This window comes from Devosia sp. (assembly GCF_017744655.1).
Lineage (GTDB): Bacteria > Pseudomonadota > Alphaproteobacteria > Rhizobiales > Devosiaceae > Devosia.
Window position 1 is genome coordinate 224,598 of record NZ_JAGIAW010000005.1, and the last position, 56,340, is coordinate 280,937.

General features: G+C 61.0%; 54 protein-coding genes, 1 other RNA gene and 1 pseudogene (2 of these 56 running past the window's edge). 22 read left to right on the plus strand and 34 right to left on the minus strand.

Translation table 11 applies throughout. The features are described 5' to 3' along the window. The 3 genes from truA to def all read right to left on the minus strand — a co-directional run. A protein-coding gene (truA, locus tag J7557_RS11950; protein WP_291420291.1) for a tRNA pseudouridine(38-40) synthase TruA crosses the window boundary here: on the minus strand, positions 1–372 show its 5' portion. It extends 366 nt beyond the left edge of the window; only the first 372 of its 738 coding nucleotides appear in the window; the start codon lies at positions 370–372; its stop codon lies off the left edge, out of view. Further along, positions 372–1,298: a methionyl-tRNA formyltransferase gene (fmt, locus tag J7557_RS11955; RefSeq protein WP_291420292.1), complete on the minus strand. Its 927-nt coding sequence runs from the start codon at positions 1,296–1,298 to the stop codon at positions 372–374. Before fmt ends, truA begins: the two co-directional genes overlap by 1 nt. Before the next feature lie 147 nt (positions 1,299–1,445). Next, positions 1,446–1,961, minus strand: coding sequence for a peptide deformylase (def, locus tag J7557_RS11960; RefSeq protein ID WP_291420293.1), 516 nt, complete (start codon positions 1,959–1,961; stop codon positions 1,446–1,448). A 133-nt stretch (positions 1,962–2,094) separates the two neighbouring features. Between def and rmuC the strand changes: the two genes are divergently transcribed. Further along, the gene (gene rmuC, locus J7557_RS11965; RefSeq protein WP_291420294.1) at positions 2,095–3,519 is read left to right on the plus strand and encodes a DNA recombination protein RmuC; all 1,425 of its coding nucleotides are present in this window, start codon (positions 2,095–2,097) and stop codon (positions 3,517–3,519) included. A 149-nt stretch (positions 3,520–3,668) separates the two neighbouring features. On the opposite strand, the gene J7557_RS11970 is transcribed toward rmuC, so the two are convergent. Next, the gene (locus J7557_RS11970; RefSeq protein WP_291420295.1) at positions 3,669–3,881 is read right to left on the minus strand and encodes a DUF2945 domain-containing protein; all 213 of its coding nucleotides are present in this window, start codon (positions 3,879–3,881) and stop codon (positions 3,669–3,671) included. Between the two features lie 211 nt (positions 3,882–4,092). On the opposite strand from J7557_RS11970, the gene J7557_RS11975 reads away from it, so the two are divergent. The 3 genes from J7557_RS11975 (at position 4,093) to J7557_RS11985 (ending at position 7,841) form a co-directional block, all read left to right on the plus strand. Next, on the plus strand, positions 4,093–5,625 hold the full coding sequence (locus J7557_RS11975; protein ID WP_291420296.1) for a Do family serine endopeptidase: 1,533 nt from the start codon (positions 4,093–4,095) through the stop codon (positions 5,623–5,625). 101 nt (positions 5,626–5,726) lie between these two features. Further along, entirely contained in the window at positions 5,727–6,398 is a 672-nt protein-coding gene (locus J7557_RS11980) for a response regulator transcription factor (protein WP_291420297.1), read from the plus strand. 3 nt (positions 6,399–6,401) lie between these two features. After that, on the plus strand, positions 6,402–7,841 hold the full coding sequence (locus J7557_RS11985) for a HAMP domain-containing sensor histidine kinase (RefSeq protein WP_291420298.1): 1,440 nt from the start codon (positions 6,402–6,404) through the stop codon (positions 7,839–7,841). Positions 7,842–8,097: 256 nt separating this feature from the next. On the opposite strand, the gene J7557_RS11990 is transcribed toward J7557_RS11985, so the two are convergent. After that, on the minus strand, positions 8,098–8,961 hold the full coding sequence (locus J7557_RS11990) for an LOG family protein (RefSeq protein WP_291420299.1): 864 nt from the start codon (positions 8,959–8,961) through the stop codon (positions 8,098–8,100). Between the two features lie 121 nt (positions 8,962–9,082). Here J7557_RS11990 and J7557_RS11995 point away from each other — a divergent pair, with 121 nt between their 5' ends. The 5 genes and pseudogenes from J7557_RS11995 to recR all read left to right on the plus strand — a co-directional run bounded on the left by J7557_RS11995 (position 9,083) and on the right by recR (position 13,002). Beyond that, the gene (locus J7557_RS11995; RefSeq protein ID WP_291420300.1) at positions 9,083–9,916 is read left to right on the plus strand and encodes a DUF817 domain-containing protein; all 834 of its coding nucleotides are present in this window, start codon (positions 9,083–9,085) and stop codon (positions 9,914–9,916) included. Between the two features lie 40 nt (positions 9,917–9,956). Continuing rightward, positions 9,957–10,052, plus strand: an RNA gene (gene ffs / locus J7557_RS12000) — signal recognition particle sRNA small type. Between the two features lie 109 nt (positions 10,053–10,161). After that, a pseudogene (locus J7557_RS12005) lies at positions 10,162–11,967 on the plus strand (DNA polymerase III subunit gamma/tau); the annotation flags it as partial. After that, on the plus strand, positions 11,964–12,287 hold the full coding sequence (locus tag J7557_RS12010) for a YbaB/EbfC family nucleoid-associated protein (protein ID WP_291420301.1): 324 nt from the start codon (positions 11,964–11,966) through the stop codon (positions 12,285–12,287). The pseudogene J7557_RS12005 and the gene J7557_RS12010, both read left to right, overlap by 4 nt. 121 nt (positions 12,288–12,408) lie before the next feature. Next, positions 12,409–13,002: a recombination mediator RecR gene (gene recR / locus J7557_RS12015; protein WP_291420302.1), complete on the plus strand. Its 594-nt coding sequence runs from the start codon at positions 12,409–12,411 to the stop codon at positions 13,000–13,002. A gap of 152 nt (positions 13,003–13,154) precedes the next feature. Here recR and J7557_RS12020 read toward each other — a convergent pair whose 3' ends face one another. Both J7557_RS12020 and mscL read right to left on the minus strand, forming a co-directional pair. Further along, on the minus strand, positions 13,155–13,862 hold the full coding sequence (locus J7557_RS12020; protein ID WP_291420303.1) for a LuxR C-terminal-related transcriptional regulator: 708 nt from the start codon (positions 13,860–13,862) through the stop codon (positions 13,155–13,157). A gap of 187 nt (positions 13,863–14,049) precedes the next feature. Continuing rightward, a complete protein-coding gene (mscL, locus tag J7557_RS12025; protein ID WP_291420304.1) occupies positions 14,050–14,442 on the minus strand; it encodes a large-conductance mechanosensitive channel protein MscL in 393 nt (130 codons plus the stop codon). Positions 14,443–14,611: 169 nt separating this feature from the next. On the opposite strand from mscL, the gene J7557_RS12030 reads away from it, so the two are divergent. Continuing rightward, positions 14,612–16,231 (plus strand): hybrid sensor histidine kinase/response regulator, encoded by a 1,620-nt coding sequence (locus J7557_RS12030; protein WP_291420305.1) that lies wholly within the window; start codon positions 14,612–14,614, stop codon positions 16,229–16,231. Positions 16,232–16,443: 212 nt separating this feature from the next. Here the strand turns inward: J7557_RS12030 and J7557_RS12035 are convergent, their stop codons facing one another. Then, positions 16,444–16,833, minus strand: a complete 390-nt coding sequence (locus J7557_RS12035) for a PRC-barrel domain-containing protein (protein ID WP_035082688.1) — start codon at positions 16,831–16,833, stop codon at positions 16,444–16,446. A gap of 78 nt (positions 16,834–16,911) precedes the next feature. Then, positions 16,912–18,522, minus strand: coding sequence for an EAL domain-containing protein (locus J7557_RS12040; RefSeq protein ID WP_291420306.1), 1,611 nt, complete (start codon positions 18,520–18,522; stop codon positions 16,912–16,914). Positions 18,523–18,670: 148 nt separating this feature from the next. Here J7557_RS12040 and J7557_RS12045 point away from each other — a divergent pair, with 148 nt between their 5' ends. Then, the gene (locus tag J7557_RS12045; RefSeq protein WP_291420307.1) at positions 18,671–18,928 is read left to right on the plus strand and encodes a hypothetical protein; all 258 of its coding nucleotides are present in this window, start codon (positions 18,671–18,673) and stop codon (positions 18,926–18,928) included. Beyond that, positions 18,928–19,221: a hypothetical protein gene (locus J7557_RS12050; RefSeq protein WP_291420308.1), complete on the plus strand. Its 294-nt coding sequence runs from the start codon at positions 18,928–18,930 to the stop codon at positions 19,219–19,221. Before J7557_RS12045 ends, J7557_RS12050 begins: the two co-directional genes overlap by 1 nt. Positions 19,222–19,267: 46 nt before the next feature. Here the strand turns inward: J7557_RS12050 and J7557_RS12055 are convergent, their stop codons facing one another. From J7557_RS12055 to J7557_RS12065, 3 genes are all read right to left on the minus strand, one after another. Beyond that, positions 19,268–19,933 carry an OmpA family protein gene (locus J7557_RS12055; RefSeq protein ID WP_291420309.1) on the minus strand — a complete coding sequence of 222 codons (666 nt, stop codon included), beginning with the start codon at positions 19,931–19,933 and terminating at the stop codon, positions 19,268–19,270. Between the two features lie 115 nt (positions 19,934–20,048). After that, on the minus strand, positions 20,049–21,128 hold the full coding sequence (locus J7557_RS12060; protein WP_291420310.1) for a DUF4037 domain-containing protein: 1,080 nt from the start codon (positions 21,126–21,128) through the stop codon (positions 20,049–20,051). 8 nt (positions 21,129–21,136) lie between these two features. Beyond that, the gene (locus J7557_RS12065; RefSeq protein ID WP_291420311.1) at positions 21,137–22,462 is read right to left on the minus strand and encodes a hypothetical protein; all 1,326 of its coding nucleotides are present in this window, start codon (positions 22,460–22,462) and stop codon (positions 21,137–21,139) included. Positions 22,463–22,847: 385 nt separating this feature from the next. Between J7557_RS12065 and hemA the strand changes: the two genes are divergently transcribed. The 3 genes from hemA to J7557_RS12080 all read left to right on the plus strand — a co-directional run bounded on the left by hemA (position 22,848) and on the right by J7557_RS12080 (position 25,244). Beyond that, entirely contained in the window at positions 22,848–24,128 is a 1,281-nt protein-coding gene (gene hemA, locus J7557_RS12070) for a 5-aminolevulinate synthase (RefSeq protein ID WP_367272888.1), read from the plus strand. A gap of 355 nt (positions 24,129–24,483) precedes the next feature. Further along, the gene (locus tag J7557_RS12075; protein WP_291420312.1) at positions 24,484–25,002 is read left to right on the plus strand and encodes a GNAT family N-acetyltransferase; all 519 of its coding nucleotides are present in this window, start codon (positions 24,484–24,486) and stop codon (positions 25,000–25,002) included. Positions 25,003–25,073: 71 nt separating this feature from the next. After that, entirely contained in the window at positions 25,074–25,244 is a 171-nt protein-coding gene (locus tag J7557_RS12080; RefSeq protein ID WP_291420313.1) for a hypothetical protein, read from the plus strand. Positions 25,245–25,537: 293 nt separating this feature from the next. Here J7557_RS12080 and J7557_RS12085 read toward each other — a convergent pair whose 3' ends face one another. The 5 genes from J7557_RS12085 to arsC all read right to left on the minus strand — a co-directional run bounded on the left by J7557_RS12085 (position 25,538) and on the right by arsC (position 30,995). Beyond that, on the minus strand, positions 25,538–27,085 hold the full coding sequence (locus J7557_RS12085) for a tripartite tricarboxylate transporter permease (RefSeq protein ID WP_291420314.1): 1,548 nt from the start codon (positions 27,083–27,085) through the stop codon (positions 25,538–25,540). Next, entirely contained in the window at positions 27,086–27,583 is a 498-nt protein-coding gene (locus J7557_RS12090) for a tripartite tricarboxylate transporter TctB family protein (protein WP_291420315.1), read from the minus strand. It abuts the gene before it with no gap. Continuing rightward, entirely contained in the window at positions 27,580–28,479 is a 900-nt protein-coding gene (locus tag J7557_RS12095; protein WP_291420365.1) for a tripartite tricarboxylate transporter substrate binding protein, read from the minus strand. Before J7557_RS12095 ends, J7557_RS12090 begins: the two co-directional genes overlap by 4 nt. Positions 28,480–28,634: 155 nt before the next feature. After that, positions 28,635–30,482: an EAL domain-containing protein gene (locus J7557_RS12100; protein ID WP_291420316.1), complete on the minus strand. Its 1,848-nt coding sequence runs from the start codon at positions 30,480–30,482 to the stop codon at positions 28,635–28,637. A gap of 84 nt (positions 30,483–30,566) precedes the next feature. Next, positions 30,567–30,995: an arsenate reductase (glutaredoxin) gene (gene arsC / locus J7557_RS12105; RefSeq protein WP_291420317.1), complete on the minus strand. Its 429-nt coding sequence runs from the start codon at positions 30,993–30,995 to the stop codon at positions 30,567–30,569. A gap of 108 nt (positions 30,996–31,103) precedes the next feature. Here arsC and J7557_RS12110 point away from each other — a divergent pair, with 108 nt between their 5' ends. The 5 genes from J7557_RS12110 to J7557_RS12130 are packed head-to-tail and all read left to right on the plus strand — an operon-like array spanning position 31,104 to position 32,908. Continuing rightward, positions 31,104–31,427 carry a helix-turn-helix transcriptional regulator gene (locus J7557_RS12110; RefSeq protein ID WP_291420318.1) on the plus strand — a complete coding sequence of 108 codons (324 nt, stop codon included), beginning with the start codon at positions 31,104–31,106 and terminating at the stop codon, positions 31,425–31,427. Next, positions 31,424–31,675: a hypothetical protein gene (locus J7557_RS12115; RefSeq protein ID WP_291420319.1), complete on the plus strand. Its 252-nt coding sequence runs from the start codon at positions 31,424–31,426 to the stop codon at positions 31,673–31,675. The genes J7557_RS12110 and J7557_RS12115 overlap by 4 nt, the downstream gene beginning before the upstream one ends. Continuing rightward, a complete protein-coding gene (locus J7557_RS12120) occupies positions 31,672–32,112 on the plus strand; it encodes a DUF1801 domain-containing protein (RefSeq protein WP_367272890.1) in 441 nt (146 codons plus the stop codon). Before J7557_RS12115 ends, J7557_RS12120 begins: the two co-directional genes overlap by 4 nt. Positions 32,113–32,119: 7 nt before the next feature. Next, positions 32,120–32,488, plus strand: a complete 369-nt coding sequence (locus tag J7557_RS12125) for a DUF1801 domain-containing protein (RefSeq protein WP_291420320.1) — start codon at positions 32,120–32,122, stop codon at positions 32,486–32,488. 9 nt (positions 32,489–32,497) lie between these two features. Continuing rightward, positions 32,498–32,908 (plus strand): SRPBCC domain-containing protein, encoded by a 411-nt coding sequence (locus J7557_RS12130; RefSeq protein WP_291420321.1) that lies wholly within the window; start codon positions 32,498–32,500, stop codon positions 32,906–32,908. Positions 32,909–33,000: 92 nt separating this feature from the next. Here the strand turns inward: J7557_RS12130 and J7557_RS12135 are convergent, their stop codons facing one another. The 6 genes from J7557_RS12135 to J7557_RS12160 form a co-directional block, all read right to left on the minus strand. Further along, complete coding sequence (locus tag J7557_RS12135; RefSeq protein ID WP_291420322.1) at positions 33,001–35,409, minus strand: membrane-bound PQQ-dependent dehydrogenase, glucose/quinate/shikimate family; 2,409 nt, start codon at positions 35,407–35,409, stop codon at positions 33,001–33,003. 33 nt (positions 35,410–35,442) lie between these two features. Then, a complete protein-coding gene (locus J7557_RS12140) occupies positions 35,443–35,928 on the minus strand; it encodes a MarR family transcriptional regulator (RefSeq protein ID WP_291420323.1) in 486 nt (161 codons plus the stop codon). A 263-nt stretch (positions 35,929–36,191) separates the two neighbouring features. Beyond that, the gene (locus tag J7557_RS12145; protein WP_291420324.1) at positions 36,192–37,298 is read right to left on the minus strand and encodes a hypothetical protein; all 1,107 of its coding nucleotides are present in this window, start codon (positions 37,296–37,298) and stop codon (positions 36,192–36,194) included. A 125-nt stretch (positions 37,299–37,423) separates the two neighbouring features. Beyond that, on the minus strand, positions 37,424–38,422 hold the full coding sequence (locus J7557_RS12150; RefSeq protein ID WP_367272891.1) for an AraC family transcriptional regulator: 999 nt from the start codon (positions 38,420–38,422) through the stop codon (positions 37,424–37,426). A 38-nt stretch (positions 38,423–38,460) separates the two neighbouring features. Beyond that, positions 38,461–38,853, minus strand: a complete 393-nt coding sequence (locus J7557_RS12155; protein WP_291420325.1) for a GFA family protein — start codon at positions 38,851–38,853, stop codon at positions 38,461–38,463. A 2-nt stretch (positions 38,854–38,855) separates the two neighbouring features. Beyond that, positions 38,856–39,725: a LysR substrate-binding domain-containing protein gene (locus tag J7557_RS12160; protein WP_291420326.1), complete on the minus strand. Its 870-nt coding sequence runs from the start codon at positions 39,723–39,725 to the stop codon at positions 38,856–38,858. 98 nt (positions 39,726–39,823) lie between these two features. Here J7557_RS12160 and J7557_RS12165 point away from each other — a divergent pair, with 98 nt between their 5' ends. Further along, entirely contained in the window at positions 39,824–40,828 is a 1,005-nt protein-coding gene (locus J7557_RS12165; protein WP_291420327.1) for a putative sulfate exporter family transporter, read from the plus strand. Between the two features lie 20 nt (positions 40,829–40,848). Here J7557_RS12165 and J7557_RS12170 read toward each other — a convergent pair whose 3' ends face one another. Together J7557_RS12170 and J7557_RS12175 are read right to left on the minus strand one after the other, a co-directional pair. Then, positions 40,849–41,139, minus strand: coding sequence for a hypothetical protein (locus J7557_RS12170; RefSeq protein ID WP_291420328.1), 291 nt, complete (start codon positions 41,137–41,139; stop codon positions 40,849–40,851). A gap of 222 nt (positions 41,140–41,361) precedes the next feature. Next, entirely contained in the window at positions 41,362–42,384 is a 1,023-nt protein-coding gene (locus tag J7557_RS12175; protein WP_291420329.1) for a hypothetical protein, read from the minus strand. On the opposite strand from J7557_RS12175, the gene J7557_RS12180 reads away from it, so the two are divergent. After that, positions 42,368–43,210, plus strand: a complete 843-nt coding sequence (locus tag J7557_RS12180; RefSeq protein ID WP_291420330.1) for a hypothetical protein — start codon at positions 42,368–42,370, stop codon at positions 43,208–43,210. The two genes, J7557_RS12175 and J7557_RS12180, sit on opposite strands and share 17 nt — an antisense overlap. Positions 43,211–43,459: 249 nt before the next feature. Here J7557_RS12180 and J7557_RS12185 read toward each other — a convergent pair whose 3' ends face one another. From J7557_RS12185 to J7557_RS12225, 9 genes are all read right to left on the minus strand, one after another. After that, positions 43,460–44,911 carry a P-loop NTPase fold protein gene (locus tag J7557_RS12185; protein WP_291420331.1) on the minus strand — a complete coding sequence of 484 codons (1,452 nt, stop codon included), beginning with the start codon at positions 44,909–44,911 and terminating at the stop codon, positions 43,460–43,462. A gap of 17 nt (positions 44,912–44,928) precedes the next feature. Then, on the minus strand, positions 44,929–46,482 hold the full coding sequence (locus J7557_RS12190; protein WP_291420332.1) for a hypothetical protein: 1,554 nt from the start codon (positions 46,480–46,482) through the stop codon (positions 44,929–44,931). A 94-nt stretch (positions 46,483–46,576) separates the two neighbouring features. After that, positions 46,577–47,206, minus strand: a complete 630-nt coding sequence (locus J7557_RS12195) for a recombinase family protein (RefSeq protein WP_291420333.1) — start codon at positions 47,204–47,206, stop codon at positions 46,577–46,579. Positions 47,207–47,347: 141 nt separating this feature from the next. Next, positions 47,348–47,959: a hypothetical protein gene (locus J7557_RS12200; RefSeq protein WP_291420334.1), complete on the minus strand. Its 612-nt coding sequence runs from the start codon at positions 47,957–47,959 to the stop codon at positions 47,348–47,350. 807 nt (positions 47,960–48,766) lie between these two features. Next, positions 48,767–49,168, minus strand: coding sequence for a hypothetical protein (locus J7557_RS12205; protein WP_291420335.1), 402 nt, complete (start codon positions 49,166–49,168; stop codon positions 48,767–48,769). A gap of 434 nt (positions 49,169–49,602) precedes the next feature. Beyond that, on the minus strand, positions 49,603–49,890 hold the full coding sequence (locus J7557_RS12210) for a Rha family transcriptional regulator (protein ID WP_291420336.1): 288 nt from the start codon (positions 49,888–49,890) through the stop codon (positions 49,603–49,605). 202 nt (positions 49,891–50,092) lie between these two features. Continuing rightward, positions 50,093–50,665: a ribonuclease H gene (locus J7557_RS12215; RefSeq protein ID WP_291420337.1), complete on the minus strand. Its 573-nt coding sequence runs from the start codon at positions 50,663–50,665 to the stop codon at positions 50,093–50,095. A 220-nt stretch (positions 50,666–50,885) separates the two neighbouring features. After that, entirely contained in the window at positions 50,886–54,626 is a 3,741-nt protein-coding gene (locus tag J7557_RS12220; RefSeq protein ID WP_291420338.1) for a phage tail tip lysozyme, read from the minus strand. 67 nt (positions 54,627–54,693) lie between these two features. Then, on the minus strand, positions 54,694–56,340 hold the 3' portion of the coding sequence (locus tag J7557_RS12225) for a hypothetical protein (protein WP_291420339.1). 648 nt of this gene lie beyond the right edge of the window; the window shows 1,647 of its 2,295 coding nt (coding positions 649–2,295); its start codon lies beyond the right edge, outside the window — the gene reads right to left on this strand; its stop codon occupies positions 54,694–54,696.

Here is a 56,340-nt window from a genome sequence, read left to right on the forward strand (position 1 = left end):
GAGTGCGGCGGGGGCGCGGCGGTTGAGGATGCGGTATTCGTAGTGACGCGCGAGGGCTGAGAAGCGGGCCTCAAAGGTTTCGGGGACGATTTCGCAATCGATGACCGCGGCGGGGTTGGGGCGCAGGTGATAGTTGAGTGCCTCGCGCACGCGAAACGGGTCGCGGTCGGTCGAGAGGTCGAAGTGGACGACCTGGCCGAGGGCGTGGACGCCGGCATCGGTGCGGCCGGAGGCCTGCGTCGTCACCGTCTCGCCAGAGAAGCGGAAGATGGCTTCTTCGAGGGCCTGCTGCACGCTCATCCGATCGGCCTGGCGCTGCCAGCCGCAGAACGGGGTTCCATCGTACTCGAGCGTGATGCGATAGCGGGGCATCAGCCGATGACGGTTGCGGGCAAGACCCCTGCCCCGCGCAGGAACGTTGCGGCATCCATGGCGCCCTTGCCTTCGCGCTGCACCTGGGTGAGGCGGACGGCGTCGGAACCACAGGCGATGGTGAGTTCGGGGCCGATCAGGGTGCCGGGGGCGGCATTGCCGGATGCGAGCGTGGAGCGCAGGGCCTTGATGCGGGTCGGCTTGCCGGCCAGCTCAAGCTCGAACCAGGCGCCCGGGAACGGCGAGAGGCCGCGGATGGTGTTGTGCACCTCTTCGGCGGATTTGGAGAAATCGAGCTTGGCCTCGGTCTTCTCGATCTTTGCCGCATAGGTAACGCCCTCTTCGGGCTGGGGCGTGAAATCGAGGCTGCCGCGTTCGAGCGCGGCGAGCGCGCGGCCCATGAGATCGGCGCCGAGGCGCATCATCTGGTCGTGCAGTTCGCCCGCGGTCATGTCGGGGCCGATGGGGATGATTTCGGTCGGGCCCATGGCGCCAGTATCGAGACCTTCGTCCATGTTCATGACGACGATGCCGGTCTGCTTGTCCCCGGCCATAATGGCGCGCTGCATGGGCGCGGCACCGCGCCAGCGGGGCAGGAGCGAACCGTGGAGATTGAGGCAGCCTTCGGTTGGCGCTTCGAGGATGGCCTTGGGCAGAATCAGGCCATAGGCGACGACCACGGCAACATCGGCGCCGAGCGAGGCGAATTGCAGCTGTTCGGCTTCGTTACGGAGGCTTTTAGGCGTGAAGACGGGAATGCCGAAATTCTCGGCCGCTTCATGCACCGGGCTCTTGCGCTCGGCTTGGCCGCGGCCGGCCGGCTTTGGCGCGCGCGTATAGACGGCGAGGACTTCGTGGCCGGAAGCGACGATCTCGGTCAGCGTCGGCACGGAAAATTCGGGCGTGCCCATGAAGACGACGCGCATGACGAGAGCCTCTCTTTTTCCTCTCCCCATCGGGGAGAGGGTGGATCGCCCGCAGGGCGAGACGGGTGAGGGTGCTCTAGCCCAAGGCGCAGCACCCCCTCATCCGGCGCTTCGCGCCACCTTCTCCCCGATGGGGAGAAGAATAGATCAACGCGCGGCGAGCTTTGCCTGCTTGTCGAACTTCTTGATGACGCGGTCGCGCTTCAGGCGGCTGAGATAGTCGATGTAGAGCACGCCATCGAGGTGATCGAGTTCGTGCTGGATACAGACGGCGAGCTTGCCATCGGCGTCCTTGGTGACTTCCTGGCCGTCGAGGTCAGTGTACTTCACCGTGACCGTGGAAGGACGCTCGACTTCATAGTAAAGCTCGGGGATCGAGAGGCACCCCTCTTCGGTCACCTGGATCTCGTCGCCGAACTTGGTGATTTCGGGATTGATCATGACGAGCGGCGTCGGGGTTTCGCCTTCGGGGGCGAGGTCCATGACGACGATGCGCTTCATCACCCCGATCTGGGGCGCAGCAAGGCCAATGCCCGGCGCGTCATACATGGTATCGAGCATGTCCTTGGCCAGCGTCTTGATCTCTTCGTCGACCTCGACGATGGGATCGGCAACTGCGCGCAGGCGCGCGTCGGGAATGATGAGAATAGGGCGGATGGCCATGGCAAAGGTCCGGCGATATCTGGATTTGCCAGTGATATGGCGTCTTGAGGCTCTCTGGTCAACTGCGCAGCGGGTTTGCGCACCGCGCAGAATAGAACATTTTAAGAACAGAAGAATCGGGTAGAGTGCCCCCATGAGTGAACTCGACACTATTCTGTTCATGGCCGGCTCTGTGCCGGTGACCCTGGGGCTTGCGCTTGTTGTCGGCATCGTGGTGCTGCTGGCGACAGGCGTTTTTCTACTCGTCGGCTCGGCGCGCGCCAATGCGCAGCGGGCCGATGAAGTGGCGCGGGAAGCGAGCGAAAACCTGAAAGCCAGTTTTCTCGAACAGATTGCGCAGCGCGACATGCGCATTCGCGACCTTGATCTCGGGATTGCGCGCGAGCGCGAGCGGTCGGGCGAACTGATCGACAATGAGCGGGAAAAGAACAGCGAGCTGACGGCTGAACTGGCGGCAATGCGAACGCGGCTCGACGAGCAGGCGCGGCAGAACGAAGCCAATATGAAGCGCTTTACCGAAGCGCGGCAGCAGATGACCGACGAGTTCAAGGCCATTGCCGGGGACGTGCTCAAAAGCCACGGCGAGACGTTTTCCAAGCAAAACCGCGAGCAGGTCGATACGCTGCTGAAACCGCTGCAGGACAAGATTACCGAGTTTCACAAGAACCTCGTCGAAGATCGCTCCGCCATGGGCGAGCGCATTCGCGCTCTTGCCGAGAGCAATCTGCAGATCACCACGGAAGCGCAGAATCTGACGCGGGCGCTAAAAGGCAATTCGCAGACGCAGGGCGCCTGGGGCGAAATGATCCTGTCCACAATTCTCGAGCAATCGGGGCTGCGGGAGGGCGAACAGTATTTTACCCAGCAGAGCCATAGCGGCGAAGACGGGCAACGCGTCCGCACGGATGTCGAAATCCTGATGCCGAACGGGGACAAGCTGGTCATCGACTCAAAGGTGTCCCTGACCGCCTTCGAAGCCTTTGTGAACAGCGAGGAGCTGGATCGTGACCAGCATCTGCGCGCCCATATCACCTCAGTGCGCGGGCACATCACGACGCTGGGGGACAAGAGCTACCATCGCGCGGCCAAGTCGAGCCTCGACTATGTGATGATGTTCGTGCCGATCGAGTCGGCGCTGGCGACGGCGATTCAGCATGACACCAAGCTTGTCGAATTCGGCATGGGCAAGGGCGTGATGCTGACCACGCCGACGACGCTGATGACGGTGCTGCGCACCGTGCGCAATGTCTGGGACATCGAAAAGCGCCACCAGAATGCGGAGGAGATCGCAGAGCGCGCCGGTGCGCTTTACGAGAAGGTCGCCGGGTTCCTTGGGACGATGGACAAGGTGGGCAGCAGCATCGAGCGCGCGCAGCAGGATTTTGCCAAGGCCAAGGACCAGCTGTCCACCGGGCGCGGCAATGTGGTGCGGCAGGTGGAGATGCTGCGCGAACTTGGCGCGAAGTCGGGGAAGAGTTTGCCGGCGGGTTGGGATGGCGGGAGCGATGAGCAGCGGACGCTTAGGCTTGTGGGTGAGGAGCCGGGGGACAGGAATTAAAGGCTGAGCGTGCTGCCACCCCCTCCCGGCCTCCCCCATCAAGGGGGAGGTGAAGGTCAGCGATTGGGGTGAGATATTGCCACACGCTCGATACGACACCTCCCCCTTGATGGGGGAGGATGGGTGGGGGGATGGCAGGCACCGGCGCCCTACCCTGCCCGCAATTCGCTCCGACTTTTCAGCACCTGATCCCCATCCTCCTGCTCGATGAGATAGGCCGGCTCCTTCCGGCTCGCTTCGCGTGTAACCTCGGTTCCCTTGATGGTGCGGGTCACGCGACTGGTGAAGCGCTCGATGATCTTGCCGTGCGCCTCGTGTGCGCCCCAGGTCCAGCTAACTTTCGAACCTTTCCGAGATGCCATGAGATCGCCTCCTCCATGGGGCAATAACCGTCCGTTCAAACGGTTGCCAAAGCCCGATTTCGCCGGGATTGTGGCCGCCGGATTAACGCTGCCGCAATGCAGCCAGCAACATTGCGAAACATTAATGCTGGCGCAACTTCCCAGAAAGGCGGCACGTTCCATATCTAGTGCCACAAGCTGTTGAGAGCTTTTTCGAAGGAGACTTTTCCTTATGCGTCCCACTCTTCTTTCGCGTACGCGCCGCTGGCTTGGAGCATCGGCCCTGGCGCTTCTGGTGGGTATCGGTGGCGTGTCCACGGCATTCGTGCTGACGGGTCAGGCTGCCAATGCCCAAGTGCGCAATGTGGCTCAGATCGCTGTGCCGCAAGTCACCCAGCAGCAAGGCTTTGCCGACCTCGTTGATGCCGTGAAGCCGGCAGTCGTGTCCATTCTCGTTGAAGCTCAGGAACCGGCCCGCACGGTGCAGCGCGGCGGCGGTGACAACTTCCAGTTCAACTTCCCCGACCTGCCCGAAGGTCACCCCTTCCGTGACTTCTTCGACCAGTTCGGTGGCCCCGGAGGCCCGCGTGGTCAGGGTGGCGATGCCAAGCCGCGCCAGTTCATGGCTGCCGGTTCGGGCTTCATCATTTCGGCTGATGGCTATGTGGTCACCAATAACCACGTCGTTTCCGATGCCACCAAGGTCACCGTGATCTTCGAAGACGGCTCCGAACAGGTTGCAACGGTTGTCGGCACCGACGAGCGTACCGACCTTGCCGTACTCAAGATCGAAGGCAAGGACCTGCCCTTCGTGACGTTCGAGGACACCGCGAGCCGCGTTGGCGACTGGGTGGTTGCCGTTGGTAATCCGTTCGGCCTCGGTGGTACCGTGACCGTCGGCGTAATCTCGGGTGCCGGCCGCAATATCGGCGGCTCCAGCTATGGCGATTTCCTGCAGATCGACGCAGCCGTGAATACCGGCAATTCGGGCGGCCCGGCCTTCAACACCAAGGGTGAAGTGGTCGGCGTCAATACTGCCATCTATTCGCCCAATGGTGGCAATGTCGGTATCGCCTTTGCCATTCCGGCCCACACGGTCAAGCAGATCGTCAACCAGCTGATCGACACCGGTACGGTGACCCGCGGCTATCTTGGCGTCTCCATCCAGGACGTGACCAAGGACATTGCCGATAGCGTTGGCCTCGCCAATGCCCGCGGCGCCATTGTCCGCGAACCGGCCTCCGATGGCCCTGCCGGTGATGCCGGCGTCAAGTCCGGCGACATCATCACCCAGGTGGATGGCGACCAGATCGATGACGCGCTCGACCTCAGCCGTACCATTGCCAACAAGGCACCGGGTTCGGACGTCGAGCTGACCATCTGGCGCGATGGCGCGGAGACCAAGCTGACCGTCAAGCTCACCGAGCTGACCGAACAGGCTGCTCCGACCCAGGATCAGGCACCGGTTCCGCCGGCCGACGTTCCGGAAAGCACCTCTAGCCTGGGCATGACCCTGGTTCCCAATGGTGACGGTTCGGGCGGCCTCCTGATCCAGGACGTCCAGCCCGACAGCACCGCAGCCCAGCGTGGCCTCGCCGTTGGCGACGTGCTGCTCGAAATCGACAACAAGCCGCTGAGCACGATTGCCGATTACGATGCCGCTATCTCGGGCGTGCAGAGCAAGGGCCTCGATACGGCCCTGGTCAAGGTTGCCCGCAACGGTGAAGCCCGCTTCATCGGCCTGCCGCTCGGTGAAGAAGGCTAAAACAACAGCGCTTTTGATTGCCTAGCGGCTCGAAAGCGCCCTATGGGCTCCGGGGTTTCCCTCCCCCCGGAGCCTTTCAGTTCAGTAAGCGGAGCACCGGCATGAAGATTTTGTTGATCGAAGATGACCGGGAAGCCGCGAGCTATCTTATCCAGGCATTGGACGAAGCGGGCCATGTGACCCACCACGCCAGCGACGGCGAAACCGGCTATGCCATGGCTTCGGGCATGGACTATGACGTGCTCATCGTCGATCGCATGCTGCCCCGGCGCGATGGCCTGTCCATCATCGAGAGCCTCAGGGCCGAGGGCGACAATACGCCCGTGCTCATTCTCTCCGCCCTTGGCGAAGTGGACGACCGCGTGACGGGTCTGCGGGCCGGGGGCGACGATTATCTCACCAAACCCTATGCCTTTACCGAACTCCTGGCGCGCATCGAAGTTTTGGCGCGACGCTCGAGCCCGGCTGAAGCTGCAACCAACTACAGCGTCGGCGGGCTATCGCTCGATCGCCTGAGCCGCAAGGTCGAGCGCGACGGCGAGGCCATTCTTTTGCAGCCGCGCGAATTTCGCCTGCTCGAATATCTGATGAAGCATGCGGGCAAGGTAGTGACCCGCACCATGCTGCTCGAAAATGTCTGGGACTATCATTTCGACCCCCAGACCAATGTAATCGACGTCCACATGTCGCGCCTGCGCTCGAAAATCGACAAGGGGCATGACAATGCCCTGCTCCATACGGTGCGCGGCGCCGGCTACATGATCCGGGACTAACACGTGAGCCGCTTCGCCCAGGTCTGGCGGACCTCCACCGTTCGCCTTACTGCCACCTTCATCGCCATTTTCGTCGTCTTCGCCATCCTTCTCATGGGCTTTATCGGCTGGCAGTCGAGCGTGCAGATTCAGCGCCAGCAGACCGACGATATCGACCGCGAGGTGCGCCTGTTCCAGCGCATCGAGGCAACGCAGGGCATTCGCGCCCTGGCCTTTGCGCTCAACCGGCTATCGAGCCAACCGGGCCCTGGCGTTTACTATCTCGGCGATGCCGCGGGGCAATATCTGCTCGGCAATATGAGCGATGTGCCGCCCGATGTGCTGATCGATCCGGGTGTCTACAGTTTCGATTATGATCGGCCCGACCCCTTGGGCGCCGATGCCGGCCCCGAGCCCAGCGGGTCGAGGGGACCCGACGGCGGCCCACCCCCAAGGCGTTCGGGCGTTGCCGTGGTCAAATCGGTGGAACTCAACAATGGCATGCGGCTCGTTGTGGGACGCGACGTCGTCGAGCGGCGCGGCTATTCGGCCATCATCCTGCAAAGTTTTCTCGTCGGCGTCGTCGGCATTATTTTGTTTTCGGTCGTCGCTGGCGGGGTGACGGCGCGGCGGGTGCTCAAACGCATCGACACCATTCGCGATACCTCGACAAAAATCATGTCGGGCAATCTTTCCGAGCGCGTGCCGATCACCAAGCGCAATGACGAGTTCGACGGGCTGGCGCGCAATCTCAATGCCATGCTCGACCGTATCGAACAGCTGCTGCAAGGACTCAAGGAAGTCACCGACAATGTGGCGCATGACCTGAAAACGCCGCTGACGCGGCTACGCAACCAGGCCGAGGGCGCGCTGCGCGATACGGCAAGCCCGCAAACCAAGGAAAAGGCGCTGGAGACGGTGATCGCCGAGAGCGACAAGCTGATCCAGACGTTCAATGCTCTGCTGATGATCGCCCGCGTCGAAGCCGGGGCGCCTTCGGGGGCGCTGTCTGAGATCGATGTCAGCGCCATCGTTGCCGATGTGGCCGAGCTCTATACGCCCGTTGCCGAGGACGAAGGCATCGAGGTTGCAACCGATATTGCCGAAGGGGTTACGCTCAAGGCCAATCGCGAACTGATTGGGCAGGCCATGGTGAATCTCCTAGAAAACGCCATAAAATATGCCAAGCCCGAAGACGGCAGCACCGGCAAGATTGCCGTGAGCCTCAAGCGCGCGGGCGGCAGCGTCGCGATTGTCGTGGCAGACAATGGCCCCGGCATTGCCGAAGCCGACCGGAGCCGGGTGCTGGAGCGCTTCGTGCGGCTCGAAAAGAGCCGGTCGGAGCCGGGCTCGGGGCTGGGGCTGGCGCTGGTCAATGCCGTGGCGCGGCTCCATGGCGGCAGTTTCCGCATCGAGGACAATGGCCCGGGCGTGCGCGCGGTGCTCGAGGTACCGGGGAGCTAGAGCTTTTCATGTTTGAACCGCTGCCCCAGTAGACCTCATCCTGAGGCGCGGAGCGAAGCCTCGAAGGGTTTGACTGGCTGCAATCGCTCCAGTGGAGCAATTGCAAGGAAGAACGCCCAGAGCGCTACGCGTCGGGCTATGGGCGTGGCACTATGGCGCAGGCCTGCCCGACCTCGTGGTTCGAGGCTTCGCTACGCTTCGCACCTCACCATGAGGTCTTCTAGGCTTTTCAGTTTACAAGCAAAGCTGCGATGCTCTAGCCCCCAAGCCAGTCCGGCTCTTCGGTTTCCGGCAGCTTGTAGAAATCGCGGACCACGGCCCAGCCTTCTTCGGCCGTATCGACGATGGAGAACAGCTCCGGGTCGGTTGGGGAAATGGTGCCGGCCTCGGCGAGAGCCTGGAGGTTGATGACCTTGTCCCAGAATTCTTTGCCGAAGAGCACGACCGGGATGCGATCCATGCGGCCGGTCTGGATCAGGGTCAGGGTTTCGAAAAATTCGTCGAGCGTACCAAAGCCGCCGGGGAAGACGGCAACCGCCTTGGCGCGCAGCAGGAAGTGGATTTTTCGCGTGGCGAAATAGTGGAAATTGAAAGAGAGGTCGGGCGTCACGTAGAGGTTCGGCGCCTGTTCGTGCGGCAGCACGATGTTGAGCCCAATGGAGGGCGCGCCCATGTCGGCTGCGCCGCGATTGCCCGCTTCCATGACGCCGGGACCACCGCCGGTCACCACGACATATTCGGTGAAATTGCTCGCGGCCGAGGTTTGGCTTGCCAATTGGGCGAAGCGCCGGGCCTCGTCATAATAGCGCGACGCGGCTTCGAGATTGCGCTTCTGCACTTCGTTCTTGGCCGCCCAGGCGGGCTTGCCGGGTTCGGGAATGCGGGCGCCGCCGAAGAGCACGACGGTCGAAACGATGCCGCGCTCGCGCAGGCGGAATTCGGTCTTGAGATATTCGAGCTGGAACCGGACGCCGCGGGTGTCTTCCGAGGTCATGAAGTCGTCGTCGGCAAAGGCGAGCCGATAGGCGGGATTTTCGGTCTGGGCCGTCTGCGGCGCTTTCTTGGCGGCGGCAATGTCCTGCTTGGACGTGCGCAGCGAGGTCGGGTGGCGTCTGGCCAAATGGCTTCTCCGTTCCGAATCCGGTCTTGACCGGCGCGCCACAATTCGGCGCCTTTGCATTGGGCATAACCAGTGCGGTGAGCCGGGGCAAGGGCGGGAGGAATCCATTCAGTTCACGAGTGTGGAAGCCAGGATCGATGCGGCGGCGCATCTCGTCCTCGCGCGCCTGCCGCGCGGCGCCGTTGCCGATGGTCTCATCGAGTTCCTGGTCTTCGGGCTCAAGCAGGCCTGGGCCTGCCTTTTTGGCGGGCTGATGCTGGGGATGATCATCGTCACCCGTCTATGGTGGCCCGAAATCGGGCTCAACCGCTACGACTTCTGGTTTGTCGCCGCGCTTGTCATCCAGGCCGGGATGATCCTCTTTCGGCTGGAAACGCTGGATGAGGCGCGAGTGATCCTGATCTTCCACGTCGTGGGCACCATCATGGAAGTGTTCAAGACCTCGGTGGGGTCATGGGTCTATCCCGACGATGCGCTGTTCCGCATTGCCGGGGTGCCGCTGTTTTCAGGTTTCATGTATGCCTGTGTCGGCTCCTACATGGCGCGCATCCAGCGCATTTTCGACATCACCTTTACCCGCTATCCGCCGATCTCAATGACGGTGCTGCTGGCTCTGGTCGTCTATGTCAATTTCTTCAGCCACCACTATTTTTATGACTTTCGCTGGTGGCTGTTTGGCGGGGTCGTGCTGCTCTATGGGCGCAGCTTCATGCACTATCGCGTGTTTCGCTTCCGCCATTCCATGCCCATGCTGGTGGCCTTCCTGCTCGTGGCGCTGTTCATCTGGATTGCGGAAAACATCGGCACCTGGAGCCGCGCCTGGATCTATCCGAGCCAGGAAAATGGCTGGAGTCTCGTGAGTTTTGAAAAGCTCGGCTCGTGGTATCTGCTGATGCTGATCTCGGTGGTGCTGGTGACGTTGGTGCATCCGCCGCGACGGCATAAACCGGACTGACCCCTTGCTTTCGACACCATTTGTTCGCATATAGCCAATCGGGAGGTTGGCGCGGACGTGTTCCTCGCCAACCGGGTCAGGTCCGGAAGGAAGCAGCCCCAACGAGATCCTCACGGGTCGATGCCAGCCTCCTACTCAATTCTCTGTTCGTATCTGGCAATTTGAGCCGCAGGCTTTTGCGGGACGAACGTCATTGCCCTATGGTCAGAAAATGACCCAAGGCCGAATCCCTAAGGCACAGGCAGGAAAGGGCAAAAATGGCTGACGCTCAGACCACGCCCTATCTGGTGCTGGCCCGCAAATATCGCCCGCGCGACTTCTCGACCCTCGTCGGGCAGGACGCGATGGTGCAGACGCTGGGCAATGCCTTTGCGCAGAACCGCATCCATCATGCTTTCATCATGACCGGCGTGCGCGGCGTGGGCAAAACCACGACGGCGCGCATTCTGGCTCGCGCCTTCAACTATGAAGACGAAAACGGCCGCCGCCCGACGCTCGATCTCGAAAAAGAAGGCATGCATTGCCGCGCCATTATCGAGGGACGCCATGTCGACGTCATCGAAATGGACGCCGCGAGCAATACCGGCATCAATGACATCCGCGAGATCATCGACTCGGTGAAGTATGGCCCGGCCTCGGCGCCCTACAAGGTCTATGTCATCGACGAAGTGCACATGCTCTCGACGGCGGCCTTCAACGGCCTCCTGAAGACGCTCGAGGAACCGCCGCCCTACGTCAAATTCATCTTCGCGACGACCGAAATCCGCAAGGTGCCGGTCACCATCCTGTCGCGCTGCCAGCGGTTCGATCTTCGGCGCATCCCCGCCGATATCATGACCGCCTATCTCGAAAAGATTCTCGGGCAGGAAGGCATTGGCTTTGAGCCCGATGCCCTGGCCATGATCGTGCGCGCCGGCGAAGGCTCGGCGCGCGATAGCCTGTCGCTGCTCGACCAGGCCATTGCCCATGGCGGCGGGTCGGTTTCGGCGGCGACGGTCAAGACCATGCTGGGTCTGGGCGATCGCGCGAGGATCATCGACCTTTTCGAGGATGTCATGGGCGGCCGTGTCGCCGAAGCACTGACAGCGCTGCGCGAGCTTTATGATCTTGGCGCCGATCCGCAGACCATGCTGGCGGACCTGGCTGAATTCACTCATCTCGTGACGCGCATCAAGGTCGTGCCGGCGGCAGCCGACGACGCATCGCTGACCCCTGACGAGCGCAGCCGTGGCCGCGATCTGGCGCAACGCCTGCCGATGCGGGCGCTGACGCGGGCGTGGCAAATCCTCTTCAAGGGCAATGAAGAAACGGGCCGCGCCGGCAATGCGCTGCAGGCGGCGGAAATGACGCTGATCCGGCTCGCCTATGCTGCCGACCTGCCGAGCCCGGACGAGGTGATTTCAAAGCTTTCCGGCCAGGTGCTGGCCAATGCGCCACTGACGCCCCCTGCCCCGCGCCTGCCGCCCAATGGTGGTGGCGGGGGTGGCGGCGCAACAGCGCTGCGCGTCGAGGCGCCGATGTCAGCGCAGCCACAGGCTGTCGCGACGCAGGCGATTGCCTCAACGCAACCACAGGCTATGGCCGAAACTGCGCCCGTCACGCGGCCGCAGGCAGTCGTGGCGCCGGCCTTGGCGACTGTCGCGACCTACAAGGACCTCATTGCGCTGGCCACTGCCAAGCGCGATGTGCTCGTAAAACTCGCGCTCGAATCGCAGATGCGGCCGATTTCCTTCGAACAGGGCCGTATCGAGGTGGCGCTGGCCGATGGCGCCGATCCCGGCATGATCGCGACGCTGTCGGCGCGGTTGCAGACCTGGACCGGTCAGCGCTGGCTGGTCATGGTTTCGACCAAGCCGCCCGAGGGCCTGACCATCCGGCAGGAGCGCGAGCAGCGCAAGGAAGCGGCCACCGCGGCGGCTCATGAGGACCCGCTTGTGAAGGCCATCCTTGAAACCTTTCCCGGGGCCAAGGTCGTTAACGTCTCTGTGCGTGACGAAGAAGCCGCCATTCCCGAAATCGCCCCCGCACCAATCGAAGAGGACGACGAATGAAAGATATCATGGGCATGATGAAGGCCGCCAGCGAAATGAAAGGCAAGATGGAGGCCATGCAGGCCGAGCTTGCCGAGATGGTGGTTGAAGGCCGCTCCGGCGGGGGTCTCGTCACTGTTGCGCTTTCGGGCAAGGGTGATTTGCGCGGGCTCAAGATCGATCCGACGCTGGCCAATCCGAGCGAGATCGAAGTGCTTGAGGATCTGATCGTCGCCGCGTTCAACGATGCCAAGGGCAAGAGCGAAAGCGAAGTGCAGCGCCGCATGGCGGAAGTCACCGCCGGCCTGCCGATCCCGCCGGGAATGAAGTTCCCGTTCTAAATCGATCACTGCGTCATTCCCGCGAAAGCGGGAATCCTTGTTTCGGCCCTCAAACAGAGATCTCCGCTTTCGCGGGGATGACATTGTGAGGGTGGGTGTATGCAGAGCCAAGTCGCAAAAAATGCCATCCGGCGGACCTGAAATCGAGCAATTGATCCAGCTTCTGGCCCGCTTGCCGGGCCTGGGGCCGCGTTCGGCGCGGCGGGCTGTGCTGCATATGATCAAGAAAAAGGAGCAGTTGATGCTGCCCCTTTCGGCGGCGCTCGACCGGGCCGTGGCGGCGGTAAAAACCTGCGAAATCTGCGGCAATGTCGATACGACGTGCCCCTGCTCGATCTGCTCGGACCCGCGGCGCGGCGATAGCGGTATTCTGATCGTCGTCGAAGATGTTTCCGACCTCTGGGCGATGGAACGCGCCGCGCCGGGCCAAGTACGCTACCATGTGCTGGGCGGGGTATTGTCGCCGCTCGATGGCGTGGGGCCCGACGATCTCAATCTCGACATGCTGATTTCGCGCGCACCGGACTATTCGGAGATCGTGCTGGCAATGAATGCCACGGTCGATGGGCAAACGACAGCGCACTACATCACCGACCGGCTCGAGCCGGGAACGAAAGTGACAAGGCTCGCCCATGGTGTGCCGATCGGCGGGGAACTCGACTATCTCGACGAGGGCACGCTGAGCCAGGCGCTGCGGGCACGGACGCAGATTTAGGTTTTTGGGCCGAAGCACGCTCTGTGAAGCGTTTCGCGCGAGATTGTCACCCCGGCGCAGGCCGGGGTAACAGCCGGTGGCAAAAGTCGCACCTGTTCTTTGGCTTTCGATCGGTAGGAATTTTTTCTGGACTACCAGAGTCCTCGACCACCTCAGCTCGTCAGCACGATCCGCATCAAATCCGCCGTGTTCTTGGCGCCGAGTTTTTCCATAACGCGGGCGCGGTGGACTTCGATGGTGCGGGGCGAAATGCCCAGTTTTCGGCCCGCTTCCTTGTTCGATTGCCCATTGGTGATGAGCTGAAGCACTTCGCGTTCGCGCGGGGTCAATTGGGAGAAACCCCGTACCTCCACGGGGCGCCTCCCACCCTGCATAGCGCCCAGATGCACGTCGCGGCGCAGGGCGTCGCGGATGATGCCGAGCAGGTGTTCGCTATCGATGGGTTTTGGCACCACATCGGTCGCGCCCAGTTTCATGGCCGTGACGGCGGCTTCAAGCTGGGGAGAATTGGCCAGCATGACCACCGGCGTGCCGGTATGCAGCGCCTTGACGCGTCGCAGCAGCGGCAGGCCGCTCTCCTGGCCGATGACCAGGTTGACCACCGCCACATCGACCCGTCGTCGTTCGAGCGAGGCGAGGAAATGCCCGGCCTCGAGCGAGAACATGGTCTGAAAGCCTTCGAGGCGGAACAATACGCTCAGCCCCTCGCAGATGGCGGGATCGTCGTCCACGATATGGATCACACGGTCCCGATTGAGAAATGAATGATAATAAGTGTCGTCGCTCATCGTGCCCAAAGCCCCTTTGGCAAGGTTCGCATTACCCTTGGGCCGGAGCCGCATGACAGTGGAAAAACGCATCCACCGTCCTCCGTCCCACTCACCCCTGTAGTTTGCTCTAAGTGGTCATGCCGTCCGATAGAGAGAATACTTAAGTGTCACTACGCACTTGCTAGGTATATTTGCCTAACATAAAATGGTCAACAGATATTATTCCTAGATCGTAGACACAAAAAAGCCGGCCTCTGCAAGCCGGCTTTTATTCGCGTCAGACGCGGGGATTGGTGCGCAGGGCGTCGCGGATTTCGGTGAGCAGGATTTCTTCCTTGGTCGGGGCGGGCGTGGTTTCGACCGGCTCCTGGGCCGCTTCGCGCTTGAGGCTGTTGATGGCCTTAACCACGAGGAAGAGCACGAAGGCGACGATGGCGAATTTGACCACGGCATTGATGAAGAGGCCGATATTGACCCGCGCCTCGCCCACGGTCAGCACGATGCCGGAAAAATCGATGCCACCGATGATGATGCCGATGAGCGGCATGAAGATATCGTCGACGATGGAGGACACGATGGCCCCGAAGGCGGCACCGATGATCACGCCGATGGCGAGGTCGATCATGTTGCCCTTGACGGCGAAATCACGGAATTCCTTAACAAAGCTCATAGGTTCGACCCTCTTCAAACGGGAAAGCGGCCTCCGGTCAGGACGTTAACGGAGGGATAACCAACATTTCCGACCTTTCGGCAATTTGCAATGGTCCCTCAGTCGAACTTGCGCCCCTGCGCCGGGGGGCAGATAACGGCTCTCAACAATTCGAGCTTGTCTGAAATCCATGGCGCTTTCCTCTGCTGACAGTTCAGCCAGCCTCCGGCTGGCCATCGACTATCTGCCCCAGGGCATTGCGGTCTTCGATGCGGGGCTGCGGCTCGTCGTGTCGAACCGGCGCTATAATCTGCTGCTCGCTTTGCCCGAGGACCTGATCCGGGAGGGCACAGCGCTTTTCGACATTGCACTGTTCCTTGCCGAGCGCGGCGACCTTGGCGTGGGCGATGCAGCGCGGCTCGCCATCGAGCGCATCAACCTGCTTACCGAAGCGCCGATAACGGTGACCCAACGCCTCGGCAATGCCGGTCAGACGCTGGAATTTCATTCGAGCCGGCTCTCGGATGGCGGACTTGTCATCACCTTTTCGGATGTGACGGCGCGGGTGAAGGCGGAGCGCGAACTGGAGCGGGTCAATTTTTCGCTCGAAGGTCGCGTCGAGGAGCGCACGGCAGACCTGACGCGCGTTAATGCCGAGTTGGAGATTGCGCGCGCCAAGGCTGACGCCGCCAATCACGACAAGACCCGATTTCTGGCGGCGGCGAGCCACGATCTTCTCCAGCCGCTCAATGCCGCGCGGCTCTATACATCCACATTGATCGAGCGGGCCAAATCCACTGCCTTTGCCGAATTGGCGACCTCTATCGAAGCCTCGTTGACGGCGGTTGAGGAGATCATGTCGGCGCTGCTCGATATTTCACGCATCGATAGCGGGGCGCTCAAGCCCGCCCCTGCCCCGGTGGCGGCGCAGGACCTGTTGCGCAAGGCAGAGGTGGAATTCGCCCCCCTCGCCCGCGAGCACGATGTGACGCTGCGCATCGTCAAGACAGCAGCCTCGGTGATGGCGGACCGCTCGCTGGTCGGGCGTATCGTGCAGAACCTTGTTTCCAATGCCATCAAATATACCCCGGCGGGCGGCAAGGTGCTGGTGGGCCTGCGGCGGCGCGGCAATCGTCTGCGGCTCGATGTGATCGATACGGGCATCGGTTTCAATAGGGATCAGCACCGGCTGGTCTTTGCCGAATTTTCCCGGCTCGATCGGGCGGCGCGCATGGCACAGGGGCTGGGGCTCGGGCTTTCCATCGTGCAACGCCTCGTCTTGGCCATGGACCTGACACTGGAACTCGACAGCAAGGAAGGGCGCGGCTCGCGCTTTTCGCTCTATCTCCCCGTGGTGCGCAATGCCCGGCCGGCGCAGGGCGAAAGCTGGCCGATGGTGGAAAGTAATGTCGGCACGCTCAATCTGAAGGTGCTGTGCGTCGACAATGAGAAGGCCATTCTCGAAGCCATGCAGGGCCTGCTGGAGCATTGGGGCTGCGACGTGCGCGTGGCTCTGTCGCTCAAGCAGATCGACAGGGAGCGCCTCTTGGAGGGGTGGTATCCCGATCTCGTGCTGATGGATTATCACCTCGACCAGACTTCGGGCCTCGATGCCATCGAATGGCTGCGGCATAATCTCGGTGGCCATCTGCCGGCGGCGCTGGTGACGGCCGATCGCAGCCCTGCTGTGCGGGCGCTGGCCGAGGATCGCGGCATTCTGGTGGTGACCAAGCCGGTCAAGCCCGCGGCCCTGCGGGCGACGATCAGCGGGTTGGCCAATCAATCGGGACGGGGTACGCGGGTTGGGTAAAGCTGACTCTTCTCCTTCGTCATTCCCGCGAAAGCGGGAATGACGCGGTGGATGGGATGGATGTCTTCAAAGGCAAAAATCCAAAAGCCAAAAAGGCCGGCACCCGGAAGGGGCCGACCCGATGCAGTATCATTTATTTGAAAATGGCTGCCTGAAAAGCTTCTGGTGCTGAAAGCCGGTCGGTGCCCGGGTTTTCCCGAGCACCGGAAAGGTCAGATCCAGTAGGGCGTTACGCCATAATAGTCGTAGACGCGACGACCGTTTTCTTCGGTAAAGTAGTCGTCTTCTTCGCGTTCATAGCGCGGGGCGCCTTCGAGCTGATCCTTGGTCACATCGACGCGGTAGCCGCCGAGGCTTTCGTCATAGTTCAGCTTCGACCAAGGCAACGGATAGTGCTCGTGCCCCATGCCGAGGAAGCCGCCGAAGCTCAGCACCGCATAAGAAACCTGACCCGAGCGCTTCTCAACGAGAATGCGTTCGATCGAGCCGATATGCTCGCCCATGGGGTCGTAGACCTTGGTGCCTTCCACCTTGTCGGAAGCGATCAGGTCGTGGGTTTCCTTGATGTCGGCGTCTGCCTTGCGAACGTCATCATAGGCCATTTCGGTCCTCCTGGGTTTGTCCATGGCCGAGCAACGCAGCGTGACGCGAAGCGGTTGCCCGGCCTGAAACAAATGTGATCAGGCAACCAATCTGGGTTTGGCGCTGGGGCGCGGGCCGCGCTCGGCGATGAAGCGGGCAAAGGCCTCGCGGTCGAGCGGGCGGGAAATATAGTAGCCCTGAGCGAAGTGAACCTTGCCTGAGGCCTTGAGTTCGCTGAGGCGCGCCGCGGTTTCGACGCCTTCGACGACGATCTTGCGGCCCGAATCCTGCACCATGTCGATGGCGTGATCGAGCATGCGGGCCATGACCGATTCATCGGGTGCCATGGCAAAGCTGCGGTCGAGCTTGACCCCGTCGACGGAGAGACCAGCCAGGGTGTGCATAGACGAATAGCCGGCGCCAAAATCGTCGATATAGATGTGCGCGCCTGCATCGCGCAGGCGCTCGATTTCGCCTTGGGCCGTCTCCAGTTCGAGGGCGCCGGTTTCGACGATCTCGATGGTCAGATCGAAGTGCGAGCCAGAGGCGAGGAAGGGCGCGAAAATATCGAGCAGCACGGCAGCATCGAGATCGCGCGGAAAGATATTGAAATTGACCTGCATGCGCTTGCCCAGAGGCACGAGCGGCAGCAGTTCGGCATGGGCGCGCTCGACGATGAGGCGCGTGAAGGGCTGGGTCAGGCCATGCTCTTCGACAATGGGAATGAAGCGATCGGGATAGATCATTGTGCCATCGACATCGTGCCAGCGGGCAAGAACCTCGCAGCCGGTGACGAAGTCCTTTTCGAGATCGAGCAGGGGCTGATAGGCGCAGGCGACCCCGCGCGACTGGAAGCGGCGGAGGAAGCGGGATTCGAAGGACCAGTGACGCGCGAGCAATGCATAGAGCTTGCTCGAGAGCCAGGCCGAGACAATGGCGCAGACGATGAGGCTGAGCGCGGCGACGACCCCGCCAAGGCCTAGCAATTGTCCGATCGTGGTACGGGCAGCGACGCAGTGAAGACCCGCCGGGTCGCATTGAGTGGTGGTAAGGGCTCCGTCGCGCAGGCCCATGGGGCCATCGGGTTCGGTGATGCTGGCGGCATAAAGGCCGGGCTCACCTGAAGCATGCCACCAGCGCCCGTCTTGGGCCCGGATCACCACTTCGAATTGCAGCCATTTCGACGCGGTCGCTTCCACCGGCGTCGTCGGCACGACCATGCCGTGATTGCCCCGCACGGCAAAGGACCCCTTGAGCCCCCCAAGGCCGAGCTCTTCGAGATTGCGATTGAGCCAAAGGGTAACGCTGAAGCCATTGGCAGGGAGAATATCGGGTTCGCCGAGATCGATCGGCTTGGGCAACAACCCGTTATTGGCGGTGCAGATGACCTTGCCGCTCTCGAAGAAGAACAGCTCGTTCATGCCGTCGGGCAGAAAGGCGACGCGGCGCTGCTGGGCGGCATATTCGGCCGAGCAGGGATTGGCGGTAAGTTGCTGGTCCATGATGTCGAGGGTCGAGAGCACATTGGTGCGCACGCGCGTATAGGTCTGCATGACCCGCGCGACTTCGGCATTCATGCTGACATGCAGTTCGCGCAGGATGAAGCAGGCGCTGCCCGACAGAAGCGCAAGGAAGCAGACGAGCCAGAGCACCGACTTGACCTTATTCTGGTGCCTTGCCGATATGAGAAACGATATAATTGTGTTCATCAGCGCCCCCCGCCGAGCGGAATGATGCGCAAGGACCTCTCAAGGCGGCGTTAATCCCTACCCTTGCCAATTCGTCTCCAATGGAACTGTCGTCTGCGACAGGCATTTTTCCTTGAGGGCCTTAAGCGCATGAGACGAGGACGGAAAAATGGTTTTCGGCAATCTTGAAGAAGAGATCATGAGCCGGGACAACCTGACCCCGATGCAGATTGCCCAGCACAGCCTTTTCACCGCGCGCGAAAAGCTCGACCTCCTGCAACAATTGAGGGCCGATGCGGCCGGTGCCGCGGCCGAGGGCCGTGAATTCGGGTTCACTTCGGGCGAGATAGACGAGGCTATCGCCCATGTGCATCAAGGCGTGCAGAATGGGGTGGGGACGGAAACCGCTTTCAAGGGAGATTACTGATGGCCAATGACAAGGACGGGCCGGCGCCCAGCGTCGCCAAGGTGGATTTTATGGTCGACGAAAAGGGCTCGAAGATCGATGTGCCCGATGGCTCTGATCTGCGACCGACCGGCGATATCGAAGCTGCCATGGGCGGCACCAGCCCGGCCCAGTGGTGGCTTTATGGGGTCGTCGCGATTGTCGTTGTTGCGGCCATTGTCCTCGCGATGCAGATCTTTTCGGGTGCGCCGGGCACTGCCGTGCAGCCGGGATCGCCGACTGCGGCACCGGTGACCGAAACCACCACGCAATAAAAAAGCGGCCCGGGAGGGCCGCTTCTGATCCAAAAAAAAAACCGACTTAGCCGCGAATAGGCGAAATCTGGATTTCGACGCGGCGGTTCTGAGCGCGGCCGGCTTCGGTGGCGTTGGAAGCGATCGGGCTTGAGGCGCCCTTGCCTTCGATGAAGAAGCGGCGCTGGTCGATGCCCTGATTGGCAAGGATGGTGGCGACCGAAACGGCGCGACGCTGGCTGAGCTCGAGATTGTGCGCAGCGCTACCGGTGGAGTCGGTGTGGCCATAGACATCGACAATGGTCTTGTCGAACTTGCGCAGCACAAGGCCGACGGAAACCAGCGTCTGGTTGAACTGCGGCTGCACCGTCGACTGGTCGGTGGCGAAGGTGATGTTGGACGGCATGTTGAGAATGACCTGATCGCCAACGCGGGTCACGGAAACGCCGGTACCCTGGAGCTGGGCGCGGAGTTCAGCTTCCTGCTGGTCCATATAGGAACCAATGGCAGCGCCACTGAGGCCGCCGACACCAGCGCCGATCAGCGCGCCGACGCGCGGGTCGCCGCCAACCGCTGCGCCAACGATGGCACCGGCAATGGCACCGCCGCCAGCGCCGAGCAGCGTGCCGCCGGCGGTGTTGGAAAGCTGGGACTGGCCAGTATAGGGATTGGTGGTGGTGCAGGCAGAAAGTGCCAGAGTGGCAGCAAGCGCGACGAGAACCTTGGTCTTCATGTTTTCCCCCGAAGGAATCTGAACAGTGGCCTTTGATTGATCTTCATTACGGCAGGAGCGTGATGAGGGAAAGATACTGAACGATGGATGAATAGGACCGGACGTATTGACGGCTTCAGTTCGCCTCGTCGCCCAGTACCTGCCTGATAACGGCACGCGTCTTGCCCGGATCGGTCAGGAGCGGCGTCAGGTCGCTGAGTTGGTCGATTGCTCCGATGACCGGGAGCGCGGCGATCTCGGGATCAGCAATGGCCGCCATGGCGCTGGCGACAGCGTCGTCGGTATTGATGGTGGTGAAGGGCCGGTCGAAATAGGGCCCGACTACAGGTTCGAATGGCGCAATGTCGTGCGCCCTCTGCCACTGCGCCAGCGCCAGATAGGCTCCGGCGAGGGCCTCGCCCCTTTCTTTCCATGCATCAGCCCGCAAGGCTGCTTCGAGATGCGGAGTGAGGGTGCTGGCGATGGGCAGTCGAGCAAAGCCGGTGCCGAACCATTTGGGATAGGGCGCATAGCGCCGCTCCAGCAGGAAACCCATGGCCATCACGTCGCGGCACAATCGTGCGGCGATGACGCGGGAGCCGAGATCGTCACCGGCCTGCCCGGCACGGCCGACAAAAGCCTGTTCCTCGGCAATGCGACGCCACTGGCAGGCGATCTTGTAAAGCCAGACATCGCGCGGAAAATAGGCAAGGGTTTTGCGCAGGGCTTCGAGCCGCCCGCCATCGTCGCGAAAAACGGCGCCTGCGGTGAAGGCGAGGAGGCTTTGTTCGGGCAGACCCAGCCAATCGAGTGAAGTGAGATTTTCGAGCGAGCGAAGGCCGGTATGGGCCTGCAAGCGGCCCTCAAAAGTGTGAAACTCCAGCCCATGCTCCATGGCACCGACGGCATCGGGGCCATTGGCGGCAGGATGCGGACGGCTGCGCCAACCGGCAGGTTCGCCGAGGAAGGTTTCGGGCACTACCGCGGCGAAATCGGCCAGCAGGCGGGCGGCGTGAGCCGCGAAATCGCGCGCGTCGAGATAGAGATGGACCCGCGGCCCCCAATTGTGGTCCCGGGAGATCTCGTCATCAAAACCCAGCAGTTCCGAGCCGTAGCCGATGAGCGCAGCGGAATGCGGCAGGTCGGGCGCGACGCGGGAAAGCCAGGGCGCGACGATATCGCCATAAAAGCGGCGCGACAGTTCGATGCCCTGCATTGGTTCGCTCAGCGCAGACGCTCTACCGACGGCGCCATCTTGTGCGGGGCCACGTCGCGGGCTTCCACTTCGTCGAGCAGGCGCAAAATCTTTTCGACATTGGCGATGTGGCGCTGCTCCATGGAGAAATTCAGCGTCACGTAATCGCGGCCGGGGCAGAAGGTGCAGATGTTCACAGCTGCGTGCCAGGCGCCGCAATAGAGCGGCTCGACCATGCCATGGGTCATGGGCCCATAGGTGCGGTGCGGCGGAACCAGCGTGAGCACGATGTGCATGCCGCCGTTAAAGCGCCAGAAGCGCTTGTTGGGGAGGCCAGGGAATACGCGATTGAGCGCGCGCATGGCCCGGAACATCGACATGATCACCACCTGGAAGGAGGTAATATCCTTCTGTTCGATGCCGGCCACGGTGTCGTCGACGGCGCGGACATAGGCGACGAAATCGTCCATCACCTTGAACTTGGCTTCGAGCGCCCGGACGCGGAAGAAGTCGTCGTCGGTATTGTTCCGCTTGGTGTCGAGCATGGTATAGGCCGCGCCGATTACCTTCTTGCTCATGTGCTTTTCCGCCCCCTCGCCATTGAGCGCATGGGTGACGAGCGCGAACATCAGCGAGCGCTGGCGCACGCCGAGCTTGTTGGCAAGCTGACGCAGGCGATGGCGCTCGATGGCAAGGGTCTTGAAACCCCAGGGCTGCTCGGGGGGCGCGAAGACATTGGCGAGCACGAGATAGATGAATGCCGTCATGCCGCCGCGGAAAGCGCTCTTGATCCGATCAAAGAGCGGCAACTTGTTGCCTTTGTCCGACTGGACACCGTGCCCTGCCGAAGCGGAACGGGTGAGGAGCGCAGAATCCGAGCCTTCGAGCAGCGCATGGCTCGAGCGCACCTGCAGGATCGAGGCGCGACCCTCTGCATCCGGGCCACCCCGGCGCACTGCTACCATCAGGCGAAAGAGCGGCAGATCCCCGCGCTCAAAAATGTCGTGGGACTTGCTCAGCCACTTGTCGGGATAGCCGTCGAATTCGTCGACCACTTCGACCGAGGTAATGGCGTCGAGCAGGTGTTTGGGGAAAGGCTGGCCGGGCTGGGCGCCGACAAAGCCGTGGGTGAGCTGCGGTGCAAGGGCCACCATTTCGGCCACGACATTCCCGAGGCTCTCCTTGTCGTAACTCTGGGTCGAAAAGGCGGTAAAAAAGACCGTGTCCTGGCCTTGATACAGGAACCACTGGAAATCGGTGAACAGGGCCTGTGGATCGCGCTTTACGGCGGCGCTAGCGAGGGCCAATGCGTCGGAGTGCTGGCCTGCAAAAGAAGAAGACGAAAAACTCTTCACTTGATTACCCCCTCATGCCGTATCCCCCCGGCATAGTGATCTAAGCGCACTCTTTATTAGCCGGCAATGACTTGGAACCGGCCCGGTTAATGCGCCGGGGCGCAAAACGCGCGATTTGTTGCTTCTGTGACATTATTTCCGGTCCCGGTCCCCGTCTGAACCGACGGGGCACCGTCACAGTCCGCAAAGTCGGGGATGCAGAGATCTGCAGTTGGCAGAACCGTCGCAAAACTTTAGAATGGTTCTTGAAATCACCGCCGGAGACTCTCCGGTTGCGCGTCGAATTGACCTATATCAAAGCGGTTGCCGCCCCAATATGTAGGGTGTCATGCAGCCGCAGCGGCATTCCCTGCCGGGCCCGCGGCAGGCGTAAAGGAACGGCCCCATGGACTATCGCGGTATCTTCGAGGATGCAGTGGACACGCTGCGGGCGGAAAAGCGCTATCGCGTTTTTGCCGATCTCGAACGCGTCGCCGGGCGTTTTCCTAAGGCCATCTATCGCGACGACGCGGACAATGCCCGCGAGATCACCATCTGGTGCTCCAACGACTATCTGGGCATGGGCCAGCACGAAAAGGTCGTGCGCGCCATGCAGGATACGGCCGGCTCCATGGGCGTCGGCGCCGGTGGCACGCGCAATATTTCGGGCACCAATCGCCCGCTGGTCGAGCTCGAGCGGTCGCTCGCCGACCTGCACCGCAAGGAAGCAGCCTTGGTCTTCACTTCGGGCTTTGTGTCGAACGAAGCCGCGATCTCGACCATTGCCCGGCTCCTGCCCGATTGCATTATTTTTTCCGACCAGCTCAACCACGCCTCGATGATCCAGGGTGTGCGCCAGTCGGGCATGGAAAAGAAGATTTTCCGGCACAATGACGTCTCGCATCTGCGCGAACTGCTGAGCCAGGTCGATCGCAAGCGACCGAAGCTGATTGCCTTTGAATCCGTCTATTCGATGGATGGCGACATCGCCCCGATCAAGGAAATCTGCGACCTCGCCGAAGAGTTTGGGGCACTGACCTATATCGACGAAGTCCATGCCGTGGGCATGTATGGCCCGCGCGGCGGCGGCATTGCCGAGCGCGAAGGCCTGATGGACCGTATCGATGTCATCGAAGGCACGCTCGCCAAGGGTTTTGGCGTCATGGGCGGCTATATCGCCGCCAACAAGGCGATCATCGATGCCGTGCGCTCCTATGCGCCCGAATTCATCTTTACCACCGCCCTGCCCCCGGCGCTTTGTGCTGCGGCGCGTGCCTCCATCGAGCACCTCAAGGGCAATGGTCACGAGCGTATGATGCACCAGCGCCAGGCGCGGCTGACCAAGGCAATCCTTGCCGATGCCGGCCTGCCGGTGATGGAGACTTCCACACATATCGTGCCGCTGATCGTGGGCGATGCGCGTGCGGTGAAGGCCGCCAGCGACATGCTGCTTGAAAAGCACAATATCTATATCCAGCCGATCAACTACCCGACGGTTCCCAAGGGCACCGAACGGCTGCGCATCACCCCCACCCCGCTCCATACCGACGAAATGGTGTTCGAACTACGCCATGCGCTGGTGAGCGTCTGGACCAGCCTCGAACTGCCGCGCGAAAAGGCCGATGCCGCCATTACGGCGAGCAAACTGACCTCGGGCGATCTGACGCTGCCGAGCCTCGGCGGCTGATTACCTTCAGCTAGCGCAGTAACCCTCATGGTGAAGTGCCTTGCACTTGCAAGGCCTCGAACCAGGAGGGTGTGCCCCGATATTGCAGTGTCACGCCCCCGTGGTTCGAGGCTTCGCTACGCTACGCACCTCACCATGAGGGCTACGGTCGTCCCCCTTGACCAAAAACCCGCGCCGCGACAATTATTTGTCATGATGCATCCCGCGCCCAAACTCCGACGTTGTGGCTTCCGGTCCCATGTGGACGGGGGCTTTGCGCCTGGGCGACGAAAAGGCTGAGTTTTATCACGCCGTCATCGACTCAACGCATACCTGCCTCCGCCCGGTTGGCAGGTTTTTTGTTTTCGGATTAGTGATGCCTCCTCATTTCGTCGCCTTCAGAACGGCCACCGCGGCAGACGTTCCCTCCATTCGCGCGCTCGTTCGCGCCTCCTACGCAAAATGGATCCCCATTATCGGCCGCGAGCCGCGTCCCATGCTCGCCGACTATGCCGAGGCCATCCACGATTTCCGCTTCGACCTGCTCACCGTGGACGGACAGGTGGCCGGCGTGCTGCAGACCTGCCTTTGCGCCGACCATCTCTGGATCGAGAACGTCGCCGTGCACCCGCACCACCAGCGCCGCGGCCACGGCCAGGCACTGCTGGTGCTGGCCGAACAGCTTGCGCGCCATGCCGGGCTCGGCGCTCTGCGCCTCCTGACCAATGCGGCCTTTGCCAGCAATGTCGCACTCTACCAGAAGCTCGGCTACGTGGTGGAACAGAGCGAAGCCTTCATGGGCGGCACAACGCTCTACCTGACGCGCCAGCTCGCCCCTGCCGCTCCCATTCGCCCAGCGCATGGCTGGAATAACGAGAGCCGCACTACCGCTTGAGCCGAGGAGAGATCATTTAGGTGTCATGGAAGCGAGCCGGGATCGTCCCGGGTCCGACAGAGGAGACCACCATGAGCACCCCCCGCAAGAACAAGTTCTTTGCGACCCTCGACACCTTCGTCACCGTTTTCGGCAGCGCCGCAGCGGTTTCGGCAGCAGTTGAGGCCGGCCGGGCGCCCAAGGCGAAGCACCTGTCGGCCCTCGGTATCGAACCCACCGCCTTCCGCTCGATCGGCCGATAACAGCCGCGCGGGCCGCTGCTCCCTCCCGGCGTTTTGCCCCCCAAAATGCCTAGCGGTCTGATGCGCTAGAAGCCGACACAAAAGCCCGGATGCCAGTTTCCCTCCCTGGCCTCCGGGCTTTTTCTATTTTTGGGCTTTGTTCATGCGCGGGCTGCATGGCTGGAGCGAATTTCCAGTCCATCGGATGTCACCCCGGCGAAGGCCGGGACCCATCTTGAGATCTCGGGATGGGCCCCGGCCTAAAGCCGGGGTGACAATCGAGTGTGGGAAAGTCTCAGCGAATAATCGAGACCTCAGTCTTCGTCGCTCGCCAATTGTCCGAGCACTGCGCCCTTGCCACGCATGCGCATGATCATGGGCAGCAGCACTGCGATGATCGCAACGGCGTAGAGCACGAGCGAGATGGGCGAGTGGAACAGCACTGCCGGGTCGCCCTGGCTGATCGAGAGGGCACGGCGCAATTGCTGCTCGGCCATGGGGCCAAGGATGAGCCCCACCACGACCGGCGCTATCGGATAGCCGAAGCGGCGGAGAAGATAGCCAAGGACGCCGAAGACTAGCAGCAACACCAGTTCGAACGAGATACGCACCGAACCAAAGCCCATGGACATCGCCCCATTGGCGCCCAAGGTGCCGAGCGTCGCGAAGACCAGAATACCGGCATAGAGCCATGGCTTGGGAATGGTCAGCAGCTTTACCCAGAGCCCGATCAGCGGCAGGTTGAGCACCAGCAGCATGAAATTGGCAATGAGGAGGCTGGCGATCAAAGCCCATACGAGCGAGGCATTGTTGGCGAACAGCAGGGGGCCCGGCTGCAGGCCAAACTGCTGGAAACCGGCGAGCATGATCGCGGCGGTCGCCGTGGTCGGCAGGCCGAGGGTCAGGAGCGGCACGAGCGTACCGGCAGCCGAAGCATTGTTGGCCGCTTCGGGACCCGCAACGCCCTCAATGGCACCATGGCCGAACTCTTCGGGCTTTTTGGCAAAGCTCTTTTCGGCGCTATAGGAAAGGAAGCTCGCGATATCGGCGCCACCGGCCGGCATGGCGCCGATGGGGAAGCCGATAAAGGTGCCGCGCAGCCAGGAACCCCACGAGCGCTTCCAGTCTTCGAGCGTCATCCAGACCGAGCCCTTGACGGCCATGACCGAGGCTTCCACCTGTTCGCGATCGGCAGCGGTCTTCAGCGTCTCGCCGATGGCAAAGAGTGCGACGGCGAGCGTCGTGACTTCGATACCATCGAGCAGGTCCAGAACGCCGAAAGCAAGACGCGTCTGGCCGGTCTGCTGGTCGATGCCGATAATGCCGAGCCCGAGACCGATGAACAGCGCCGTCAGACCACGGAGCGGACTGTCCCCGAAGGCAGCAGAGACCGTGACGAAGGCGAGGATCATCAGCGCGAAATAATCGGCCGGGCCGAAGGACAGCGCGAATTTCACCACGAAGGGCGCGATGAAAGCGAGGCCCAGCGTCGCGATCAGGCCGGCAATGAATGACCCGATGGCAGCGGTCGCAAGAGCGGGGCCGCCCCTGCCCTGCCGGGCCATCTTGTTGCCTTCGAGCGCTGTGACGATAGAGGCGCTTTCGCCGGGCGTGTTAAGCAGGATCGACGTCGTCGAGCCGCCATACATGCCGCCATAATAGATGCCAGCGAACATGATGAGCGAACCGGCCGGGTCGAGATTGTAGGTGACCGGCAAAAGCAGCGCGACGGTCAGCGCCGGGCCAATACCGGGGAGGACGCCGACGGCGGTGCCGAGGGTCACACCGATCAGCGCATAGATCAGGTTCTGCACCTGCAGCGCGGCGATCAGGCCCTGGCCGAGAAGTTCAAAGGTATTCACTTAGAAGCTCCCCGTCACGATGAAGCGTTCCACCGGTCCCATGGGCAGCGAGAGTTGCAAGCCGCGCGCGAAAATGAACCAGACGATGAAAGAAAAGATCACGCCGATCGGAATGGTCTGCCAGAGCGGACCGCGGCCAAATCCCTTGGCGGTCAGCGCAAAGAGCACGCCCGTTGCCACCGAAAAGCCAGCCGTCGAGAGCAGCAGGATCTGCGCCACAAGGCCGCCGATGATCCAGGCGATCGGGCCGTAATCGTCCTTGCTGCGGGCCGGGAAGCCGTTGCGCAGAGCCGAGATCAGCGTGCCGATGGCCAGAAGGCCGAGGCCGGCCGCGACGATATAGGGGAAGACGGTCGGGCCGACGCGCTGCTGGATGGGCGGCACGCGCATCTGGCTCGTCTGCCAGAAGATGATGATCGAAATGGCGGCAAGGATGACCGCTATGACGAGCGCCGCCCCATCGGGGCGGCGCGTGCTGTTGGATTGACCTACGCTCATTGAACGAGGCCGATGTCTTTCAGGATGGTTTCAGTCGCAGCGATATCGGCAGCAAGCTGCGTATCGAAGGCTTCGCCGTCGAGATAGGTATCGACCCAGCCCTTGGTTTCGAGCGCAGCCTTCCACGAGGCGGAGGTGGCCAGCGCCTTGACGTCGGCGGTGATGGCGGCCTTCTGCTCGGGCGTGATGCCGGGAGCGGCGGCAACCATGCGCCAGTTCTGCACGGCCAGATCAATGCCGGCTTCCTTGAGGGTCGGACCATCGACGCCCGGCACGCGTTCGTCGGACGAGACGGCGAGGAGACGCAGCTCGCCGGCCTGGATCTGCGAAGCAAATTCGCTGATGCCGGAAATGCCGACCGTCACCTGGCCGCCGAGAATGGCCGCAAGGGCTTCGCCACCGCCGGAATAGGCGATGTAGTTGACCTGGGTCGGATCGACGCCAATGGTCTTGGCAATGAGGCCCGCGGTGATGTGGTCAACGCCACCAGCCGAACCGCCAGCCCAGGAGACGGCGCCGGTGTTTTCCTTCAGCTTGGCGACGAGGTCGTCGAGCGTCTGGATGTCGGAAGCGGCCGGCACGACGATAGCGACGGCTTCACCGGTGAGGCGGGCGATGGGGGTCACGTCGGCAAGGGTCACGGGCGACATATTGGTCAGGATGGCGCCGACCATGACATAGCCGCCAACGATCAGGGCATTGGGGTTGCCCGCATCCTGATTGGCAAACTGGGCAAGGCCGATCGTGCCGCCGGCGCCGGGAACGTTGGTGACCTGCACATTGCCCGAAATGCCTTCGGCGGTGAAAGCTTCCTGCATGGTGCGGGCGGTCTGGTCCCAGCCACCGCCGGGCGCGGCGGGCGCCAGAATGGTATAGTCGGCAGCGAAGGCGGGCATGGAAAGGGCGCCAGAAACCAGCGCCGCGAGAAGCAGCTTGTTCAAAAGATCCTCCCAGAACAAAGGCGAACGTCGTTGCGTTCGTGCCCTTACTGTAGGGAGGCTCCCTGTCATCGTCCTGTCACGGCATTTTTGGCCGATATGAAAGAAAAAACCTAAGCGCTGCGGCGATTTAGGATGTTAGCGCCGTTCGAGCGACCCTGTGCATAGGTCTCGAGGAGGCGCGTACATTGGGCAGCGGAAACCGGCTTGGAATAAAGATAACCCTGCGCCAGGCGGCAGCCGAAACGACGCAGGGCATCGGCCTGCGCCTCGTATTCCACCCCTTCGGCGACGATGCGCATGCCGAGCTTTTTGACGATGTCGACAAGGCCGGAAACCACCGTCTCGCTCGGCCCGTCGACGCCGAGCCTGGTAACGAAAGACCGGTCGATCTTGATGACATCGACGGGGAAGGACAGGAGGTGCGTGAGCGAAGCAAAGCCGGTGCCGAAGTCGTCGAGGGCGACGAGAATGCCGCGGCTGCGCAACGCTTCGACCGCGTGGGGCACGCTTCTGTCGCTGCCGCCGACAAAGACGGCTTCATTGACTTCGAGCACGATATGGCTGAGCGGCACATCGGCCCAGCCAAAAATGTCGATGATGCGTTCGGCCAGGTCCCCGCGCAGGAAATCGCCGGTGGTCACATTGACCCCGACATGCTGGAAATCGATGCCGGCATCGAGCCAGCCGCGCATGTCCTGCGCCACCTGTTCGAGCATTTTGCCGGTCAGTTCGCAGGCAAGGCGCGGATCGGTCAGGGCCAGATGATATTCGCCCACCGAGACCAATTCGCCGCCGATGCGCAAGCGCGCCAGGGCTTCGAGCCCGACGATCTCATTGGTCTCGAGATTGACGATGGGCTGGTAATAGGGCTCGACGCGATTTTCGGAGAGCGCCTGATCGAGCTGGCGCACCAAAGCGATGCGATGCGTCATTTCGGTGCGCAGATCGGCCTCGAAGGCCATATAGCCGCCGCGGCGCGCTTCCTTGGCGTGGTAGAGCGCAAAATCGGCATTTTGCGACAGCGTGTCGGCATCGGTGCCATCGACGCCGAAAAGGGCGCCGCCCATTGTAACATGGGCCTCGAAGGACTGGCCGGACATTTCGACCATGCCGGTGGTCGCGTCACTCACCATGCTGGCCCAGTGTTCGAGCATGTCGTGGCTGGAGCAGCCGCGGGCGATGATGGCAAATTCGTCTCCGCCCAGACGGCAGGGAATGAGGGTGGGATGCACGGCGCTGAGGCGCGCGCCGACCGTGGCGATCAGCCGATCACCGGCCGCGTGGCCGATCGTGTCATTGACGGATTTGAGGTGATCGATATCGAGCAGGATCAGTCCAAAGGGCTGGTCCATGCCGATGTGCTCGCTCAAAAGCTCGTTGTAGCGGCCACGATTGGGCAGGCCCGTCAGCACATCGTAATAGGCGAGGCGGAAATTGCGGTCGCGGATGCGCTCATGCTCGATGGCGAGAGCGCAGAGATGGGCGCAGGTCTCGACGATATTGCGCTCGGTGGCACTGGGGCCGCGGCACGAGCGGAAATAGAAGGCGAAGGTCGCGATCACCTGCCCCGCGGGATTTTTGATGGGCGTCGACCAGCAGGCTTTTAGGCCCAGCGGCAGGATCAGGGCGCGAAAATCGTCCCAGAGCGGATCGGTCGCAATATCGGTGACGACGACTTCCTGCTTGCGATAGGCCGCGGTGCCGCAGGAGCCCGCCTTGGGCCCGGCCTTGAGGCCATTGATGGCGGAAGAGTAGAATTTGGGCAGGCTGGGCGCGGCCAGCGCACGCACGGTGCCGTGCTCATCGACCAGCAGGATGGAACAGATGGCTTCAGGGGCGAGCTGTTCGGCCCGCTGGCACAGCAGGCGTCCAATGGCCGGCAGGGCTTCGCCCTGGGCCACGGCCTCCAACACTTCGGTCTGCAACCGCAGAAGTTGCTCTGTCTCGCCGCCGGTCATCACCGTCTCTCCGGGATTCCAGAGGAGAATGCGCGAGCCGAGTAAAAGGAGCGTTCTGGGATTGCTGGCTATTGCATAAAATTGTCAGGTATCGCCAATCCGCCGGCCTTCGGCATCGATAACCACTTCGCCGTCTTCCTTAGTGAAGGCGCCGATATCGGGATTTTCCAGAATATCGAGAACCAGTTCCGAGGGCCGGCAGAGGCGCGTGCCGAGTGGGGTCACGACGAAGGGTCGGTTGAGCAAAATGGGGAACCGCATGACCGCGTCGAGCAGTTCATCATCGCCCTTGGCCGGCTCCCCCAGCCCGAGCGCATCAAAGGGCGTATCCTTCTGCCTCAGGGCCTGACGCAGGCCCAGCCCGGCATCGGCGACCAGCCGCAGCACCGTCGCCCGATCCGGCGGCGTTTGCAGATATTCGACGATTTCGGGCTCGACGCCGCTCTGGCAGATCATGGCCAGCGTGTTGCGCGAGGTGCCGCAATCGGGGTTGTGATAGATGGTCACGGCCATGGCTGCGCTCCATTTCGCGGTTGCTGATCCTTCCATAGCATTGCGCGCTTGACTCTCAAATAGCCATGAAGCTATGAATTAAATTATAGCCAAATAGGTATTGATCCAATGCAACCGGGACCAGGCACGGTATTCAAGGCGCTGGCCGACCCGACGCGACGGGCGCTGTTCGAGCGTCTTTGTCGCGAGGGCGAACATACCGTGGCCGTGCTGACCGCTGGCGCGGGTGTGTCCCAGCCGGTGGTGTCAAAGCATCTCGGCGTCTTGAAGGATGCCGGGCTCGTGCGCGGGCGGATCGATGGACGGCAAACCCACTATAGCGCCCAACTGGCCGCACTTGGTCCCCTGGTCGACTGGACCAAGGAAATGGCGGGGTTTTGGGAAGACCGATTTGACGCCCTGGAAGATCTGTTGAGGAGAATGGACCAATGAGCGAAGTGACCACCGCACCAACCCGTTCAGCCTGGCCGCGCTGGGTCAGGCAATCACACCGCTGGATTTCCGTCGCCTTCGTTCTGAGCGTGATCGCCACGTCGATCGCGCTGGCGCAGCCGGAGCCGATCATTTGGGTGTCCTATGTGCCGCTGTTTCCGCTTTTGCTGCTGTTTCTGACCGGCACCTATCTCTTCGCCCTGCCCTATTTTGCCAAGTGGCATCGGCGCGGCAAGGGTGCGGCATGATGGCGGAGAGAAAGCCGCTCAAGCCCAATAAGGACGGCGTCGTGCTGCTTTCGGGCGACAATCCGCAGATCGCCAAGGGTTTTGGCGATGAACCTGTCGCCGCCTATCTCGACGCCGTGCCCGGCTGGAAACAAAGCGTCTGCCGCGAGGTGGATGCGCTGGTGGTGAAAACCGTGCCGGGGGTGAAAAAGGCGGTCAAATGGAACACGCCGCTTTATGGGCTCGATGGCGAAACGTGGTTTTTAAGCATGCACTGTTTCAAATCCTATGTGCGCCTGACCTTCTTTAGGGGTACCGACCTGAAACCCATGCCGGCCAAGGAATCCAAAGTTGCCGGCGTGCGTTACTATGACGTCACCGAGGCGGCCGGGATCGACGAGAAGCGGTTCGTCGCCTGGGTGAAGCAGGCCGTGCTGCTGCCGGGCGAAAAGATGTGAGGGTGAAATGACCGACAAGAGTGCTGCCGAAAAGATCGATGCCCGCATTGCTGAACTCGGCGGTTGGCGCGGCGAAATGCTGGCAAACATCCGCAGGCTGATCAAGGAAGCCGATCCCGAGGTCGTCGAGGAGTGGAAATGGGAAAACCCGGTCTGGTCGCATGGCGGCATCATCTGCACCGGCGAAGCCTATAAGGCAGCGGTGAAGACCACCTTCCCCAAGGGCGCTTCCCTTTCCGATCCCACGGGCATCTTCAATTCGAGCCTAACCGGCGGCACGCGTCGGGCGATCGATTTCAAGGAAGGCACCGAGATCGACGAAGCCGGGTTCAAGGCCCTCATCCACGCCGCCATTGTCCAAAATCACTCGAAATAAGGTTCGCCCATGGCCGAAGCCACGCCTGAAATCCGCACTGTCGTCGTCGAGCGCGATTTCGCTCACAAGCCGGAAAAGCTCTGGCGCGCGCTGACCCAGCCGCACCTGATCAAGGAATGGCTGATGAGCAACGATTTTGCGCCCCATATCGGTCACACGTTCAAGTTCACCGCCGATTGGGGCGCCATTGATTGTGAGGTCAAGGAGATCGAGCCAAATCGCACGCTGTCCTATTCATGGGACGCCTATGGGCTTGAAAGCACGGTCACCTGGACGCTGACGCCCATCGCCGCGGGCACGCAATTGCGCATGGAACAGACCGGTTTCCGTCCCCACCAGAACCAAGCCTACCACGGCGCCCGGATGGGCTGGCAGGACTATTTTGGCAAGCTCGAGGATGCGCTTGGGCGGATGGAATAGGTCTCAGGCCTGCCCCAACCACAAGATGTCGCCCCGGCCTAAAGCCGGGGTGACACCGAGTTTGGTACGGCTTCTGCGAAAGCAGGAACTTTCTAGTCCGGCAGTTTGAACGCCACGACCTTGGTCGAGAAGCGCGACTGAATAGCGCCCTGACCGCCGGCGACGACGGCGATATATTGCTTGCCATCGAGCGTGTAGCTGATCGGCGCGCCACCGGCGGCCGGCAGTTCGGTCTTCCAGACTTCCTTGCCCGTCGCCAGTTCATAGGCCCGAAGCATATTGTCCTTGGCCGCCGCGATGAACACCAGGCCGCTGGCGGTGATCATCGATCCGCCATGCGTCGGCGTGCCCATGGTCCAATCGAACGGCAGGGTGATGCCGAGCGCGCCGCTGCCCTTGGAGGTACCAAACGGCTGGGTCCAGAGCATCTTGCCGGTATTGAGATCGACCGCGCTCAGATAGCTATAGGGCGGATCGATGCAGGGCACGTTGAGCGCGGTGAGCCAGAAATAGGGCGCTGCGGCATAGGGCACATTGGCCTGGGCCACGAGGCCGCCGACTTCACGACGGTCACCCCATTCGCCCTGCGGCTTGGCGCCACGCGCATCCGCCTGTTCGCGGGTGAGCAGCTGTACGTAGCTGGCGAAGCGGTTGGAATTGACCACCATTATGCCGCGCAGCGGGTCGACGGAAACGCCGCCCCAGTTCATCGCCCCAAAGGTGCTGGGGGTCTGGATCGAGGGCGTGAGCCCCGGTGGGGTATTGGTGCCCTCGTAGCGCGCTTCTTTGAACTTTACGCGGCAATAGAGCTGGTCGAAGGGCGACACGCCCCACATATCCGCCTCGGTCAGCGTCGCCATGCGGAAAGATGGCAGGCTGTTCGAGAAAGGCTGAGTGGGCGAATTGCGCTCTTCGGGCACGACGCCATCCTGCGGCATCGGGGTTTCCGTAACCGGGAAGATCGGTTCGCCCGTCGTGCGATCGAGCACAAAGACTTCGCCGGCCTTGGTCGGCTGCACCAGCGCCTTGCGCATCGTGCCCGAAGCATCGGGCAGGTCGATGAGCGAGGCCGGTGAAGCCACGTCATGGTCCCAGATGTCGTGGTGCTTGGTCTGGAAGGACCAGCGCAGTCGGCCGGTTTCGGCATCGAGCGCCACGACCGAGGAATTGAACTGATCGTCGAATTCGCGGCGTTGGCCGCCGAAGAAGTCGGGGGTGGCATTGCCGGTCGGCAGGTAGACAAGGCCCAGTTCTTCGTCGGCCACGGCCGGAGCCCAGCTATTGGGCGTTGCCACCGTATAGCTTTCGCCATTGGGCGGCAGGCCGGTGCGGTCCTGGCGACCGAGATCCCAGGCCCAGGACATGTCGCCGGTGACAGCGTCGAAGGCACGGATGACGCCCGAGGCTTCGCCCCAATATTGGCCATCGGTCACCCAGCCACCGACCACGACCTTGCCGCGCACGAAAGTGGGCGCCGAGGTGATGGAATAGTAGCCGCCGATGATCTTGCCTTCAAAGTCGTGCATGCCGACGAGGAGATCGACGCGGCCACCCTCGCCGAAATCGGCGCAGAGTTCGCCGGTCCTAGCGTCGAGGGCGATCAGCTTGGCCGTGGCCGTGCCATAGAGCACGCGTTCGGCGCAGGCGCCGGTCATGCCGGGAACCTTGTAATAGCTCACGCCGCGGCAGGTGCCGCCATGGCCTTCCGAGCCGTCATACATCCAGCGCTCGGCGCCGGTTGCCGCATCGAGGGCAAAGGCCTGGCTAAAACCGTTGCACATATAGATGCTGTCATCGATCTTGAGCGGGGTCGAATTGTTGGCGGGAATGCGCCCCACATCCACCGACCAGGCGGCTTCCAGATTTTTGACATTGTCGAGGGTGATCTCTTCGAGCGGGGTATATTTTTGCCCGCCCTGGTCACCACCGAAATAGGGCCAATCGGCCCCGGTCTGGCCGAGGGCCGCGGCGCCATTGGGTTCGGCGGGATAGGCGCCAAAGCCGGTCTGGAAACGCGGGTCCTGCGGCAGGCTCGGTGCGCTGATGGCATAGAGCCCGGCGCCGAGAGCCACTGACACCACGGCCGTCGAGGCGATGAGGCCGGCGGCGCCAAAGGGCACGCGCTTCGTCAGATCAAGCGTGCCGGAAAGGGCATGCTGGCTCCAGGGCAGCAGCAGCCAGATGCCGAAAGCAACGGGGATCATCAGGCGCGGCAGCAGCGCCCAGCCATCGAAGCCGACTTCCCGGATGGCCCAGATGACGGTGAGCGCCAGCGTCAACCCGAAAACCCAGGCGCCGAGGCGCTGGCCGCGGAACAGCAGCACTGCGGCAGCAAGGAACAGCAGGCCGGAGACAACGTAATAAAGCGAACCACCGAGGATCGCGAGGTAGGCGCCACCGCCCACAAAAATCAGGGCCATCACGCCCAGGACAACGGCGAAGAGGCCCATCAGGCCGCGTTCGACGATGTGAGGCGCCCTCGCCCCACCCCCACTACTCATAGTCTTTCCTCCAGAGGATTGTTGTTTCTTTGGTTACGAGGCCACCTTCACGGGGGCCTTTGGCTCGTAGAGCGCCTCATTGAGTTCGGCCGAGAGCCCTTCGATGCGTTTGAGAAACTTGGCGATGGCGACGAGGTCGCTGTCGGAGAATTCGGCCGTTCCGACCTGATATTCGGTGCGAATATGCTCATGAAGAGCCAGCGGCTCGGCGGCGGCTTCCGTGTCGAGCACGATGAGCACGCTGCGCCGGTCCTCTGGATGGCGCGCGCGCGTGATGTAACCGGCGCTTTCCAGCCGATCGAGCAGCGCCGTACCGGCGCCCGAAGTCAGGCCCAGATGGCTGATGATGTCGCCGGGACTGACCGGCTCACCCTTGAGATACAAATAACCCAGGCAGCGAAAATCGGTGGGATGCATGCCTTGCGCCCGGGCCGCGCGCTCCTGCGCCTCTTCGGCCCGGCGGATCATCAGAATGAGGGCAGAGCCAACCCGGTCTTCCAGTTCCGTCCGCGTACCCATCATTATCCCCATGACAAAGAATCTTGATGATAAAGATATTTTGCAGCGAAAGGTCTGGCAAGCGGGCATGCAAGCAAAAGGGCGCAACCGAAGCCGCGCCCTTTTTTGAGGGATGATAGCGTGGTGGTATCGCCGAAATGCGGGCAAACACAGACTGTCATCCCGGCGAAGGCCGGGATCCATCTTGATATCTCAGGCTGGGCCCGGCCTAAAGCCGGGGTGACAATCGAGGGTGAGGCCGTTTCAGATGAAAGGCGAGAGCTCTAAATCTGCCCCTCAAGGTCCTCGGGTGTTTCGATGGTCCGCATCCATTTAAGCGATTTGATTTCCCAAGCGGGATCGGACTTCTGCAGATCGTCGAGCAGGCCCGGCAGGTGCCCTGCCCCATAGGTGATGAAAATTTTGTCGTTCGTGCCCGCGGTGATCCGTTCGGCGAGCTTTTCATTGCGGAAATCGAGAATGATCGGATCGAGGGCCGATGGCGCCGTCTTGGCACTCAGCAGCATGGTCATCCAACCGCGGCAGGCAAGGCCGAGGATTTTCCGCTGACCGGGCGTCGCCTTGGCGAGCCAATCGAGCATCTGTGTCGTCTGGTCGGCTTCGTCGCTGTCTGCAGGCGCTGGCTTGTCCTTCTCGACAGCTGCGGCAAAATCGGGGTCGGTGTCCATCAGCCGCTGATATTCATGCATCATGTCCGCGGTCGTGACATCGGCTTCCACATGACGCTCGGGGCGAGCCTTCATGTCGGCGGCGAGCAGTTGGAAATAGGGTCCTTGGAACTGGAGCCCGCAGGCATCCCCAAAAGTCTCATAATTGCTATTGAGATCCCCGCCACCCGCCAGCGTTTCGGAGAACCACTTGTCGCCAGCGGGATCGCCGCGCACGCCTTCATAATAAATGGAGTAGCCCTCGCTCAGTGCCGCTTCGAGGTCATAAACGACGCTCTTGTAAAAGCCTTCCGAGCCGATGTGCATCATGCCCTGGAACACCACCGTCTTCTTGCCGTTCGACAGCGTCGCCTGCGGCACGGTGAGCGGGGTCAGGTCGGTGCGCAGGGCGAGATAGTAAAGTGGGGCGGCAATCAGCCCCGTGATGGCGAAGGCCAGCGCCAGGAAAGCCTTGATATTGCTCCACAGTCTGCTCTGGCGGCGCTGTCCGGCAAAAAGGCGGCGCACCAGCCAGGCCGCCGGAAGGGTGAGGATCAGCGCCAAGACGACCACGGCCACAATCAGCAGCACATGCACATCGAGCAGGACCGGCAGGCCGAGCAGAAAACCCAGCGTCAGCAGAAACCAGACAATCGCCGAAAGGCGCAGTTTCAGGCGCTCGCCCCAGCCAAGATTAGTCGTCGGCGCAGAAAGTATGGCCATCTCGTCCCCCAATCGTGCTGCATGCGATCCGCAGAGCCCGGCTGGTCAAGCTAGCCGCAGCTCGATGGCAAGGCCAGCCCCGCAGACGCGGAAGTTCGAGCGAAATATCGTGTGATCGTAAAGGTCTAGCCGAGCGGCCGCGCATCGCCCGGTGCCATACCATAGACACTGCGGAAGACGCGATAGAAGGTGGCAAGGCTTTCAAAGCCGCTGGCATAGGCCACCTGCGACACGGTCAGCTCCGGTTGCGTTGCCAGTAGCCTCTGCGCCTCGCCGACGCGCATGAGCGCCAGTGTGCGGCTAAACGTGTTTTCGGCGTCTTCGAACAGCATATGCAGGTGCCGCACCGAAAGGCCGAGGCTGCGCGCCACCAAAGCCGGCGTCAGGTCAATCTGGTGATACTGGGCCGCCATGATATCGATGGCGAGGTAACGCAGGCCCGCGCGAATGGCGCCGCGCACTTCGGGCAGGCTTTCGGGCAGCCGTCCACGCGCCGCCAGCCCCAGAAGGGCAATATGGGCGATATCGCGCTCCGGATCGGCCGAGGCCCGTTTGCTTGAGGTCAGAACGTCAAGCAGGGCCCGCAGCGGACGCAGCGTCCTGCTCCCCTCAATGGGCCTAGCCGCAACCAGATCGGTGACGGACCGACCCAGCGTCAGCTCGTCGGTCACCGGAATCTTGAGCATGCGGAACTGGAAACCGCCATCGGTCCCCGGCGTCGCGTCATAGGGCAGATCGGAATGATTGATGATCATGTCGCCATTGACGATCATCTCGCTGCGTCCCGAACCGGTATCGAGCCGCCCCGGCCCGCGCGCCTTCAGGCCCAGACACAAACTATTGCCCGCGACCCGCGCAATATCGGCTTCGGTGCGTCGAATGACATAGGCGGAGGCGGCAATGTGCGAGACTACCGCCGTGCCGAATTTTTCGGCGCGAAACGAGCCCTCAAAGGCGGCGCGGCGCTCTGCCGGCACTTCGATGGTGACGCCGAAGAGGCCCCTGCTCCGCACTTCGCGCCACTGCTCGAAGCGCTCCCTCGGGGCCACGTCATCGGTGGAAAACTCAGCATTCTGGCCCCCCTCCATGGCGCGCACGGAACAGGATTTGAGGCGAAAGGTCAACTTTTAGCTATTTTTCTACCCATGCGACCCGGCGAACCCTAGCCCTCCGTGCGGCTCCCACCGGACCGGTCCCGCGCATAGTGCCGCGCCAGCGGAAAAGGCGGCAGCCAGGCCTCGCGGCGAATGGTCCAGAGCTCGTAAGTGGGCCGGAACTGGTCGGGCGAATCGAGCGAACCGAGATTGATTTCGACCTCGTCGCCAGTACGCGAAAATACCGACGAGCCGCAGTGCGGGCAGAAGCAGCGCCCGACATAGTCGCCCACCTCCCCCGAAATCGTCACGGCGCTTTCCGGAAAAATCGCCGAGGCATGAAACAGCGCGCCATGATGCTTGCGGCAATCCGTGCAATGGCAAATGCCCACCCGAAACGGCCGGCCCCGCGCCACAAACCGCACGGCGCCGCAAAGGCACCCGCCCGCAACCTCCTCCATGCCTAGCTCCCTTCCATAAGACAAAGATCGCGAAACGCCTTCACCGCCGCCGAAGGCCGGCGCTCGCGATGGTAGAGCAGGCTAAAATTGCGCTGCGGCAATTGAAAGGGCAGGATCGCCAGGCGCCCCGCCGCAACAAGCGGCGCCACCACCATTTCCGACAACACGGCCGCGCAATCACTGTTGAGAACGGCATTGAGCACCGCCTCATTGGTTGGCAGTGACAGGGCGACAGTCAGCGTTGCCGGATCGACACCAAGGCCCAAAAGCCCGGCGACGAATTCGGCCCGCGTCCCCGAGCCCGGCTCGCGCATGATCCAGCGAAAATCCGAAAAGCGCGGCTTGGCAAGCGCGACCGCCGGCACGGAGACCGCAACCAGCCGATCCCTGCCGATGGGACGCACGGCTAGCACCGGCGCCTCGACGTGCCCCTCGACAATGCCCAGTTCGGCCGCGCCCGATATGACCGCCTCGGCCACATCATTGGTATTGGCCGCGGCAAAATTGATGGCAATCCCCGGATGCGCCGAAGCAAAGGCGAGGAGGCGCGAGGGCAGCCAATAATTGGCCACCGTCTGGCTTGCCATGACATCGAGCGTGCCGCGCCGGAGACCACCGAGATCGTTGAGCGCCTGTTCGGCCTGGCGGACGCGCGCCAGTGTCTGTCGCGCCTCTTCGAGAAAGGCCAGCCCATCGCGAGTCAATTCGATCCGTCTTCCGACGCGGTCAAACAGGCGCACGGAATGAAAGGCTTCGAGCGCCTTGATCGCCGCGCTGGCGGCCGAAGGCGTCAGCCCTACCGCAGCCGCGCCTTGCGTTAAATGCTGGCGCTCCGCCACGGCGATGAAGATGGCCAATTGCTCGATAGTCACGATCTATACGATTTTACCGCATGAAACATGCTGAATTATGCGATGGATTCTAATGAATGCAAGCTTCATCCTCCAATGCACTCGCGTTGGAGTAAATCATGCTACCGCTGCCGCAATTTCGGCAAATCATTCCCGGTCTAGGCCTATCCCTCGCCATGGCCATTCCAGCCCTTGGCCTCGAACGCTTGCAGCAGCATTTTCTGGGCTGGGTTGCGCTCGATGGCCTCGTGGTCGCGATCATGACCGGTATCGTCCTGCATAGCCTTTTCGGGCTCGCCGAGCATTTTCGCGCCGGCGTCACTTTTGCGGCCAAGACCGTGCTTGAAGTGGCCATCGTTCTGCTCGGCGGCACGATCAGCGCCGCTGCCGTGCTGCAGATCGGCCCCGTGGTGGTCGCCGCCATCGTGCTGGTCGTCGTGATCGCACTGGGCCTCAGCTATGGCATAGGCCGCGCCTTGGGCCTCGATGCACGCCTTGCCACGCTCGTTGCCTGCGGCAATTCCATTTGCGGCAATTCCGCCATCATGGCCACGGCGCCCGTCATCAAGGCGCCGGCCGAAGACGTCGCCGCCTCGATCGCCTTTACCGCGGCGCTGGGCGTGCTGGTCGTCCTGCTCCTGCCGCTCGGCGTCCGGCTCCTCGGGATCAGCGAATGGCAATATGGCGTCATTGCCGGCCTCAGCGTCTATGCCGTGCCGCAGGTCCTTGCCGCGACGGTGCCGGTCGGGGTGATGAGCACGCAGATCGGGACCCTGGTCAAACTGATCCGCGTGCTGATGCTCGGCCCGGTCGTGCTCGGCCTTGGCCTCTTGCAGAAAAACCGGCCACGCGGCGTCCTGCCATTCTCGGCGCTCGTCCCCTGGTTCATCCTGGGTTTCATTGCCATGATGGGCGCGAGATCGCTCGGCCTCCTACCCGAAGCCGCCATCCCAGCGCTGCAAGATGTCTCATCCTGTCTGACGCTCGTCGCCATGGCCGCCCTGGGCCTCTCGGTGGACCTACGCTCGGTCATGGCCTCGGGCGGCCGCGTCCTGGCCGCCGGATTTCTTTCCGTCGTCATGCTGATCCTGCTGGCGATCGGCGCGGCATTCGTCCTCGCCTAGGACAAGCCCGGCGCGTGGGATCACAAGGGCCAATCCTTCCACCAGATGGTCATCTGAATCACGGCGACGAGGAAACTGAAGACGGTCATCACCACCGTAGCGAACCGACCAAGGCCAGCGCCATGGAGCAGCAGCCAGTTCAAGCCGAAGGTAATTCCCGCCAGAAGCGCGAGGAAGATCAGGCCTGCCAACCACATCATCTCCATACCCGGCAACTGGGTCGCAACAAGGATGGCGACGGCCGACGCGATGAGGAAGGCAATCCAGTTCGAGACGGTGAAATAGTCGCGCGAGGGAGTAGGACGTTCCATGATTCAGTTTCCGTGACAGCACTACACGTGCCGGCTGCCTTGACCGATCATGTTGTCACACGAAACGAAGCAAGCCACGACAGGCTACAAATTCATCTGATGCTTGGAAAACTGGTGCTGCCGGACAGGATTGAACTCTGCTATCGGGCTGCGAAAACACCGGATTTGCTGGGTTTCAAAGAACGCCAACTAACGTCTGAGTACCAATAACGAGTACTCTCGTCAAGCGTCGCCGGGCTTGCGCACCCCCCTCAATGGCACCTCCATTATCGAGCAGGCTTCATCGTCAGAAGCCCCTCCTTCACGCGTTATCAACCCCTCCGCATCGTCAAGAGGCTCGATGTCAATTGGGACGGCCTCGCCAGCCCATTCGCAGTCGTTGCATCTAGGGCGCTCCCAGAGAATATCCATGTCGTCAGTACGCCTCCCCTCCTCGGCCCGCAGGTGAGGCGAGCCACATTCTGGGCATTGATCTGGCACGCCCCGCATGAGCCGGATGACCAAAGACGTAGCCAATCCAATCGCATGCTCTACGGTGGACACTGCGGTTTCGGCGTCATGCCATGTCGCGCTCTTGGCATGGGTCAGCCAGTTCGTGAACGTCCATGCGCCTGTCAAAAGGCCCTTTTGGAGCTGGCGTCTCTCCTTGTGGCTATCCCCCGGTAGAGCAGTATTGCAGATGATCTCCGCCCAAGCCTTGAAGTCTGCTCGCTTTGGGCGCTCCTCTGACGCCCAGTCATGCTCGTCCTGGGCAATGGCAACGAACGCCAGAAGCACCTCTCGGCAGCGCACACCGATCGTCTGGTAGTCCGCGACGTTATGGGCTTGCCCCAGAGCCGCTGAAGCGGCACGCAGGTCGTTCCAGACATCGCCAAAAGGCAGGACCCTCCTTCCGTTTGACGCTTGTCGTCCCGTGCGAGGAATGCGTAGACAGAGCCCCATGTGAAAGGTGACAGCCAAGTCCATGCTGGGGAACTGTTGTTGTGAATAAAGGTTTGTGGGGTTTGTGATCACCCACCATCTATCTCTATTGGTGTGAATGTCCCAAACATCGTGGCGATGACCAATGACGGTCTCAGCGTAGACCTTCTGCATGAACTCAATCTTCAGCTCAGGCGCTTGCCACTCAAAGTAGCTGGTGACTTCGTCTATTTCCTCTTGTGTAGCTGCAAGCACTTCCGCACCATAACCATCAACGTTTCTTTGGCCATAGTACTGCGAATATTGCATGACGGACAGCACCACTTCAGGACGCCGATTTTCTCACCTCTATCTGGCCGGCGGAGACCCCCGAAGCGACAGTAGTCGAATGAGGCGTCGCCTCAGCGTTGCTTGTCCTCTAACGGCGGGGCTAGATGATCATCTGGAAGCGGAGCTGGGCGTGTATGCGGGCCATCGACAACTAAGCAGCCGCACGAGAGCCTATCTAGGCGTCGCTCAAAAATTCTTCGTGGAGGGCCAGCTTCGCGACGTACTGGACGCGGTGACGCTGATCTATCATTTCACGAAGAGCCGTGACCCCGAGAATGCGCGCGAGTGGCGGGAAGACGCTCGGAGGATATTCGCTGAGGAAAATGTATCGTACAGCGTGGATGAAGAAGGAGGGGTTCACTACGCCGTCGATAGTGCCTTTGAGGCCGTAAAGGCGGGCGCCCTATCGTCGCTTCGCGGGCCTCGCTATGCGAATGCCGCTGCCATGTTTGAGCAGGGGATGCGTGCTTTGGATAGCACACCGCCAGACGGCAAGGGCGCTATTCGTGCTGTCTTCGCTTCGGCTGAAGGCCTATTCCGCGTCATGTTTCCGAGCGCAGCGCGACTTGGAGCGGCAGAGGCAGAGCAACACATTGGACCAGAATTGACGAAGCTATATGATGGAGACCCCACAGCACGACGTGCTGCGTCCAAGTTGCTCGCTAGCTTTAAATCGTGGGTCGATGGGGCTCACTTCTATCGCCACGAGCAGGGGCAAGAAGAGGTGTCTCAACCGCCTTTAGGATTAGCAGTTCTACTGCTTCAAGAGGGCTCTGGCTACATCAGGTGGCTCGCGCAAATTGACCAGAAGCACGGATAGGTGGTTGGAATGGTGGAGGAGCCCACGGTCAATGACTTTCTTGATCGCCTTAGGATGACGACGCAGGAGGTCAAAGCCGGTCTGGAAGAGCAACTAGTTCAACTGGAGTTTGCCGCTCACTGCGGTCGGGGGTGGCAAGCGTAGCCGCAAACGCTGCTACGCGCGGTATTTTGGCGGCCCTGACATCACTTGCTACCGCGCTAAGACCTTCATAGGACAAAAACCTTTTTCAGGTCGCATTGCCGCATCCTACGGGGTCAGCCTTCCTGCTGTTCTGATGGCGTCACCGTAGCGGTGCATTAATGACCTCGGTCCGTCTATGGTGTGCGTACGTTGATGGGCCGCTTGGAATTCTTGAGACAACCGCTCTTTGACCCAGAACGTGCTCGGTGAGCCTTGATGTTCATAGACCGAAGGTAGTGGGCCCGCCGCCATCGATACAAAGATGCCGAACAGGTCATCAACGGAACAGGAGTAATCTTCAAGGCTATCTCGACCAGTGCTTTTGTATAGTTGCACCCTGTGCAGACCAGCACGGGAAGGCTCAATTTCCTCAAGCATGCGCTGATATTCATGCGTCAAAGAGGGCTCAATATTGCGGTAGTACCCGACAATCATAGGCACCAAGACCGCAAGTTCCAGTGGGGCGGCGGACGCCCATGTGGTCACAACCGAGCGCAGCAAATCGTAGCACTGCTCAACCTCCCGCAGGGACAATCCATATCGAAAAAACGTGCCACTCAAGTACGAAACGATATCTGTAAACGGGGGCACCGAAACCTTCTTCTGATCTAGCGCGTAGCTCGAAATAAGAACTCGCATGAGATCGCTAAGGTCTGGGTCGGTAAAAGTGTAAGTTCTGTCAAAAAATTTGGTGAGGTAGCGGCGACTATCAAATCCTTGGCCGTATACAGACCTGATCGCATGCTGCAACTGCGCCGTGTCGGTGGCCACTACAAATATCACATCGTCAATGTCGAAGAGGTGCTTCATCCTCTCGATTAGGGAAATGGCGTACGTAGGGCGGCATCTGTCCAACTCATCTACTAAAATGAACAGGGGCGCCCGGTTCGTCGCAGAAGGCATCGTTCCGAGGAACGCTGAAAGGCTGCTCCGAAACGCGCCGATTGATCTTTGCGTTTCCTTAAAGCCAGCGAGCAGCGCGGCCGCACGTTCATCCACGAGCGGCTTCAACTCGTCAACGGCCGCATCTACCGCACTGTCTATGCCCAACTCGCCACTCGCCTCCCAAGCCGCCAGTCCCGCCTCGGCCCCGTCCCCCACAAGTTTCTTTAGCAGGTGCCAGCCCGCACCCTTTGCAGTTGCGAGGGCAACTTCCGCACCAGCCCTTTTGGCCCGGTCCCAAGCCGACTTCGCTTGGTCACTAAATGTGGCATGAGAGGCCACAACCTCATCGACTGCGGCCATGACTGAAAGAAGGGGGTCTTCGGCGTGGTCATCCTTCCAAGCATTGACCTCAGCAACCAAATAGGTGTCTTCCCGCAAATGGTCCGCGAGACGCTTCAGAAAGAAGCTTTTTCCTCGTCCCCACTCGGCGTCAAGATTTAGGACGTAGGAGGCCGGTCTCCCAGCCGCCCTTCGTTCGTGAACTCTGTTGTTCAAGAAGGTAACCAGAAAGGCGGCGTCTGACCGCCTCCCAAGAAGATCATCTTTCCAGACGCTGTCAAAATCGAAAGGCATCGGGCCCACACACTTAATTACGCAGTTTCTTGTAGTGTCTCCTCCGGCAAAATGGCGCGGCGGATAGACCGATAGTCGTCAAGCGGCACGTCCACGAAGGACCCATCGTCCGTATTGAAAAGGCCCCCAGGAGCCTTGGCGGTGGTGATCAGTTCAACGTAGCAACCGTAGTCAATCTTGAAGGCGTCGTATCTTTCGCCCGGATTGTCATGCGACGAAATATTCTTCTTTAGCAGGTGTATGACGCGGGCATCGAAAAGCTGGTCCATCGTCGTGTGGCGCGTATTCGCCTTGAAAAGGAAAGCTCGCGCTTTTCGATTTCCGATGATTTCGCTGACGATCTTTTCCAAGACGTTCGATAGCAGCTTATTCGCCTGTATCGGCGCAGCTTTGTCCTGCTGATACCAATCCCTCGCGCTGGCACGTATGTCCGCCACAGAGACGGCCCGTCCGTATGCCTTCGTCGCGACTTTTGCGGCTAGATTTAGGGCATCACGTGGCACCCCTTCCGCCGCGCGCACCAGTTCTTCGAAAACAGGATGCTGCGTAAACACCGTCTGGATCAGCTCATCAGGACTGGTGAACTGTTCACCGAATTCAGACGCCTTCAAGTGACGAAAGAGCAACCGCTTGAAGAAATCGACAGACTTATTTTGATCGTTGTCGAAGACCAAGAAGTCATCAAGATTTAGGTCTGTAGATATGTCCGCCCCAAGTTCGAAGCCGACGTAAGAACCACTTTCTCCGGCCACAAAGAACGATGAACGGTGTTCAATGGCAGCAATTTTGACCACGATGTTTTGGACAGGAAAAAAGGTTCGTCTGAACAAGTCGGCTAAGTGGGGCTGCAATTCCACCGGCACCTCACTCCATTCATCTATTAACACCCAGACCCTAGGATTTCCGAGTATTGCCAATAGACTTCGTAGCGTTCCCTGTACCCTCCCAAAATTCAGGCTAAAGCGTTCCCGCCCCGTTGCCGAACGCGCAGTTTCCTCCACTTGGCTGCTTTTGGAACCGCCCGACAAACTCATATCTAGGTTACTGGGCGAAACGCTGGCCGTAGCTCCCACTTCAGCGGCCGTATCGCTTGATGACCTAGATGAGGTGGTCACTTCACCATGTACACCGACCTCACTGATCGACGCTTCGAAATCTTCGAAACGCTGAGCGAGTTCGCTTGGGTTGGTGTGAGTGGCGAACCGCTGAACAATCAACTCGAAGAGTTCGATACTGAAAGCTTTCAGCACATCTAAGATCAACCGAACGCTTCTCTCGGCAACCGAACGAGAAAAGTCGTTGTAGATCGAGCCGTCCGAGCCGATTGAGCGCAAGTCGAGATAAACTACGTGATCGCCCCGACCACGAATTTGGGAGGACAGGTAAAGCAGAGCGTGAGTTTTTCCCGTCCCCCGTCGACCGTACAATATCTGGCTGTTAGGCGTCGATAAAATCGCTGTCAGGGGTGCTGTATCGACAAACGTATCGCTGAGGATTTCCGTCGATACTTTTTCCGCGCGTTTCGCGAACCCCAAAAATGCTTGCTGAGCCGCTTCTAGTTTGTTGATCAATGGCCCCCCCCCTTCTTGTCTACGAAAAACAATAGACACCCCCGCACGGAGACACGCAGAGACTAGCGCGAATGGCAGCACGGTTATCCACAGATTACGCTGAGGACGCTCCCTCCGCGAGCCTCTTGGCCAGCCTAGAAAGCGTCGAACGTGAGCAACCCGTGGCTCGGATTATAGTGTTCCAGCTCTGCCCGGAGCACAGCATGGAGAGGATAGCGGCATTGCGCTTGGTGTCCTCCGGGCGTCCTGCATAGACCCCGCTGGCCTTGGCCTTTTCAATCCCCTGAGCCTGCCTTCTGCGGCGGTCTTCGTAGTCCTTCCGGGCGATGGCCGCGAGCATATCCAGCAGCATGCCGTTAATGGCCTCTGCCATTCGGGCCGTGAAGTCATCGCTATGGGCCGCTGCGAGCTGCCAAGAGGTGGGGAGGTCGAGGGCCACCACTTTCACCTGCCGCTGTCTGATCTCCGCCCTTAGACGTTCCCAGTCCGCTGCATTGAGGCGGCTGAGACGGTCCACCTGCTCCACCAGCAGCACGTCACCGGGCAGGCTATCGGACAACAGGCGGAACAGCTCGGGGCGCTGTAGAGACGCACCACTCTCATTCTCAACATAGGAGGCGGCGATGATCAGGCCTCGCTCTACGGCAAAGGCTTCAAGATCGGCTCGGGCGCGGCTCGCGTCTTGCTCTTTCGTAGAGGCGCGAAGGTAGGCGCGAACAAACATGGATGAGACCTATCAGTTCGATTTAGATAGTCTCATAATCATCAGTTCGTTTAGGGTTGTCAACAACACTTATCGCACCACCGTCCAGACCAGTTCCTTAGAGGTGTACCCAAATGGCGTACGGCTTATTAATGGGCGCGCTCAGTACTTCTCGAACCAAGGCCCATGCCCAGATGCCATCTCACCCATCAGCCCCTTGGCAGAGCGCATCGCCTTGAGGCGTACTGTTGTTCCAATGGTGTCCATAGGACGCCTCTCATTGCTGAAGCTATTTATGACCCGCAGGAGAAGAGCGAAGGTTAGGTAGATGTTCTCGAACGTGTTCTGGTCACCCCAAAGGGACGCTTCGGGCCGCTTGCGTATTTCTCCCGACCAAGAACGGTTGCGATGAATGCTCATCGCGCCTTCCATTCTGAACGCAGCGCCGTGCGCAATGCTGTGGCGGAAGTCGAAGGCAATGCGAGCAGTTGGGCACCACAGTTCCGCAAGTTGCTTTTCAGAGCTCTCCGGGAGCTTCGCAACCTCCTCCTCAAACATATCGATCAGCTCGCCTATGGGCTTCGCGTCAGTGGGGTGCCTGACGCCACTTGGTGCGTGCTTCTGGAGCCGCCAAATCGCACGCTCCAACCGGAACTCTACGTTCGCGGCGAAGATGATCAGCGCACCGATTTTTGGGGCCATGGCCGGGCGAAGACCCAAATCAGCTTCAAGAAGGTCAGGTCTGCCAACGGCAAATATTGGGTCATCGCTCATGAAGATGGTTGTGAAGGGTGGCGAAACCGCTGTCCATCAGTGACATCGGGCCGTCTCCACACATTTCATCATAGCTGTTCGGTGCAGGTTGTCAGAAGCGCACACGATGCCCATGTTGAACACGCCCGAGCCATCGGGTGGAAGGTCGGAACTCCGGCTCCCTATGCTAGATTGGAACCATGGGGTCGCGGTGATCGAGGCTGCGGCCCTTAGTCCATCCAGATACTCCAGTGAGCCTCCTGTGGCCAAACTTCAAGGACCGTTGGTGCTGGGTCACAACCAGCGGCCCCGCGCGGTTCCACTGGTACACCTGCGCACGCTGCAAGTTGCTCCGCCAGCGCTCTACCCTTTGCAGTCAACTTGATGACATGCGCTCTTGGGTTGTGTGGGTCGATCTCCTGCACCACTAACCCCAGCCCCGGTTCCCCAGCCTTGCCCCGCCCTAATGCAATGATGTTTCGGGACGTAGCGGACTGGCTCAACCTCACGTCTTTGCTTATCTGAGTGGCGCTCACCGCCTTACGCTGGGCGACAGCGAGGAACACGGCCAGCAGGAACAGTGGTGGGTCCTCGCGATGAGACCGGAAGGCCTCAAGCGCGGAGCTAAGCCCTGTCAAAGCGGCACGGGTCACCTTGCTGGATGGCTCTGATTTGGACATGTGCATCCCCCTGCTGCGCAGTTGAGCGAGGAAGACAGGGGCGGTCAAGGAGAGGCCCCGCGCCAACAGGGGGCCACGGGGGGAATGCGCGGCTTCTAGTTTGATCTTGGCGGAACGGATTTTTGTAAAAAAACATTCCGACTTTTCATCAGATAGCGGCGTATCTGGCGATGTAGCCGTAATCCAGACTGGGGATACGGACGAGGGTGCCGTAGGTCCCATCAACATCGCCTAGGAACAGAAGCCACTGGGCGTATTCTTCGCGGGCCTCTAGGGGCAGTAGCTCGAACATGCGCTTGACGGTCACTGCCCGCAGCTTGTTGAGGGCCTGAACGCGTTTGTTGCTGGCCCATGTCCGTTGAAGGACCGTATCGTAGTTTTTTGCCTGCCACGCCCGCGTCCGCGCAATGATCTTGTCGCGGTTGCGCTCGTAGCGGGCCTTTGACCGGGCTTTAATTTTCTCAGCATTCGCCGCAGCATATGCGGCCAACTTTTCTTTGTTGGCCAAACGATAAGCGCGGTTGTACGCCCGCCGTTCATCAGGTGTCATGGGATTTCCTTTGGCGAGCCCGAACGGCCCAAGAGAGGGCTCAGGAGCGGCGGAGGCTTGGTGGGTGAGGGACAGGCAAGTTCGTTGTGCGGCTTTGACCGTCTAGCAATGCACCGATTGACTACGGGCTTCGCTCATCGCAAAAGCCTGTGGGGCATCCTCGATACATAACCCGAAAAGCAGAGCCGCTTTGGTGGCAGGCGCGCAGTTCGCGTGAGCTGGGTTTACCGGGCCTTACCGGGACAAATGTATTGGAGAACTGATATTGGGAACTGAAAAGTCTCAAAATCCAAATGTCGTGGACCACGCCACTGTATTGAATTTCTGTACGGCGATGATCGGGCTACTTCTGGTGAGTGTCGAAGCTATCCAGAAGTTGATTGAGTTGGTCCAGCTTATCTAACGGCTGACGAGGATGCCCCATTCCATCTCGTTCAAGCGCGTGATGTACGGCTCCTTGAACCGCCGGCGCGAGCGAGCCGGTGTAGCCCATGGGCGAGGAACGTGAAGCCGTCCTTCGTCATGTTGTAGGAAGGCTTTAGGCGTCCCCTTTCGTCGCGATAATCACTGGGCTCAAAATTGAGCCGATTAATTTCGGGGCTGCATTCGAGGCTTTCGATGCCCTGCAGGACGTTCTTGTGGAGCCGCCCGAACAGCTCAGTGACATCGCGGCTGTTGGTCATTGGCTGGCCATTGTGGAGGGTAACGATGGCTTGGGCCATAGAGACCACGGGTAAGACCAAGGATAACACGCATGCTTTACGCTCGCTTCAAGCATGCCTTGAGCACTCTCAGAGCTAAGCTATAGGTATGCCTGTTATATCCTCCTCTTATATCCTCCTGTTATATCCTCCTGTTATATCCTCCTATGGTGAGGTGTAATGGAGAGCTTTTCCTAGGGTGAGGGGTAATTGGTCTTCCCGGCTATGCCGCCTGTTCGAGGACTAGGGCATCGTCTCCGAGATACCAATTCGGATGCCGGTCTTTCAGGCGACTGCCTGCCTTGGCATAGACCCTCAGCGCTCCGTTGTTCGCCAGCGTATCGGCCATTTCGTTCAGTTCGTGACCAGCATGACCCTTGACCCACTGCCAGCAGATGGCTCTGGTCTGGGCCAACGCATCCAGCTCTAACCAGAGGTCGAGGTTTTTGACCGGCTTCTTGTCTGCGGTCTTCCAACCGCGTTCCTTCCAGCCCACAAGCCACTCAGTCATCCCCTTCACCACCATCTGGTTGTCGGTGAGGAGCAGCGTAGGTAGTTCGGGAATGGTTAGCCTCGACAGCCCTTTGATGGCTGCGAGCATTTCCATGCGGACGCTGGTTGTGGCTGGCTGAAACCCCGCGAACGGGCTTTGAGCGGAAATGGTGCCATCAGCCTCAACAAGCTGTCGAATGGCACCCCAACCACCGGGGCCGGGATTGGGGAGGCAAGCGCCATCGGTGGCAAGGATGTAGTGGCGTTGCCCGGCAAGGGGCGAGGGGATGTTATTGGGGTGCATGAGAAATCCTCAGGGAAGGTTGTAGACGGACGTTGAGCGCGTTCTGGTGGGTTGGTGTGGAAATGATGGGAAAAGCCGCTCATGGACTCCACTGAGTCAGGAATGGGCAAGGAAAGGCCCCCGCCACAGCAAAGCTCTTGCGAGCCACGGACGTGGCGGGGGCCGGGGTTGAGTGTAATCGGATTAAACTCAGCCTCAGTCTGCCGAGGCTGATGAGGGCTCAGTCCCGTTTGGTCCATTCAGGCAGACCACGGACCATGCCGTTGAACATCTGGGTCACGCCCATAGCGTTCTGGAACGGAAGCACCCGTAGCATGGAGCGGACATCAGTTTGGCTGAGTCCGCCCTTGGTGCCCGCCTGAAACGCCGCTGCCAGCCCCTCCGAAACGGAGTTGTATAAGTCCACCGTGGGGATGCCTCCCCAGATGTCGCTGGCTTGCTGAGTGTTGCGACCGATGAAGATCGGGGCATTGCCCGTAGCTTTCATGGCCGTGTCGATGGCCGGGGCCAGCAGGGAGAAGAAGTTGCTGTTCTGGATGCCGCCTGCCGCGATGGCTTGGACGGACAGGCGCTTCTCCAGATATTCCTGCTGGTCACTACGACCGATGGAATTGGCGTAGGTGCGGGCGGTGTAGACCATGGAGGCGAGGAACGTGGTGGAAATCCACTGCATCGCCGTGGTTCTGTCCCGCATGTTGAGCCCCTGATGAAGCTGCTTTGACCATGCTCCAATGGTGAAGCTGCGGAACTGGAGGAGCGTACGGGCCAGCGGGTGGCTCATCCAGACCGCGAACTGGCCGGGGTCATTCTCCTGCACCATCGTGCGGGCAAGCCGATAGGCGGCACCCTCGAACGCCGCAAGCGCCTCCTGATCATCCCAACGGTCGAAGTTCATGCCCGCCAGACGATTGCTGCCGGGGTGGAACTCGGCATTGTTGCGGATGCTTTCAAAGACCCGCTCTGTCATGGCATCATCGAGCCCGAGAGCCAGAAGCCGCTTGCCCGACATCGCCGTGTCACCCATCGCCATGGCGGCGAATTTGGTGAAGATGGCACGGCCCGCAATGCGCTGGAGCGTAGTGTTGATCGGGGCCAGCCCGGAGGCTGCGGAGAGGAGCCGCTTGCCCTTACTCAAGGTGGCATCCACGGCATTGAACACGGGGTTGTTGTTGATGCCGTCCAGCGGGTTCCCAAAGTCGTCGCGGTGGGTGCGCGGCAGATTGCGGAGCCAGTCCGTGCCGATACCCAAATGGTCTTCGATTTCCTGAGCAAGCTGCTCGCCCATCTTGCCGGTACGGGCATTGCGCCACAGGGCTCGCATGGGCGGGATGGAGGAGAGCATGGCCTTCACGCCCACCTGTGACGCGATGTTGCCGAACTCCGAAAGCGAAGCCAGACCGGCCTGACCGAAGACCCGTAGGAAGTTGTAGTCCCGGAAGACCCGGAGGAACTGGTTGAAGGTGCTGCCTTCATCCCACCGGGACCGGCCCACAACCGTATTATAGCCGTGGTCCAGCAATCTCAGGTCCGCTTCAATCCGTTCTGGTGCAGCCGTGTCACCTACTGCCCGGACTTGTTCCAGCACCTTCCGCCATTCGGCATCACTGGTTACGCCATTGACGATGTTTTCCGCCACTTCATCCCCCGCCTGCCACTTGGGATTGCGAATGGAGAGGTTGCCCATTGCCACCCGACCCGACACCTGACGGGTATAGCTGGACATGAGGGCATCGGCATCGCGGTTGAACAAGTGCTTCATGGCGAAGTCCCGCACCTCGCCGTTTATGGTCTGGAGCTTGACGGTGAAATGCTCGTTGAACAGCAGGCGGGACTTGAGGCGTGACGCTGCTCCGTTCTGGGGCTTGCGCTGGAACTCGGCATGAATGTTCTTCATGAGGTTGTCGAGGTCATCGCCAGAGACGCCGCTGTAGTCGGTCAGCAGTTCCCTGAGACCATCCATATCCTCGCCCGAGAAGACCCGTTGGAGGTTTGCGGCCTCCCCAGCCGATAGGGAGTGCATCTTCTTGATATACCCGGTGGCCACCCTGTGGGCGACATCATCGGCAAGGTTCGGGGTCTTTTCCTTCATCGCCATGACCAAGGCCCCGACAAGCCGGTCTTGCCCAAAGGCGTTGAGGGCATCCCTAACCTTGCCCTTGTCGGGAATGCGGGGGATGTACTGCGGGTTCTTCTGGAGCGTTTCGGCACCGCGAACGGAGCGCTTCACGGTCCCGGTGATGATGCCGGGGTTGTGGAGCATCTCCTGCCAGTCGCCCATGATCTTGCGGAACTGCTCACCCGCAGCCGTTACGCTGGGCTCAAAGACCCGAAGCGGGTTCTGGTTGTCCACGAAGTCGGCAACGGCCTCGGAGAACTCCAGCCGCGCCCGGTCACGTTCCCAGAAGCCAATTGAGTTGTCCTTCAGGTATTGCTTGAAGGCCGGTTCATAGGCCGACCGCCATTTCGTTTCCGCCTGCCGCTGGAGACGCGACTGCATTTCCGTCACCGCGATAGGCGTGACCCCATCAGCGTTGCGGGTCGCGTCCTCATAGAGAACATTGGTGATGGCGCGGGTCAGGGGGTTGTCCGAAGACTTGCCCTTGTTCGCCACGTCAAACCGGGTGTTGCCCAGATTGACCGAACGGGGCGCTGCAGTGTCGCCAAGATCGCGAATGATCTCGTCTGCGGAGAAGTCCAGCGGGGTCTTGGAACCCGCATACATCGCACCTGCCGAACTGTTCCGGTTGAGCGCCGTGCCGTTCATGAGATTGCGTCCAGCCTTTTCCAGCATGGCGCTTTCAGCAGTGACATGAGGGTTGCGGGCGAATGCCCCGAAGCTACCGCCGAGAACGGCACCGAGACCGGCAGACCAAAGCAGGTCCGTATTCTCCGAAGTCTGCTTGTTGGCCCAGATGATGCTATCCGTGGCGAGGTTAGAGGCCGCGCCTATGCCAGCCATGCGAAGGGCATTGCCCGCACGGGAGATCTTCTGACCGGCCACGAAGGCACCACCAGCGCCACCCGTGACAGCCGCCGCGCCAAGACCAGCAATCCATGCGCCGGGGTCTGTGAAGCCAGCACCAAGGCGAAGGGCCATGCCCATCCCGCCCATGTCGGCAAGCGTCTGATCGTTCTCCAATGTCTTCGCCAAGCTCTCCCTGATGGCCATGCCATGCTGCTGGGAATGAACGCCGTCAAAGCGGTCCCAATATTGTTCGGGGATGTCCTTAGTGAAGGTGTCGAAATCGGCTTGGGTCATGCGGTAGTCGAGGTCCATAGGCCCGGTTGGGGAACCACGCATGAGCCATGACAATGACCATTCTTCCTGAACCGCTGCGCCGATACCATCGAACATGGATGGCGGTGCGGGCTTGGCCGCTTCCGCTGCACGCTGGTCGGCATAGGTCGGTGGCGGGGCCAATGGGGCATCGGTGGCGTAAGCGGAGTTGGCGCCGTCCCCAGTGATGCTGAAGGGAGTGCCTACGGCGGGCTCGTGGGAGACGATGGCGGGCGCCGGGGCATTGCTTCCGCCCGTGATGCCGAAAGCCTGCTGCGCGAAGCCGAGACGGCCCGAGTAGTTATGGCCACCACGCGGATTATCCCAAGTGAAGCCCAACGGCCGCTCGAAGCCGATGAAGGCCGCAGTGGCTTCGTCCACGGTTTTGGCAGCCATCAGGGAGTTGAAGGCGCGGGTTTCTTTATTCCGTAGCTCCCAATCGACCATCTCCAACTGGGTCGAGAGGTCATAGTGGTTGCGGCCTGCAAAGGGGCCAGAAGTGAGAGCGCCCCAGCGGTCGGGATGCCATTGGGCAACGCCACGGGCTTTCCCGCCATCGCCTATTGCGGAGACGTTTAGGCCGCTTTCGCCCAGGAGATTGCCGACGATGCCAGCCGCTTGGGCATCGGTATAGCCGCGCGACTTGAAGAAGCTGAGCGCGGTGGAGGTGTGTTGATTAGCCATAGGTTTCCTGTCCCGCCCAACGGTGAAGTCAGGCGGGCTGTTGATGATAGTGATGGTGGAGAGGTGGCTAGTTAGGTGGGCGCTCGTACTGGAGCAGGTTGGGCGTCTGCACCGGGTAGAGGTTCTGGGGCGTGTCCTGCGCCTCCTGCTGCGCCGCGTTCGACGTGCCTATGATCTGGGTGGCGAGCGCCTGTTGGCGGGCTTGTTGCATTTCGGCAAGAGACCGAAGCGTGATGAAGCGCCGGCTGCGATCTTCGACAGGTGCCCCGGTGTTCATGTCGAGAATGACCCAGATGCCGGAACCGTTCTCATAGGGAGCTATGGTGATGTCATCCATCTCCAAGCCCTCCTCGGGAAAGTCCTGAACGTACTTTTCCAACGCCCCTTCGGCCATCTGGGGGAAATGCTGCGGGAGGTCTTCGGAACCCGTAAAGACATAGGAGCCGTTGACCAACTGGTTCAGGGACTTAAAGCGCTCCTCGGCCTTGTTCAGGGCGGTATCGGGGTTTAGGCCGTTGCGGACATAGAACTCTGCAAGACGGCTGATTTCTCCGACCACATAGGGCTGGTTCAACACTTCCGTCTGGCCCTGACCAAGAAAGCCGCCAACCCACCTCGGGGCCTTTTCGAGAACGGCCTTGAGGTTCTGGCCGTACATCGGGTTTTCATAGTCGGGGTCTTGGGTCACCTTCACCGCCTGCATGATGGCCTGCCCCTTGTCTGAACCGTTGTACTCGGTGGCAATGCGGTAGGCGTCGAAGAAGTCGCGCGTGGTGTCGTCGGTGATATGGCGAGACAACAGGCGTGGGGCCATGTCGTACATCGTCATGTACAAGTCGGTGGCCTGCGCCAGCGCATCGGGCAGGGTCTCCCCGGAGAGGTTCTGCGCGGTCGCTGCCGTGGGAGCAGCAGCCAGCACATCCCGCCACTTCGGATATTCCATGCCGTTCGAGGCAAAGCCCTGAACCATGTAGGCAAGGGCCTGTTCCGGTGTCATCTGCTGGGCTTGGGCGGCTTCCGTGAGGCGGCTGGCGAACAGGTCGGCAGCCGCTTCTCGGCGCTTCTCCACTGTGACCACTTCCCATTCGCCCTTGTCATTGACCACCTTTCCATCCTGAATGAACGGCAGTTGGCCCGCCTGCAACGCCATCAGGTCGGTATTGGCTAGTTCCTGAGCAGAGCGTTCGGCTTCGGCCCGGAGCGTCAGGGTGCGGGTGTTGTCGGCAGCATCGGACGCGATCTTGGCCAAAACCCGCTGGTTCTCATCCATGACGGCCCGGAACTGCGCTTCGGAGAACAGCGCCGGGTTCGCTTGATACGCCGCCTCCAGCTCGGCAGCGTCCAGTTTTCCGTGAGCAGCAAGGCCATAGAACCGGGTACGGTCATCGAACAACGCCGTCTGGTCGAGACTGTATTGTTCTTTCTCCGCCGTACCCATGATGCGGGTGGCGTCAGCGACGAACTCCCGGCTTTCCATGAGCGAGCCGATTGGCTGCCCATCGGGGCCGTTGCGGGGCGCTGAGAAGATGGCGGTAACCAGACCATGATTGCCTTGCTGGGCAAGGGCCTCAGCCACCCTGACCAACTCGGCATCCTGCGCCCCAAAGTCGAGGCGAAGAAATTCCATGTTGCCCTGGTAACGGCTCTGGATGGCGGTCACGATTTCCTCGTTGGGCCTCCCTTCTGCCTGCATGGTCTGGGCCAGCCCAAGGAA

Excerpts from the sequence above, each read along its gene's own strand:
- fmt (WP_291420292.1), bottom strand. The coding sequence starts at position 1,298 with ATGCGCGTCGTCTTCATGGGCACGCCCGAATTTTCCGTGCCGACGCTG.
- def (WP_291420293.1), bottom strand. The coding sequence starts at position 1,961 with ATGGCCATCCGCCCTATTCTCATCATTCCCGACGCGCGCCTGCGCGCA.
- rmuC (WP_291420294.1), top strand. The coding sequence starts at position 2,095 with ATGAGTGAACTCGACACTATTCTGTTCATGGCCGGCTCTGTGCCGGTG.
- J7557_RS11970 (WP_291420295.1), bottom strand. The coding sequence starts at position 3,881 with ATGGCATCTCGGAAAGGTTCGAAAGTTAGCTGGACCTGGGGCGCACAC.
- J7557_RS11975 (WP_291420296.1), top strand. The coding sequence starts at position 4,093 with ATGCGTCCCACTCTTCTTTCGCGTACGCGCCGCTGGCTTGGAGCATCG.
- J7557_RS11980 (WP_291420297.1), top strand. The coding sequence starts at position 5,727 with ATGAAGATTTTGTTGATCGAAGATGACCGGGAAGCCGCGAGCTATCTT.
- J7557_RS12010 (WP_291420301.1), top strand. The coding sequence starts at position 11,964 with ATGAAAGATATCATGGGCATGATGAAGGCCGCCAGCGAAATGAAAGGC.
- recR (WP_291420302.1), top strand. The coding sequence starts at position 12,409 with ATGCCATCCGGCGGACCTGAAATCGAGCAATTGATCCAGCTTCTGGCC.
- J7557_RS12020 (WP_291420303.1), bottom strand. The coding sequence starts at position 13,862 with ATGCGTTTTTCCACTGTCATGCGGCTCCGGCCCAAGGGTAATGCGAAC.
- mscL (WP_291420304.1), bottom strand. The coding sequence starts at position 14,442 with ATGAGCTTTGTTAAGGAATTCCGTGATTTCGCCGTCAAGGGCAACATG.
- J7557_RS12030 (WP_291420305.1), top strand. The coding sequence starts at position 14,612 with ATGGCGCTTTCCTCTGCTGACAGTTCAGCCAGCCTCCGGCTGGCCATC.
- J7557_RS12035 (WP_035082688.1), bottom strand. The coding sequence starts at position 16,833 with ATGGCCTATGATGACGTTCGCAAGGCAGACGCCGACATCAAGGAAACC.
- J7557_RS12040 (WP_291420306.1), bottom strand. The coding sequence starts at position 18,522 with ATGAACACAATTATATCGTTTCTCATATCGGCAAGGCACCAGAATAAG.
- J7557_RS12045 (WP_291420307.1), top strand. The coding sequence starts at position 18,671 with ATGGTTTTCGGCAATCTTGAAGAAGAGATCATGAGCCGGGACAACCTG.
- J7557_RS12050 (WP_291420308.1), top strand. The coding sequence starts at position 18,928 with ATGGCCAATGACAAGGACGGGCCGGCGCCCAGCGTCGCCAAGGTGGAT.
- J7557_RS12055 (WP_291420309.1), bottom strand. The coding sequence starts at position 19,933 with ATGAAGACCAAGGTTCTCGTCGCGCTTGCTGCCACTCTGGCACTTTCT.
- J7557_RS12060 (WP_291420310.1), bottom strand. The coding sequence starts at position 21,128 with ATGCAGGGCATCGAACTGTCGCGCCGCTTTTATGGCGATATCGTCGCG.
- hemA (WP_367272888.1), top strand. The coding sequence starts at position 22,848 with ATGGACTATCGCGGTATCTTCGAGGATGCAGTGGACACGCTGCGGGCG.
- J7557_RS12075 (WP_291420312.1), top strand. The coding sequence starts at position 24,484 with ATGCCTCCTCATTTCGTCGCCTTCAGAACGGCCACCGCGGCAGACGTT.
- J7557_RS12080 (WP_291420313.1), top strand. The coding sequence starts at position 25,074 with ATGAGCACCCCCCGCAAGAACAAGTTCTTTGCGACCCTCGACACCTTC.
- J7557_RS12090 (WP_291420315.1), bottom strand. The coding sequence starts at position 27,583 with ATGAGCGTAGGTCAATCCAACAGCACGCGCCGCCCCGATGGGGCGGCG.
- J7557_RS12095 (WP_291420365.1), bottom strand. The coding sequence starts at position 28,479 with ATGCCCGCCTTCGCTGCCGACTATACCATTCTGGCGCCCGCCGCGCCC.
- J7557_RS12100 (WP_291420316.1), bottom strand. The coding sequence starts at position 30,482 with ATGACCGGCGGCGAGACAGAGCAACTTCTGCGGTTGCAGACCGAAGTG.
- arsC (WP_291420317.1), bottom strand. The coding sequence starts at position 30,995 with ATGGCCGTGACCATCTATCACAACCCCGATTGCGGCACCTCGCGCAAC.
- J7557_RS12110 (WP_291420318.1), top strand. The coding sequence starts at position 31,104 with ATGCAACCGGGACCAGGCACGGTATTCAAGGCGCTGGCCGACCCGACG.
- J7557_RS12115 (WP_291420319.1), top strand. The coding sequence starts at position 31,424 with ATGAGCGAAGTGACCACCGCACCAACCCGTTCAGCCTGGCCGCGCTGG.
- J7557_RS12120 (WP_367272890.1), top strand. The coding sequence starts at position 31,672 with ATGATGGCGGAGAGAAAGCCGCTCAAGCCCAATAAGGACGGCGTCGTG.
- J7557_RS12125 (WP_291420320.1), top strand. The coding sequence starts at position 32,120 with ATGACCGACAAGAGTGCTGCCGAAAAGATCGATGCCCGCATTGCTGAA.
- J7557_RS12130 (WP_291420321.1), top strand. The coding sequence starts at position 32,498 with ATGGCCGAAGCCACGCCTGAAATCCGCACTGTCGTCGTCGAGCGCGAT.
- J7557_RS12135 (WP_291420322.1), bottom strand. The coding sequence starts at position 35,409 with ATGAGTAGTGGGGGTGGGGCGAGGGCGCCTCACATCGTCGAACGCGGC.
- J7557_RS12140 (WP_291420323.1), bottom strand. The coding sequence starts at position 35,928 with ATGGGTACGCGGACGGAACTGGAAGACCGGGTTGGCTCTGCCCTCATT.
- J7557_RS12145 (WP_291420324.1), bottom strand. The coding sequence starts at position 37,298 with ATGGCCATACTTTCTGCGCCGACGACTAATCTTGGCTGGGGCGAGCGC.
- J7557_RS12155 (WP_291420325.1), bottom strand. The coding sequence starts at position 38,853 with ATGGAGGAGGTTGCGGGCGGGTGCCTTTGCGGCGCCGTGCGGTTTGTG.
- J7557_RS12165 (WP_291420327.1), top strand. The coding sequence starts at position 39,824 with ATGCTACCGCTGCCGCAATTTCGGCAAATCATTCCCGGTCTAGGCCTA.
- J7557_RS12170 (WP_291420328.1), bottom strand. The coding sequence starts at position 41,139 with ATGGAACGTCCTACTCCCTCGCGCGACTATTTCACCGTCTCGAACTGG.
- J7557_RS12180 (WP_291420330.1), top strand. The coding sequence starts at position 42,368 with ATGACGGACAGCACCACTTCAGGACGCCGATTTTCTCACCTCTATCTG.
- J7557_RS12185 (WP_291420331.1), bottom strand. The coding sequence starts at position 44,911 with ATGCCTTTCGATTTTGACAGCGTCTGGAAAGATGATCTTCTTGGGAGG.
- J7557_RS12195 (WP_291420333.1), bottom strand. The coding sequence starts at position 47,206 with ATGTTTGTTCGCGCCTACCTTCGCGCCTCTACGAAAGAGCAAGACGCG.
- J7557_RS12200 (WP_291420334.1), bottom strand. The coding sequence starts at position 47,959 with ATGAGCGATGACCCAATATTTGCCGTTGGCAGACCTGACCTTCTTGAA.
- J7557_RS12205 (WP_291420335.1), bottom strand. The coding sequence starts at position 49,168 with ATGACACCTGATGAACGGCGGGCGTACAACCGCGCTTATCGTTTGGCC.
- J7557_RS12210 (WP_291420336.1), bottom strand. The coding sequence starts at position 49,890 with ATGGCCCAAGCCATCGTTACCCTCCACAATGGCCAGCCAATGACCAAC.
- J7557_RS12215 (WP_291420337.1), bottom strand. The coding sequence starts at position 50,665 with ATGCACCCCAATAACATCCCCTCGCCCCTTGCCGGGCAACGCCACTAC.
- J7557_RS12220 (WP_291420338.1), bottom strand. The coding sequence starts at position 54,626 with ATGGCTAATCAACACACCTCCACCGCGCTCAGCTTCTTCAAGTCGCGC.